Genomic DNA, 56,887 nt, shown 5'->3' on the forward strand with positions numbered 1-56,887 from the left:
TCGGGTGCGGTGGTCGTGGCCGGCGTCAACGAGGAGGTGCCCGGCGGCGAGCGGTTCCGCAACACCCTGGTGGCGCTGCAGCCCGACGGCTCCATCGCGGCGCTGTACCGGAAGCTGCACCTCTACGACGCCTTCGGGGTGACCGAGTCCGACGTCGTGGAGCCCGGGCCGATCGACGAGCCCGAGACGTTCTCGCGGGACGGCGTGGTCTTCGGCCTCCAGACCTGCTACGACCTGCGCTTTCCCGAGGTGACCCGGCGCATCGCCGACGCCGGCGCACAGGTGCTGCTGCTCGCGGCCGAGTGGGTGCCGGGCCCGCAGAAGGAGGACCACTGGGACACGCTCGTGCGGGCCCGGGCGATCGAGAACACGCTCTACGTCGCCGCGGCCGGGCAGAACGCGCCGACCGGCGCGGGCAACAGCATGGTCGTCGACCCCATGGGCGTCCGGATCGTGGCGCTCGGTGAGCAGGCCGGGGTTGCGGTCGCACCTATTTCGACGGACCGCCTGGCACAAGTCCGGACGAAGAACCCGGCCCTGCGGCTGCGCCGGTTCACGGTGACCCCCGCGTAGCACCGGAGAACTGTCCGATATTTCCTTCCCCTGCCCTGGTCATCCCATCACACATTCCGTCACAGTCACAGATGGTTACTGAAGTTCGTCGCTCTGTAACAAAAATCGGCCTGGGCTATTCCCGTTGCAGACCGCTTCTGATTCAATAAGACCCGATCACGGCAAGCCCGCCAGACTGTCCTAAACCACGGGGGGAGCAGGGACGTTGAGCGGTCTGAGCATTATGTGCGATTCAGACATCGAAAATACGGACACAACCGACATTCACCTCTTTGACGCAGGAGCACTCACGGTCTCGCAGCTCATGGGCGAGGCCTGCGCTGTCTGCCACGCCCGTTGGCCGCGGCCCCGGCACCGGATCGGAGTCTCATCCGACGGCGGTGCCGTGTTCGGGTGCCGCGAGTGCGCCGGCTTCGCCGCCGGGTACGACTCCGACGCCTTGGAGCACGCGCTGGTCGCGCACTGACCGCGTCCGCAGCGCCGCAGCGGCCGTAGCAGGGCCGGTCAGGCCCGCGCACAGCCGGTTCGCGCGCGACGCGGCGGTGCGGCCACCGGCGGGAACGAAGGGTCGCCCGCCGCAGGAGAGAAGTGGGGCGCTCCGGGAGACGGGGGAACCGCGCCCGGAGCGCCACCACCCACGCGCTCGCTTCCAGGGGGAGGAGGGGAAGAGCGCGTCTCGGGAAATGGTCCGCGTCGCCGACCGCGGCACCGGGGGTGTGGCGCCGCGGCGGTCCGCACACCACAATACCGACTGTCGCGGGCGCGGAACCCCGTGTAGGCGAATTCCGTTCCGTTGAATCGGCTCGATCCGAGCCGGGCTCATCCGCTGGTCGGGAACCCGAGGTCGACTCCGCCGCTCTCGGCCGAGGACGCCGCTTCCGTACCGGTCGCCGCCCCGGAGGCGGCCCCGCCTCGGCCCGCCGCTCCACTCGCCCCTCCACCGCCGGCCGGCGCCGCCGACCGCCAGCGCGCCGTCACCGCCTTCGTGCGGGTGTAGAAGTGCACCCCTTCGGTGCCGTGCATGTGCGAGTCGCCGAACAGCGAGTCCTTCCACCCGCCGAAGGAGTAGTAGGCCATCGGCACCGGGATCGGCACGTTGATCCCCACCATCCCGACCTCCACCTCGTTCTGGAAGCGGCGCGCGGCCGCGCCGTCGCCCGTGAACACCGCAGTGCCGTTGCCGTAGGGGTTGGCGTTGATCAGCTCCAGGCCGGCGTCCAGGTCGGGCACGCGCAGCATGCTCAGCACCGGACCGAAGATCTCGTCGGTGTAGCAGCTCATCCGCGGGGTCACGTGGTCCAGCAGCGAGGGCCCCAGCCAGAAGCCGTCGCCGCCCCCGCCCAGCACCGGGTGGGTGCGGCCGTCGATCGCCAGGGTCGCACCCTCGCGCACACCCGACTCCAGGTAGCCGGCGACCCGCTCGCGGTGTTCGCGGGTGACCAGCGGCCCCATCTCGCTGCGCTCGTCGTCGCCCGGCCCCACCCGGAGACGCTCGACCCGCCGGCGGATGCGCTCCAGCAGGTCGTCGGCGACGGAGTCGGCGGCGACCACCGCCGAGATCGCCATGCACCGCTCCCCGGCCGAGCCGAAGCCCGCCGAGACGGCCGCGTCGGCCGCCGCGTCCAGGTCGGCGTCGGGCAGCACCAGCATGTGGTTCTTGGCTCCGCCGAGCGCCTGCACACGCTTTCCGTTGGCCGCGGCCGCGGCGTAGATGTAGCGGGCGATCGGGGTGGAGCCGACGAAGCTGACCGCCTTGACGTCGCGGTGCTCCAGCAGTGCGTCCACCGCGACACGGTCGCCGTGCACGACGTTGAACACTCCGTCCGGCAGACCGGCCTCAGCCCACAGCTCGGCCAGGCGCACGGCCGCCGACGGGTCCTTCTCGCTGGGCTTGAGCACGACCGTGTTGCCGCAGGCGATGGCGACGGGGAACATCCACATCGGCACCATCGCCGGGAAGTTGAACGGGGTGACCGCCGCGACGACGCCGAGCGGCTGGGGGATCGAGTAGGCGTCCACCCGGGAGGAGACGTTCTCCGAGAACCCGCCCTTGAGCAGGTGCGGGATGCCGCAGGCGAACTCGGCGACCTCAAGGCCGCGCGCCACCTCGCCGGCGGCGTCGGAGACCACCTTGCCGTGCTCGGCGCTGATGATGCGGGCCAGCTCGTCGGAGTGCCGGTCGACCAGTTCCCGGAAGCGGAAGAGCACCGAGGTGCGCGCGGACAGTGACGCGTCGCGCCAGGCGGGGAACGCATCGCGGGCCGCCGCGACGGCGGCGCCGACCTCGGAGGGGCCCGCCAGATCGACGGTTCCGGCCACGGCGCCGGTGGCGGGGTTGGCGATGTCGGCGCGGCGTTGTTCGGCACTCGCCCCGTCGAAGGGCTTGCCGCCGATCCAGTGGGTGACGTGCTTGCTCATGAGAAGACCTCTGCAGGGTCGTGCGGATGGGGGCGGGGCATGCGGGCTCTGCGGGACACGCGAAGGCGCAAGGGGGGCCTGCGGGCGTGCGGTACCCGCGGGAGCGTCCGGCGGAGCCCGCGGGCGCGCCGACGCTGCGGTCGGCGGCGCCCGCACACGGACGTCCGGCCCGCTTCGGGGCGCCGGCGGGTCGAGGCCGGGATGCGCGGAGGGGTCAGCGCGCCTGGGCGTCGACCTCGGTGACGGCGTCGACGAGGATGTCGCGGGCCTCGCGGACGTCGGCCTCCCCGACGGTCAGCGGCGGTGCCGCGCGCAGCACGTTGCCGCGCAGTCCGCCCTTGCCGATCAGCAGTCCGCGGCGCCGAGCGGCCTCCAGCACCGCCGAAGCGAGCTGGGGCGAGGGCGCGCCGGTGCCGGGGTCGACCATGTCCACCGCGTACATCAGGCCCTTGCCGCGTACCGCGCCCACCGCGGCCAGGCCGGTCAGCGGCCGCAGGCCGTCGAGCACGATCGGGCCCAGGCGGGCGGCGTTGGCCTGCAGGTCGTGGTCGAGGACGTAGTCGAGCGTGGCGTTGGCGGCGGCCATGGCCACCGGGTTGCCACCGAAGGTGGAGACCCCGTTGGCCGTCAGGCCGTCCATCAGGTCGCCGCGCGCCACGACACCTCCGACCGCGAAACCGTTGCCCAGGCCCTTGGCGAACGTGATGGCGTCGGGGGCGACCCCGTGCTCGCTGATCCCCCAGAACCCGGTGCCGGTGCGGCCCCAGCCGGTCTGCACCTCGTCGGAGACGAACAGCACGCCCTCCTCGTCGAGGACCTCCTTGTAGGCGGCGAACAGGCCGGGCGGCGGCATGGTGAACCCGCCGACCCCCTGGACCGGCTCGGCGATCAGGCAGGCGACGTCGCGGGCCGTTGCCGTGGCCAGCACGTCGCGCAGGTCCGCCACGCAGGCGTCGATGTAGCGGTCGTCGGACATGCCGCGGAACGCGGCGGCGTCGCGGTCGGTGCCGTGCAGGTAGTGGACGTTGAGCGGGGACAGCGCGGAGTTCTTCCACCCGCGGTTGCCGGTGACCGCGACGGTGCCGTAGGAGCGGCCGTGGTAGCTGTTGCGCATGGCCAGCACCTGGTCGCTGCCGCGTGCGCAGGTGGCCAGCAGCAGGGCCGTCTCGTTGGCCTCGGTGCCGGAGTTGGTGAAGAAGACCTTGGCGTCGGGGATGCCGGACAGGCGTGCGATCTTCTCGGCGAGCTCGACCTGGCCGCGCAGCAGGTACAGCGTGGAGGTGTGCACCACGCCGGTCGCGATCTGGCGTTCCACCGCCTCGCGGACCTCGGCCACGTCGTAACCGAGCATGTTGGTCAGGATGCCGGCGAAGAAGTCGAGGTAGGTGTTGCCGTCGGCGTCGGTAAGGCGGACCCCCTTGCCTCCGGTGATCTCGACGGGTGCGTCGTAGTAGAGGGCGAGCCACGAGGGCATGACGGCGCGGTGACGAGCGAGAAGTTCCGACATGACCTCAGTCTCACTCCCATCGCGCCCGGCCGCCAGCGGCAGGGTGTCGGTTTCGGTCCCGACTGGTTGACAACGTGTCATCACCGCGGCCGGGCGCGCGGGTCGGCCGAGGCTTTCGCCCCGGGTCGGAGGCGGACGCGGGCCTAGACTGGGTGGGTGCTGCCCACCCTCGCCGACGTGCTCGAACTGCCGGCCGTGCGTCGCGCGCGCCCGCGGGTCGTGGTGGGCGCCGACCGCCTGGACGCGGCCGTGCGCTGGGTGCACATCGCCGAGGTCACGGATCTGGCGCACCTGCTGCGCGGCGGCGAACTGGTGCTGACCACCGGGATCGCGATGCCCGACGACCCCGAGTCGCTGCAGGCCTACATCGACGGCCTCGCCTCCGCCGGAGTAGCGGGCATCGCCGTGGAGCTGGGCCGCAAGTACGACGCGGAGCTGCCCGAGGAGCTGCTGCAGCCGGCCCGCAAGGCGGGTATCCCGGTGGTCGCGCTGGAGCGCGAGGCGCGCTTCGTGGAGATCACCGAGGCGGTGCACATCCGGGTGGTCAACCGGCAGTTGGAGGAGCTCCGCGAGTCCGAGCGGCTGCACGAGGTCTTCACGGAACTGTCCGTCGAGGGCGCCCACCCTTCGCGCGTGCTCCGGGAGATCGCCGAGCTCTCCGGCTGCCCGGTGGTGCTGGAGAACCTCGCCCACCAGGTGCTGGTCTGCGACCTCAACGGCGAGGACCCCGGGCGCCTGCTGGCGTCGTGGGAGACCCGCTCGCGCGGCGTGCGGGTCAGCGGGCGCACCTCGCACGACGCTCCCACCGGGTGGCTGGTGACCATGGTGGGCGCCCGCGGCCAGGACTGGGGGCGGCTGATCCTGATCACCGGCGCCGCACCCGCGGCGCGGCAGACCATGCTGATCGAGCGGGCGGCGACCACGCTCGCCCTCGGCCGCCTGCTGGAGCGCCACCAGGAGAGCCTGGAGCGGCAGACGCACCGCACGATCATCGCCGGGATCATCGACCGCGCCTACTCCGACCCCGAGGAGGCGCTCGTGCGCGCCCGCGCGGTGGGTGTCCCGCTGTCCGGACGCCGGCTGGTGGGGCTGGTGCTGCGGCTGCGCGAGGCGGGCACCGGGCTGGCCGCCCAGGCGCGGCTGTCCGACACCGCCGAAGGGGTGGCGCGCGCCTGCCGTGCGCTGCGGCTGACGGCCCTCGTCGGCTCGATCGACGACCTGCGGGTGGGGGTCCTGCTGGCGGTGCCCGACTCCGGGAAACTGGAGTCGCACCTGCACCGGTTGTCCGAGGCCATCCGCGAGCGGGTGGGGGCGAGCGCGGTGCTCGCGGTGGGCTCCACCGCCCAGGGCGTCCGCGACGTGCGCCGCTCGTTCCTCGAGGCGCGCCAGGTCGGCGACGTGGCGCTGCACCAGGAGGACGGCGACGGCGACGGCGGCCCCGACCGCCCCTTCTACCGCCTGCCCGACCTGCACCTGCGCGGCCTGCTGCACCTGTTCCGCGACGACGAGCGGCTGCAGACCTATGTCGAGCGCGAACTCGGGCCGCTGCTGGACTACGATGCCCGCCACGGCAGCGATCTCACCGAGATGCTGCGCCAGTACCTGGCTTCGGGACGCAACAAGGCGCTGGCCGCCGCCAACGCCCATCTGTCGCGCCCGGCCTTCTACGAACGGCTGCGGCGCATCTCCCACGTGCTGGAGGCCGACCTCGACTCCGTCGAGACCTGCCTCTCCCTCCATGTGGCGCTACTGTCGTTGGATTCGGTACGGGGCAGACTCTCGTCCTAGAGGCGCTGACCGGCATCCCCCTGGAGTATTCTGATTCAGTTGCACTGATCCTCGAATACCACCGATTCACGATCCTAGTGGCGCAAGAACTGTCATTTATGCCAATCGGAGGACCCTGTGACCGACAACGGTGATACTGCGCCGGCCGCCGCTCGCAAGCACCCCCACCTCGATGCGACGGCCAAGCGCATCATCGAGCAGCTGCAGCAGGACGGACGGCGCTCCTACGCCGCGATCGGCAAGGCCGTGGGCCTGTCGGAGGCGGCCGTGCGCCAGCGCGTCCAGCGGCTGCTGGAGGCCGGGGTCGTCCAGGTGGTGGGCGTGACCGATCCGATGATGCTGGGCTTCAGCCGCCAGGCCATGATCGCGGTGCGCTCGAACGGGGACCTCACCGCTGTGGCCGACCAGATCTCCGAGCTGGAAGGCGTCGACTACGTCGTCGTCACCGCCGGGTCCTTCGACATCCTGGTCGAGGTCGTTGCGGCCGACGACGAGCAGCTGCTGGAGCTGCTCAGCGCCATCCGCTCGGTGCCCACCGTCACCGGCACGGAGACGTTCTTGTACCTGCGGCTGCACAAGCAGACCTACGCGTGGGGCACTCGCTGAGCGGAACGCGGCGGCGCGGCGCCGAGCCGTCCGGGCCGCCGCCGAACCCCGGTCGGCGGCCTGCCGCTGGCTAGAGCGCCCACATGGCCAGGCCGGGGGCGTAGACCAGGATCGCGAACCGCGCGGTGCGGGTCACGAAGGTCACCAGGACGAACCACACCAGCGGCATGCGCAGGGTGCCCGCCAGCACCGCGACGACCATGAACGGCGGGATGCTGGCGAAGGAGCTGACGGCCACCAGGCCGACCGTCCACCAGGGGCGCCCCTCGGCCTTGGCCCGCCAGCGCTCCACGCGCGCGGTCCACCGCTGCGGGGTCCGCGCCCGGCGCTTGAGCCACGGCACGTTCAGCGCGCCGCGCCCGATGTAGTAGTAGGCGATCTTGCCGGCGGTCTGGCCGACCCCGGCCGCCACCGCCATGGCCGCCGGCACGCCGCCGCCCAGCGCGCCCACGCCCACGAGGTAGAGCTCGACGTTGATCACCGGGAACAGCGCGGACGCCGCCCCGACCAGGAAGGCCAGCGCGATCTGGGCGGCGGGCTCGGTCACGTCCTCAACTTCCGGTTGTCGGGGGGGGGGCGACAGCGCCGGCGGCTAGTCCTCCGCGGCGGCGAGCTGGCCGCAGGCGCCGTCGATCTCCTGGCCGCGGGTGTCGCGGATGGTGACCGGGACCCCGTGCGCCTCCAGGCGGCGCACGAACTCGCGCTCGTCCTCGGGCCGGGACGCCGTCCACTTCGAGCCCGGAGTCGGGTTCAGCGGGATCAGGTTGACGTGCGCCAGGTGGCCCTTGAGAAGGCGGCCCAGCAGGTCGGCCCGCCAGGCCTGGTCGTTGATGTCGCGGATGAGGGCGTACTCGATCGAGACCCGCCGCCCGGTGGTGCCGGAGTAGCGCCAGGCGGCGTCGAGGACCTCGGCCACCTTCCAGCGGTTGTTCACCGGCACCAGCTCGTCGCGCAGCTCGTCGTCGGGGGCGTGCAGCGAGATGGCCAGCCGGACCTGCAGCTGCTCGGCGATCAGCTTGTCGACCGCCGGCACCAGGCCCACGGTCGAGACGGTCACCCCGCGCTGGGACATGCCCAGCCCGCCCGGCACCGGATCGGTCATCCGGCGCACGGACTCCAGCACCCGCCGGTAGTTGGCCAACGGCTCGCCCATGCCCATGAACACGACGTTGCTGATGCGCCCCGGACCGCCGGCGACCTCGCCGCGCGCGAGGTCGCGCGCGACCGAGACCACCTGGTCGGTGATCTCGCCGGTGGAGAGGTTGCGGGTGAGCCCGTTCTGCCCGGTGGCGCAGAAGGGGCAGTTCATGCCGCAGCCCGCCTGGGAGGAGACGCACAGCGTGATGCGGTCGGCATAGCGCATCAGCACCGACTCGAACAGCACACCGTCGAAGGCGCGCCACAGCGTCTTGCGGGTCATGCCGTTGTCGCAGGTGACATGGCGCACCGGAGTGAGCAGCGGCGGCAGCAGGGCGTCGCCGAGCGTCTCGCGCACCTCCGCAGGGAGATCGGTCATGGCGGAGGTGTCGGACTCCAGCCGGCCGAAGTAGTGCTGCGCGAGCTGCTTGGCGCGGAAGGGCTTCTCGCCGAGTTCGGTCACGGCGTCCCGGCGCTCCTGCGGGCTGAGGTCGGCGAGGTGGCGGGGCGGCGCGGCCCGTCGGGGCGCGGCGAAGGTGAGCTCGGCAGGCATCGGTATCCAAGGCGGATCGGAGTCGGACGGCAACCGCAGACGGGACCGGCGATGCGCGGTACTTTAGGGGCCTATACGGCCATCGGCGACGGAAGCCGTGGTACCGCCGGCGCGGCCCGGTCGGGCACTACGGTTCATGATATGCGGCGCTCACGCCGGCGCCGTCCGGCACCGGCCGGTCCGCTCCCCTCGCGGGCCGCTCGGCCGTGGGACCAGCCGAAGCAGACGAGAGCCGACAAGGAGGGCAGGTGGCCGGAGCGCGCGTCCTCCTCGACCAGTTCAGCCCTTACCGCAGCCGCCGCGTCATCGTCGAGCACGACTCCCGCACCACCTCCGCCTACCTCCTGGACGCCCGGGGCTCCATCCGCGTGCCGGTGTGGCTGGCCAACCACGGGATGGCTCCGGAGACCAGCGATCCCGAGGGCCTCTACCGCGGGCAGGCGCCGCTGATGCCCGCCGCGCAGACCAAGCACCCCCAGGGCCGCGCCCCCTTCGACGAGTCCGCGCTGCGCGCCGTCTGGTTCGAGGAGGGCGACGGTGTGGCCCTGCTCGACGACGACGGCCTTCTGGCGATCATCCCGGGCTGGGCCGAGGCCGACAGCGGCCTGCCCGGCTACGCCCGCGAGGCCATCGGCCGCAGCCCCTACGCCTGGGCGCTGGACCCGGTGGCCGAGCAGCTGTGGCCCCGGGTGGTGCACGCCGAGGCCTACTGGGACTGGCGGGCCGCCCCCAACGCCTGGCGCAGCGTCCAGCGCACGGTCTTCAACCACCTCACCCGCACCGTCGGACCCGCCGGGCACTACTGGGACGTCTCCGACGGCCACGCCCCGCTGATCCGGGTCTCCGAGCGCCCGCCGACCGACGACCGGCCCTACACGGTCCTGAGCACCGTGGGCATGTGCGGGCAGCGCATGCCCACGCTGGACCGCTACATGGCCGACACCTCCGCCTACGCCCGCATCGAGCTGGCGCTGGCCACCACCACACAGGCCCACGTGGCCGCCCGGATCTTCCGCTGGATCGGGGCCTTCCCCTGGCGGGCGGTGACCTGGTTCGGCACCGGGCACAGCGTGAAGTGGCTGGACAACCCGGAGGACACCGCCATGCGCGGCGGCAGCGCGGCTGTTCTGCTGGTGGCCGACCCGGCCCCGCTGAGCGGGCCCTCCGGTCAGCTGCCCCCCGACATCTCCGGGCTCACCTTCCACGGCGACCCGGTCACGTGGCTGTGGATCGTCCCGATCACGCGGCCCGAGCACCTCTTCGCCAAGGAGCACGACTCCGCCACGCTGATCGACAAGCTCGCCGCCGAGGGCCGCAGCTGGATCCTGGGGTGACCGGGGGACCGGGACGGCCCGCTCGGCGACGGCGCGGGGTCAGGCGGTCCAGCGCTGCGCGACGACCTCGTCGATCAGGTCGGAGACCGCGTTGTAGGTGTGCGTCTGGTTGAACTCCGCGGCTCCGGCCCCGAGCGCGAAGGGGGCCACGTCGGCGTCGCTCAGGGCCACTTCGTAGCCGTGCGCGGTGGTGATGCGGTGGAGACGGCCCTCGGGCGTGTCCTCGGTGCTGTGGTAGTCGATGATCTTCAGCCCGGCCAGATCCATCAGGATCCGGCCGAGCGTGTCCCGCGGCGGCCAGGATTCCATGGGCTCTCCTCGCTTCGTCCTGGCACCAGCGTGCCAGGACCGGCGCCGCGGAGTCGGCCACTCGGCGCAATCTCCCCCCGGCTTCCGCCGGACGGCGGCCCGCGGTCGCCGCCCGCCCGGCCGGCCGCCCGGTCAACCGCCAAACAACTCTTTGACGGTTGACCGGGAACCGCCTAGTGTGACCGCCATGTCCCCGCCCTCCGACTCCCCCGACCTCGCCGGCCTGCGGCTGCTCGCGCACCCGCTCCGCCTGCGGCTGCTGTCGCTGCTCACCGCCCAGGCGATGAGCGCGGCCGAGGCCGCCCGCGAACTGGGCGAGTCCCAGGCCAACGTCAGCTACCACCTGCGCCGCCTGCACGGCGGTGGACTGCTGGAGGTCGCCGAGGAGGTACGGGTCTCGGGCGGGCGCGCGCGCCGGTACCGGCACGACCCCGCGAGCGGGCCGTCCGCGCTGGCCGCGGGCCCGGCCGCGACCGGCGTCGACCACCGGGCCGTCGTGGCCGCGCTGGCCGCCGAGCTCCAGCGCCGTGCGGCGCGGCGCCGCGCGGACGACCGCGGCCACATCACCGATGCCGAGGTCTGGGTCGACCCCGGGGAATGGCACCGCATCGTCGAGGCCGTCTCCGGCGCAGCCGACCGCCTGCACGCTGCGGCCCGCCCTCCGCACACCCCCGGCACGGTCCCCACCAGCACCACCCTGGCCATGTTCACCCTCGACGACAGCGGAGCCCGTGACGGCGGCGAGAGCTGTGGCAGCGGCGACGGCGGACACGGCGGCGGAAGCGCCGACGCCGGCGAGCGGCGGGGACGGTGAGCGCGGGCGACCCGCCGGCGCCGCGCACCGAGCGACCGCCCCGATCCGAGCAGGGCGTCCGCGCCCCACTCCGCTACCGGGACTTCCGCGGGCTGGCCGCCGGGCGCGGCCTGATGTACTTCGGCAACGCGCTGGCCACCGTCGCGCTGGCCTTCGCCGTGCTCGACCTCACGGGCTCCCCGGTCGACCTGGGGATCGTGCTGGGCGCCCGGTCGGTGGCGCTGGTCGTCTTCGCGCTGCTCGGCGGTGTCCTGGCCGACCGGCTGCCGCGCTCGGTCGTCCTGCAGGGCGCCTGCGCGCTGGCGGCGGCCTCGCAGGCGGCGATCGCCGCCGCCGTGCTGACCGGCACGGCGTCGGTCTCCCTGCTCGCCGCGCTCAGCCTGGTCAACGGCGGGGTGGCCGCCGTGGGCCTGCCCGCCGCGGTCTCACTGACCCCGCAGACCGTGCCCGCGCACCTGCTGCGCCAGGCCAACGCGGTGGCCCGCATGGGCATCATGCTCGGCATGGCCGTGGGCATGTCGGCCGGCGGCGGCGCGGTGGGACTCGTCGGCCCGGGCTGGACTCTGGCGGCCGACGCCGCGGTATTCGCCGCAGCGGGTGCGGCCTTCGGCTTCGTGCGGGTCGCCCCGCCCAGGGGCGGGGGCGGCAACCCGCTGCGCGAGCTCGCCGAGGGGTGGACCGAGTTCACCGCGCGGCCGTGGGTGTGGATCGTGGTGCTGCAGTTCATGGTGGTCAACGCGGCCTGGTCGGGCGGGGTGAAGGTGCTCGGCCCCGCCGTGGCCGACGCCACGATCGGACGCGGGCTGTGGGGCGTCGTCCTCTCCGCGGAGACCTTCGGCGCCCTGGCCGGCGGTCTGCTGGCGGCGCGCTGGCAGCCCCGCCGGGCGCTGCTGTTGGGGGTGTCACTGGTCGCGCTGGACGCCCTGCCGCTGCTGACGTTGGGCTACGCGCCCACGGTGCCGTTCCTGCTGCCCGCGATGTTCCTCACCGGCGTCGCGCTGGAGCAGTTCGGCGTGGCCTGGGAGGTGTCGCTGCAGCAGAACATCCCGCCGGAGAAGCTGGCGCGGGTCTACTCCTACGACGCGCTGGGATCCTTCGTCGCCCTGCCGCTCGGCGAGACCGCTGCGGGACCGCTCGCGGCGCTGGTGGGGATCCGGCCGACGCTGGGGGGCGGCGCGGCCCTGATCGTGCTCGCCTGCCTCGCCGCGCTCAGCGTGCCGGGAGTACGCAGGCTCACGACCCGGTGAGCCGAGGGCGACCCCGGCCGCGCGGCCCGCATACGCCGGGCCGCCCCGGGCCTCCCCCGCCGCCTACCAGGGCCTGACTGCCGGGTCGCCGTCCTCCTGCGCGGCGCCCCGGCACCACTCCCGCCGCGTTCTCGCCGGTCGGCAGGGCACCCGCCTGGCTCCCTCCTCGGCATCGCGAGAGCGGTACGGTCCCCATCGCAGCCCTCCGCCGGAAAAGACGGCGCTTCGCGCATCGGGCACGGGGCGCACCCGCGTGCGCCGCCGCTACCGGCGGACCGTCGAACACGCCTACGGCACCAGCAGGGTCAGCACGACCCAGGCGACCGGTCCGGCGATCAGCAGCGAGTCGACCCGGTCCAGCAGGCCGCCGTGGCCGGGCATGAACCGGCCCATGTCCTTCAGGCCGAGGTCCCGCTTGAGCAGCGACTCGATCAGGTCGCCCACCGTCGCCGCCAGGACGACGGCCACACCCAGCACGGCGCCGGCCCACACGGGGCCGTCCAGCATCAGCGCGACGGTCAGTCCGCCTGCCAGCATGCAGGCCAGCACCGAGCCGCCGAAGCCCTCCCAGGTCTTGTTCGGGCTGATCACCGGGGCCATCTTGTGCCGGCCCATCAGGATGCCGGCGAAGTACCCGCCGATGTCGCTGCTGATGGTGACGAGGATGAACGCGATCAGCCGCTCCTGGCCGTCGCCCGGCGTGGCGATCAGCAGCTGCCAGGTGCCCAGCAGGAAGGGGACGTAGAGGAGGGTGAGCAGGTTCGCGCCGGCGTCGCGGACGTAGCCCTCGGCTCCGTCGCGCAGCCGCCACGACAGCGCGGCGATGGCCGTCAGCGCCGTGGCGCCCACCAGCCACTCGGCGCCGCCGAAATAGGCGCACACCTGCATGGCGGCGCCGCCGAGCGCCAGCGGCCAGACCGCGAGCCGACCGCCCTTGGCGTCCAGGCCGCGGTTGAGCTCGCGCAGGCAGATGAGTGTGGCCGCGGCGGTGATGGCCACGAACCCGGCCGAGAAGGGGTAGATGGACAGCAGCACGAGCGCACCCAGCGCAACGCCGCTGGCGATGGCCAGCGGCAGGTTGCGGCCGGTGCGCACGGGTTCGCCGTCGGGCTTGTGCAGCACGAAGCGCTGCCGGGCGCCGTCGTCGCCCTCGGCGCCGAGGGCGGCGTCGCCGCCGTCCGGTGCCGACGCCTCGTCCGAGGCGCCCGCGCCGGAGCCCGCCCGCCCCTCAGGGCGCCCCGACCCGTCCTCGGGTTCCTCGGGCACACCGGGGCCGGTGGGCGGCGGATCGTGCCGCGCGCGGTCGTCGTCCTGCTCGGAACCGGGCTCGATGAACGTCACGGACTCTAGACCTCGAGCAGCTCGGTTTCCTTGTGCTTGAGCAGCTCGTCGATCTCCGCGACGTACTTGTGCGTGATCTCCTCCAGCTCCTCCTGCGCGCGGTGGCCCTCGTCCTCGCCGATGTCGCCGGCCTTCACGGCCTTGTCGAACGCGTCCTTGGCGTGGCGCCGGATGTTGCGGATGGAGACGCGGGCGTCCTCGGCCTTGCTGCGCACCACCTTGATGTACTCCTTGCGGCGCTCCTCGGACAGGTCCGGGAACACCACGCGGATGACGTTGCCGTCGTTGGCCGGGTTCACCCCGAGGTCGCTGTCGCGGATCGCCTTCTCGATCTGGCCCATCGAGGTCTTGTCGAACGGGGACACGACCACCATGCGCGGTTCGGGAACCGAGAACGACGCGAGCTGGTTGATCGGGGTCTGGGCGCCGTAGTACTCGGCCGTGATCTTGTTGAAGGTCGCCGGGCCCGGACGGCCCGTGCGGATCGCGGCGAAGTCCTCCTTGGCGACCACGACTGCCTTCTCCATCTTCTCCTCGGCCTCGAGGAGGGTCTCTTCGATCATTGGGGCTCCCGTGTGTCGCTTCAGTCCATCTGTCGGGCTGTCGGAGGTCGGCGCCGCGTCAGCTCTGGTCGGCCGTGCACACGATGGTGCCGATCTTCTCGCCCCGCACCGCCCGGACGATGTTGCCCTCGGCCATCAGGTCGAAGACGACGATGGGCAGGCCGTTGTCCATGCACAGGCTGACCGCGGTGGCGTCCATGACCTTCAGGCCGCGGGTCAGCACCTCGTTGTACTCCAGCCGGTCGAACTTGACCGCGTTGGGGTTGCGCTGCGGGTCGGAGTCGTAGACCCCGTCGACCTGGGTTCCCTTGAGCACCGCCTGCGCCCCGATCTCCAGGGCGCGCTGGGCGGCCGTGGTGTCGGTGGAGAAGAACGGCGCCCCCAGTCCGGCGCCGAAGATGACGACGCGGCCCTTCTCCAGGTGGCGGACCGCACGGCGCGGAATGTAGGCCTCCGCGACCTGGCTCATGTGGATGGCGGTCTGCACGCGGGTCTCGACGCCCTGGCGCTCCAGGAAGTCCTGCAGTGCCAGGCAGTTGATCACCGTGCCCAGCATCCCCATGTAGTCCGCCCGGCCGCGCTCCATCCCCCGTTCCGACATCGCGGCGCCGCGGAACATGTTGCCGCCGCCCACGACCACGGCGACCTCGATCCCTTCGGCCACGGCGGAGGCGATCGCCTCGGCCAGGTACTCGACGACGACAGCTTCGATCCCGAGGTCCTCACCGCCGGCGAACGCCTCGCCGGACAGTTTCAGTACGACGCGGTTCCACCCCGAGTCGTGCATCGCTGGGGCCTCCGCGGCGGTATGGCCTTCGGTCTCCGACACGGCGCTCGGCCTCCTTCTGGTTCCCCCGAGTGGTTATGCGAATGCGGGGTGGCCGGGCGTCCACCGGGCCGACCCCCGCCTGATCCACCGAAGGTGCCGGGGCGCGGCACGCCCCGACACCTCCATCATGTCAAACGGACTAGGACTGGCCGACCTTGAAGCGCACGAAGCGGCGAACGGTGACGCCGGCGGCGTCGACGATCTGCTGGACCGTCTTCTTGTTGTCCTTCACGAACGGCTGCGCGAGCAGCGTGGCGTCCTTGAAGTAGCCGTTCACCCGGCCCTCAATGATCTTGGGCAGCGCCTGCTCGGGCTTGCCCTCCTCGCGGGCGGTCGCCTCGGCGATGCGGCGCTCGTTGGCGACGGTCTCCTCGGGGACGTCGTCCTTGCTGACGTAGGACGGCGCGAGCGCGGCGATCTGCTGGGCAACGTCCTTGCCGACCTCGGCGTCCGCCTTGTCCAGCTCGACCAGCACGCCCATGGTCGGCGGCAGGTCGGGGTCGGACTTGTGCAGGTAGCTGGCGACGAAGGCGCCCTCGAACTTCGCGAAGCGGCGGAGCTCCAGCTTCTCGCCGATGACGGCGCTGCGCTCCTCGACGACGGTCTGCACGGTCTTGCCGTCGGAGAACTCGCTGTTGGCCAGCGCGGCGAGGTCGTCGACGTCGTTGGCGGCGGCGAAGCCGGCGATTTCGGAGGCAAGCTCCTGGAACTGCTCGTTCTTGGCGACGAAGTCGGTCTCGCAGCCCAGCTCGACGAGCACGGCCGAGGCGTCGTCGTCCTGCTTGAGCACGACCAGGCCGTTGTCGGCGGAGCGCTCCGCGCGCTTGCCGACGGCCTTGGCGCCCTTGACGCGCAGGAACTCGACGGCCTTGTCGAAGTCGCCGTCGCTGTCCTCCAGCGCCTTCTTGCAGTCCATCATGCCCGCGCCGGTCTGGTCGCGGAGTTTCTTCACGTCGGCGGCGGTGTAGTTCGCCATGGCGTTTCTCTAATCCCTCGGTGTGGGTCGACGGGTCTCACGGGAGCCGGGCCGCGCGGCCCGGCGTGGCTCCCCGCGCCCGGTGGGGCGGCGGGGAGCCGCAATCGCCTGAAGGGCTCAGGCTTCCTTCGAGCCCTCGGCCTCGGCCTCGGCGGCGGTCGCCTCGGCGACGGGGGCCTCGGCGGGCTGCTCCGGGGCGGCCTCGGCAGCCGGGGTCTCCGCCGCGGGCACCTCGGCGGGCTGCTCCGGAGCGGCCTCGGCGGCCGGGGCCTCAGCGGCCTGCTCCGGGGCGGCCTCGGCAGCCGGGGTCTCGGCGACCGGGGTCTCGGCCGTGGCCTCGCCCTTCTCCAGCAGCTCGCGTTCCCACTCGGCCAGCGGCTCCTCGCCGGACTTCTCGGCACCGGCCGAGGCGGAAGCGCCCGACCGGACGAGCAGGCCGTCGGCGACGGCGTCGGCGACGACGCGGGTGAGCAGGCTGACGCTGCGGATGGCGTCGTCGTTGCCCGGGATCGGGTAGTCGACCTCGTCGGGGTCGCAGTTGGTGTCCAGGATCGCGACGACCGGGATGTTCAGCTTCCGGGCCTCGCTGATCGCGATGTGCTCCTTCTTGGTGTCCACGATCCACACCGCGCTGGGCACGCGGGCCATGTCGCGGATACCGCCGAGGGTGCGCTCCAGCTTCTCCTTCTCACGGCGCAGCCCGAGCAGCTCCTTCTTGGTGAGCCCGGAGGCGGCCACGTCGTCGAAGTCGATCTCCTCCAGCTCCTTCAGGCGCTGGAGCCGCTTGTGGACGGTGGAGAAGTTCGTGAGCATGCCGCCCAGCCAGCGCTGGTTGACGAAAGGCATCCCGACACGGCGGGCCTGCTCGTCGATGGCCTCCTGCGCCTGCTTCTTGGTGCCGACGAAGAGGATGGTGCCGCCGTGGGCCACCGTCTCCTTGACGAACTCGTAGGCGCGGTCGATGTAGGCCAGCGACTTCTGCAGGTCGATGATGTAGATGCCGTTGCGCTCGGTGAAGATGAAGCGCTTCATCTTCGGGTTCCAGCGCCGCGTCTGGTGCCCGAAGTGCACACCGCTTTCCAGCAGCTGCCGGATGGTCACGACTGTGGCCATGACTCGGTCCTCCTCGTACGGCGGGTCTTTCCCGCCCCGGTTGTTCCTGACGCCCCGACCGCTCCGCCGCACCGCCGCTAGGGGTGCGGACCGTGAGAGCGGCCCCTTGCCGGGAAGGCACGGAGGCGTGCGTATTGGTCGGCTCGTATCGAGCCTCATGGAATTCTAGCCGCCCTCGGGGTGCGTCGGGGCCTATCGGCGGCCCTCGCCGGTGTCAAGGACCGCCGAGCGTCCGGATCCCGCCGAGGCGGCGCTTCTTCCACAGGCTCAAGAGCGGCCTGGCGGGGCGGGGGCGGGCGCGCCAGGCTGGGTAGATGCCGTCGTCGCGTCTTTTCCTGGCCCGCCGTCCGGCCCGCGCCCTGGCCGTCGGACTGGCGGCGCTCGTCCTGGTGCCCCTGGGGGCTGCGGCTCCCGCTCAGGCGCTGGAGAGCCCCTGGCAGCGTCCGCTTGGGGGGCCGGTGCGCGTGCTGCGGGACTTCGACCCCCCGGCCCGGCCATGGCTGCCCGGCCACCGGGGCGTCGACCTCGCGGCCGATCCCGGCGCCGAGGTCCGCGCGACCGGCGGCGGCCGCGTCGCGTTCGCGGGCCGCGTGGCGGGCACCGGCGTGGTCAGCGTCGACCACGGCGGTCTGCGCACCACCTACCTGCCGGTGGTGCCGCGGGTCGAGCCGGGCACGCGGGTGGCGGCGGGGCAGGTGGTCGCGTCCGTCGCCGGGGCCGGGCGGCACTGCGGCACACGGCACTGCCTGCACTGGGGGCTGCGCAGCGGCGACGCCTACCTCGACCCCCTCGCGCCGCTGGGAGCCGGGCGGATGCGCCTGCTGCCCGGTCCCGCTCCCCGGCGCAACGGGAGGCCGGGGCGGGGCCGGTGCGGCGTTGGGTCGTGGCGAGAGGGGAGCACGGGGCGGGACCGGCGCCACGCGGAGCCGGAGGGCTGGGGGCGGGGGCGGAGGGGACGCGCGCACCGCGCTCACGCCCTGGGATGCGCCTGGTTATAGGTGTTCATCAGGCGCTCGATCGAGACGTGTGTGTAGATCTGGGTGCTCGACAGCGAGGCATGGCCGAGGATCTCCTGCACGCTGCGCAGGTCGGCTCCGCCGTTGAGCAGGTGGGTGGCGGCGCTGTGGCGCAGCCCGTGCGGGGCGGAGTCGGTGCCGTGTGCCTGCAGGTAGGCGTGCACGTCACGGCGGGCCGACCTGGTGCCCAGCCGCCCGCCGCGCGCCCCGAGGAACAGGGCCGGGCCGCTCGCCGGCACGGTCAGCGGCGGGCGGCCCTCCAGCAGCCAGGCGCCCACCGCCTCCAGAGCGGGCACCCCCACCGGCACCACACGCTCCTTGCCGCCCTTACCCAGCACCCGCAGCGTGTGGCGCTCCCGGTCGACGTCGTCGACGTCGAGAGCGCACAGCTCGGCCACGCGGATGCCCGTGGCGTAGAGGACCTCGACCACCGTGCGGCGCCGCAGCGCGACGGGATCGGAGGCGGAGGCGGGACGGGTGTCGGGGGTGGAGCCGGGGTCAGGGCGGGTGCCGGAGTGGGAGGCCGGGGCGGCTTTCGGGTCGCGCTGGGGGGCGGGCTCCGGAGTCGGGCCGGGGCCGGGGGCGAGAGCGGCGGCGGTCTCGCGCTCGCTGAGGACGTCGGGCAGTGACCGATGCGGTCGCGGCGCGGCAAGCTGCGGGCCGGGGTCGTGGGCGATCCTGCCGCTGCGGTGCAGGAACGCGGTGAACACACGAGCGGCGGCGACCCGCCGCGCCATGGTCGAGCGTTCCGCGCCCCCGTCGCGCATCCGGGCCAGCCAGCCGCGCAGCGCGGCGAGGTCGAGGCCGTCGAGCCCGCGCCCGGTGTCGTCGAGGTAGCCCAGCAGCGCGCGGGCGTCGCCGAGGTAGGCGCGCACGGTGTGCGGCGACCTGTCGACCGCGAGATGGCCGCGCAGGTCCTCGATCAGCTCCCGCCGCTCGGCCGACTCGGCGGCTCCCCTGGACCCGGTGGGCCCGGTGTGCCCGGTGGACTGGCTGGAGCCGGTGGAGCCGGTGGGCCGGGTGGGGCCGGCGGAATCGGCGCTCACCGCGCCTCAGCCCCCCGCCCGCGCGGCAGCACGGCGACGGCGTCGACCTCGATCAGGAACCGGGAGTCCACCAGCCCGCTGACCTCGACGAGGGTGCTCGCGGGGCGGGGCTCGTGGACCAGGTACGTGTCGACCGCCCTCCGCACGTCGTCGAGGTCGGCCATATGGCGCAGGTAGTAGGTGAGCTTGACCAGGTGCCGCATGTCCGCCCCATGCTCGGCCAGAGCGGAGTCGACGTTGCGCAGCGCCTGCCGGGTCTGCGCGAGCGCGTCGCCGACGGCGACCATCCCGTCGGCGTCCATCGGCGCCTGCCCCGCGACGAACACCAGCGGCCCGTCGGCCACAAGGGCGTCGCTGTACCTCTGCGCCATCGTGTTCCCCCTCTCCACCACTGCGGACGCTGTCAGCGCCAACCTGGAACACCCGGCCCCCTCACCGCAACCCTTTTACCCGGGGAGGCCGGATTACCCGAGCACGCCACGTTCCCCGGGGAGGCCGGATTCCCCGGGGGCGCCACGTCCCCCGGGAAGGCCGGATTCCCCGAGGAGGCCGAGAGGCGAGAGTGGTGCCCGGCAAGCCCGCGATCACCGGATCGGACACCCGGGCGTTGCGCACCCGACGGGGCAGCGAGGGCGGTGAACGGCCAAGCCCAGCGCCCACCGGTCCTGGTGCCTTCTGGCTGGGCACCCGACGAGGGCAGCGATGGCAGCACAGGCACCGGCACGCGATCACCGGAAAGCGTGCCTGCCGGTAGCGCACCCGACGAAGCAGCGACGACCGCGGACGGCTGAGCCCAGCGCCCATCGGTCCGGCAGATCATCCGCTGGGCACGCGACGTGAGCGGCGACGGCAGCACGGGCACCGGCATGCGAACACCGGATCGGGCACCCGGGGATGCGCGTCCGACGAAGCAGCGAGGGCGGCGGACGATTGAGCCCGGCGCCCATCGGTCCCGGAGATCATCCGCTAGGCATGCGACGTCGGCAGCGACGACAGCACCGGCACGGCGCGCAATCACCGGAAAGCATGCCCACCGGATGAGCCCCCGACGAGGACGGCGACGGGCGCTCAGCCAGCAGGGCCAGGACCGATCGGCGTTGGGCTCCGCCATCCGCCGCGCTCGCCGCCCCGTTCGTTGCCCAGCCGACGGCCATCAGGACCGATGGGCGCCGGGCTTAACCGACCGCCGTCCTCACCGCCCCGCCGGGCGCGCAACCGACAGGCACCCTTTCCGGCGACCGAATGCCGGACCCCGTGCTGCCATCGCCCCCCACGTCGCACGCCTAACCAAAGATCTCCCGACCGACGACCGCCGGGCTCCGCCATCCACCGCCCTCGCCGCCCCGTCCGTTGCCCAGCCGACGGCCATCAGGACCGGTGACCGTCCAGCCCAACCCCCACCGCCCTCGCCGCCCTTGCTCTGGCCACAACGAACGGACACCCGATCCGCCAACTACCAGCCCCCGACCACCCCAACCGACCGACTGGCAGCCCTCAATCCCAACCCCAGCCTGCAACCCCAACCTTCACCCCCGATCAAGCGCCCCTCTCCCCCGATCCCCGTCCCCACCCCTCCCGGGTCTCGGTTGTCCACAGGTCGGAAATCGGCGTGGATCGGCGGCGGCAGACTGCTCAGGCTGTGAGCATGAGCTCCTTCCGCCGCTCCGTGCGCCCCGCCCCTCGACGCGACCGTGTCCACGCTCCCTCCGCGCCGTCCACCATCCCGGGCGGGTACAGATCCGCGCTCGGCACCCGAGGCGAAGACGTGGCGGCGGCCTACCTGGCACGCGGCGGGCTGCGCATTCTCGCGCGCAACTGGCGCTGCGCCGAGGGCGAGATCGACATCGTGGCCGGCCAGGGCGCCACCATCGTCGTCGCCGAGGTCAAGACCCGCACCGGTCTGCGATTCGGGTCGCCGCTGGAGGCGGTCACCGAACCCAAGAGGCTGCGGCTGCGCAGGCTGGCGCGGCGGTGGGCCGCCGCCCACCGGGCGGCGAGCAGGCCCCTGCGAATCGACGTCGTCTGCGTCCTCGTCCTGCCCGGCGACCGGGTCTACGTCCGCCACCACCAGGGGGTGGCGTGATGGCGCTCGCCCGCACGCGCTCCATGGCCCTGATCGGCGTGGACGGCCACATCATCGAGATCGAGGCCCACCTCGGCGACGGCCCCGCGGGACTCACCCTCGTCGGCCTGCCCGACACCGCACTGCGCGAAGCGCGCGACCGGATCCGGGCGGCCGTGGTCAACTCCGGCGAGCACTGGCCGGAAGGGCACATCACCGTCAGCCTGTCGCCGGCCAGCCTGCCCAAGCGCGGCAGCGGCTTCGACCTCGCGATCGCCGCCGCCGTCCTGGCGGCCGAGGGCGCCGTGCCGCCGATGTCGCTGCGCACCGCCGTCGTGCTGGCCGAGCTCGCGCTCGACGGCCGCACGCGTCCGGTCAGCGGCGTGCTTCCCGCGGTCCTGGCCGGTGTCCGCTGCGGTCACACCACCTTCGTCGTGGCGCGCGGCAACGCCGCTGAGGCCGCGCTGGTGCCCGGCGTGTCGGTGATGGCGGTCGCCTCGCTGGGCGAGCTGCTCGCGCGGCTGCGCGGCGAGCCCGTCGCCGAGGAGCTTCCCGGCGACGACGGCTCCGAGCCGGAGGAGCGGACCGAGGAAACCGACTCCTCCGCAGGCGCTCGCAAGCCCGACCTCTCCGACGTCCTCGGCCAGCCGGTCGCCCGCCGCGCGCTGGAGATCGCCGCGGCCGGCGGCCACCACCTGATGATGGTCGGTCCGCCCGGCACCGGCAAGAGCCTGCTCGCCGAACGCCTGCCCACCGTCCTGCCCCGACTCGCCTCGGAAGAGTCCATCGAGGTCACCGCGGTCCACTCCGTGGCGGGAACCCTGCCGGACCGGTCGCCGCTGATCGTCGATCCGCCGTTCTGCGCACCCCACCACACCGCCACCCGAGCCGCGATCGTCGGCGGAGGCAGCACCCGGTTGCGCCCCGGGTGCGTCTCGCTGGCCCACCGCGGCGCACTGTTCCTCGACGAAGCGCCCGAGTTCGCTCGCGGCGTCCTCGACTCGCTCCGCCAACCGTTGGAGAGCGGCGAGGTCGTCGTCGCGCGCTCGGCCGCCACTGTGCGATTCCCCGCGCGGTTCCTGCTGGTGCTCGCCGCCAACCCGTGCCCCTGCGGCAAGTCCGGAACCGCCTGCACCTGCACGTCCGTCCAGCGCCGCCGCTACCTGGCCCGGCTGTCCGGGCCGCTGCTCGACCGGCTCGACCTCAAGGTCGAGCTCCAACCCGTCGCCCACGCCGAACTGCTCGCCGACCGCGCCTACGCCGAGTCCTCGGCCACCGTCGCGCAACGGGTCGCCCGTGCCCGCGAACGCTCCGCCGCACGCCTGTCGGGCACGCCGTGGAGCACCAACGCGGAGGTTCCGGGCGCCGAACTCCGACGGCACTTCCCCGTCCCTCCCGATGCCCTGCGCATCCTCGCGGCCGCCCTTGAGCGCGGCGAGATCAGCGCCCGCGGGCTCGACCGCGCGCTGCGCGTCGCGTGGACCGTCGCCGACCTCGCCGACCGCCCCGAACCCACGGCGGAGGACACCGCCTACGCCTACGCCCTGTGGACCGGCCGCGTCCAGTGAGTCGATCGGCGCAGCCGGCCTCCCATCACGGCCCATCCGCTTCGCGGCCCATCCGCGCCCGCCTGCGCCCGAACACCGTGCGCCCGCGCATCCATCCGCCCGAAGGGAGGAAGGCGGCGTTCGACCGACCGCGACGGCGCCGCCACGCCCATGACCTGTTCCGATCCCTCGTCCGCACCCGAACCCGGGGAGTACGAACCGCCTTCGGAGTCCGGTCCGCGCCCGGGCCCCGTCGGAGACGACGCCACCGCACGGGCGTGCCTGACCGCCGTGGCCGATCCCGGCGACACCGCCATGGGCGCACTGCTCGACGAACACGGCGCCGCCGCGGTCTGGCAGGCGCTGCGCGATGGAGAGACACCTCAGCCGCCGCCCGGTGCCCGCCCCGACACCGTCGCCCGGCGGGCGGCGCGCTGGCGCGACCGTGCGGCGCGGATCGACCCCGACGCCCTGCTGGCCACCACGGCCGAACTCGGCAGCCGACTGATCGTTCCGGGCGATCCCGGCTGGCCCACCCAGCTCGACCAGCTCGGGCGGCGCCGCCCCTACGCGCTGTGGGTCCGCGGCGCCCACGACCTGCGGCACGCGTGCCTGCGCTCGGTCGCAGTGGTCGGAGCGCGCGCAGCGTCGGCCTACGGCACCCACGTGGCGGGCGAGCTCGCGTGGGGCCTGGGCCAACGCTCGTGGGCGGTCGTGTCCGGGGGCGCCTACGGCATCGACTCCGCGGCCCATCGCGGCACTCTCGCCGCCGCCGCGTCCGCGGTTGCCGTTCTCGCCTGCGGCCTCGACCTCTCCTATCCGCGCGGCAACGAGGCGCTGTTCGCCGACATCGCCGCGCGCGGCGCGCTCGTCAGCGAGCACCCGCCCGGGACCCCGCCCAGCAAGCACGGGTTCCTCGTGCGCAACAGGATCATCGCCGCGCTCACCCCCGGCACGGTGGTCGTCGAGGCGGGCCTGCGCAGCGGCGCTCTCAACACCGCGCGCCACGGGCAGGACCTGCATCGGACCGTCATGGCCGTGCCGGGTCCGGTCACCTCGGCCCTGTCGGCGGGTTGCCACCGGCTGCTCCGCGACGGCGCCGCCGTCTGCGTCACCGGCACCGACGACGTGGTGGAGCAGGTGGGCAGGATCGGCGCCGACCTGCGCTCCGAGGAGGGCGGTACCGCGCTCGACCGCGACTCCCTCGACGCCACCGCCCGCCGGGTCCTCGACGCGGTTCCCGATCGCGCCTGCGCAGGGACGGCCTCCGTCGCCGAGGCGGCGGACCTCGGCCTCGACGCCGCCCTGAGCAGTCTGGGTCTGCTGGCCGCGGCAGGGTTCGTCGAACGCGGCCCGTCAGGCTGGCGCACCACGACCGGACGCGGTCCCGGACGCGGATAGTGGCGCTGCTTCGGGCTTCGGCCACCGGGCTTCGGCCACCGGGCTTCGGCCTCCGCGCTCCGGCTTTGCTTCCGGCCACCGGCCTCGGGGGCCGACCACGGCCGCGCATCGTCCGCGCCGCCGCCCGATGCCTCTCGCGGGAAGGGGCGCCGGGGGCCGGGAGCCGGGAGCCGCGCCGAGGCGACCGCTGCGCACCGGGCGCGGTGCCGGGGCCGGGCCGCCCCGCAGGCCCTCTGCCGGCCTGAGCGCCGCGCCTTCCGGGCATACGAATGCCGCCGGGGGCGCGCTCGGCGCCGCCCGGCGGCGGATGACTGTGGTCCCGACCGGCTAGGGCGGCGGGACGGGGCGCGGTTACTGTGGCTTGCCCGTTGCTGGGACCTCTAGATCGGACTTGGTGATCTCCTCGACGTTGACGTCCTTGAACGTCACCACGCGCACGTTTCGGACGAACCTGGCCGGGCGGTACATATCCCAGACCCAGGCGTCCTCCATTGTGACCTCGAAGTACATCTCGCCGTTCTCAGTGCTGCGCGGCTGCAGGTCCACGTGGTTGGTGAGGTAGAACCGGCGCTCGGTCTCGACCACGTAGCTGAAGAGGCCGACGACGTCGCGGTATTCGCGATAGAGCTGCAGCTCCATCTCGGCCTCGTACTTCTCCAGGTCCTCAGAACTCATTTCGCGCTCGCTTTCGTCGTGCAGTCCCGGTTGAGCGGCCCGGCCCCCTTCGCCTGTGGGGTCTCGCGGGAACCCGTTCCCGCGTTGATCGATCGACTACAAAACCATGATGCGACACGTGTCAACCGTTCGGAAGCGGAACGGGCGACATCCGGCGGCCCCCTGCACGGTGGTGCTGTCCGGTGCTTCGGCCCGGTTCCGGCGGCCGCCCGCGGCGGCGTGCACGCGGTCGGTCATCCCGCGCCGATCCCTTGTCCGGCCCCTTGTTCGGCGCCCTCACCGGCGCCCTGACCCGCGCTCTGATCGGCGCCCTGACCGGCCCCCTCGCCGGACCCGGCGTTCTCGGCGAGGGTCTCGTCCAGCGCCTCGAACGTGTCCGGCCGGGGCAGCGTGGACCAGCGGTCGACGGGCCAGACGATCACCGACGCACGGCCCACCACGTGGTCTGTGGGTACAGCACCGCCGCCGGGCTCGTTCTGGTGCTCGCGCGAGTCGCGGGAGACCCCGCGGTGGTCGCCCATCACCCACACGTGGTCCTCGGGCACCTTCACCGGACCGAACGCCCGGTGCTCGGGGATGCTGCCGGGGAAGAGGTAGGGCTTCTCCTGCAGGGGTTCGCCGTTGACCAGGACGCGGTTCTGCTCGTCGCAGCACTGCACGGTGTCGCCGGGCACCCCGATGACGCGCTTGATGTAGTCGCGGCCGTTGGGTGCGAGCCCGAACTGCTGGCCGACCCAGTTGAACACGCGGGCCACGGGGTTGGCCGACTCGTCGGGCTGGACCATGGACGGCCCCTCGTCCCAGGACCCCTCGCCGTTGAATACGACGACCTCGCCGCGCTTGATCTCGCGTACCTGGTACACCAGCTTGTTCACGATCACCCGGTCGCCGATGAGCAGCGTGTTCTCCATCGACCCCGAGGGGATGTAGAAGGGCTGGGCGATCCAGGTCCGGATGACGAAGGCCAAGACGAGCGCGATGGCGATCAGGATCGGGAGTTCCTTCCAGAAGGACCCCGACTTCTGCGCCTTCTCGTCCGTGCTCTCCCTCTTGGCGTTCATCGAACCCCCGCTCTCGGCCGCGTCGGCCTCACCGGCTGCACCGGCCGTCTCATGGGCACCGCCCCGACACGACTCTGGCTCCCCCGCGCGGGCGCGCGGGGGAGCCAGGGCAGTCGGACCGGGTCCCCCAGGTGGGACCGACAGCGTCGATCACCCCACCGGAGGCCGTGTCTTCTTTGGTCATCGGAACCGAAGCCTATCCGAGCGCGGCGCTGCGTGTCGGTTAAGCCACAGCCGAGATGCGATACGCCGCGTAATCGATCCGCGACCGGCGGCCTAGCGGCGCTCGGGGATGCGGGCGGCCTTGCCGCGCAGGTTGCGCAGGTAGTACAGCTTGGCCCGGCGGACGCGCCCGCGAGAGACGATCTCGAACTTCTCGATCACCGGGCTGTGCACCGGGAAGGTGCGCTCCACGCCCACGCCGTAGCTGATCTTGCGGACAGTGAACGTCTCGCGGTTGGCGGCTCCCTGGCGCCGGATCACGACACCCTTGAAGACCTGGACACGGGAGCGGTTCCCCTCGGTGACGCGCACGTGCACGTTCAGCGTGTCGCCCGGGCGGAAATCGGGAATGTCCGAGCGCAGTTGGGCCTTCTCAATTTCCTGAATAGCGGTGTGCATCTCAGCGTTTCCTCATCGATTGCGCGCCGCGGCGACGGACAGTGCGGTTCGCGCGGGCGGATCTGCTGCTGGGGTCTTACGGTGAGCCTCTGCCGGGTCTGCGCGGGCGCGAGCGGTGAGACGGCGGCATGCGAACAACGCGCGACGGCAGGGGCAACTCCCCCAGTCTGCCACACGTTGAGACCCGGTTTGTAACCGATCCCTAAGGCCGGTGCCCCGGCCCGTCCCCGGTCGGGCCGGGATGGACGGGCCGGGACCGGGCCTGTACCGGCCCTGCGCACGCTTCCGCAGCCCGTGCGGCCCCCGAGGAGCCTCCCCGGCGGACACGGCGGACACGGCGGACACACGGCGAGCGCGCTCAGCGGCCGCGCCCGCCCGGCGCACCCGCTAGGCACACGCAGGCAAGCGGCACCGCCCGCCGGCCGCCCGGCCCCTCGGCCATGCCGCCGGCCCGCCGGCCCATCGCCGGCTACTGCGGAGACAGCCGCTCCAGCAGCTCCAGCAGCAGCTCGCGGTCGCTGCGCTCCAGCTCGTGCAGACGCCGGGCGGCCAGCTCCCGCAGCAGCTCGGGGCGGTTGCGCGCCGTCTTGCGCAGCGCCTCATGGCGCCGCCAGCGGTCCACCGCGCCGTGGTCTCCCGACAGCAGCACCGGCGGCACCTCCTGGTCGCGCCAGTGCGCCGGCTTGGTGTAGACGGGGCCTTCCAGCAGGTGCTCCATGGCTCCGGCGGCGAAGGAGTCCTGCACCGCCGACTCCGCGTTGCCCAGCACGCCGGGCAGCAGCCGCGACACGGTCTCGACGATGACCAGCGTGGCCGACTCGCCGCCGGCCAGCACGTAGTCGCCGATGCTCAGCTCCTCCACCGGCATGCGCCGCTCGGCGTCGGCGACCACCCGGGCGTCGATGCCCTCGTAGCGACCGCAGGCGAACACGAGCCACGGTTCATCCGACAGCCGCTTGGCGCGCTCCTGCGTGAAGGGGGTGCCGCTGGGGGTGGGCAGCACCAGCCTGGGCGGGGCGCCGGCGCCGCCGGCCACCGCGTCCAGGGCCTCGCCCCAGGGCTGGGGCTTCATGACCATGCCCGGGCCGCCGCCGTAGGGGGTGTCGTCGACCGTGTTGTGCCGGTCACGGGTCCAGGACCGCAGGTCGTGCAGTCGGATGTCGAGGATGCCCGCCGCACGCGCCTTGCCGATGAGCGACAGCTCCAGCGGCGCGAAGTAGTCGGGGAAGATCGTGATGATGTCGATGCGCATAGGTGTGCGAGGGCTCCCGGCGGCGGTTCCGGCGAGCGGCCGCCGGCGGTGCGGTAGTGGTCCGGATACGGGCGGGGGGCTGCGGGCTGCCGGACGCGGGGACTGCGGGGCGCACCGGCGCCCTCCCGTGCGCGGCGGTCAGCCGCCCAGTTCCAGTAGGCCGGGCGGCGGGTCGATCACCAGGCGGCCGGAGCCGGTGTCCACCTCGGGCACGAGGTCGCGCACGAAGGGCACCAGCACCTCGGGGCCGTCCGCGCGCGTGATCACCAGCACGTCCTGGGCGTTGTGCAGCACGTCGGCGACGGTGCCCACCTCGGCGCCGTCGGAGGTCTCGGCGCGCAGCCCGATGAGCTCGTGGTCGTTGAACTCGTCGGGGTCCTGCACCGGCGGCACGTCCTCGGACGCCACCAGCAGGGTGGTCCCGCGCAGCCCTTCGGCGGCGGTGCGGTCGCCGATCCCCGTGAAGCGGACCAGCAGCCGACCGGAGTGCCTGCGCGCCGACGCGACGGTGAGCGGACCGGCATCGGCGGGGTCGGTCTGCAGGAGGGACCCGGGCGCGAAGCGCGACTCGGGGTCGTCGGTGCGCACGTCCACGGCCACATCGCCACGGATCCCGTGGGCGCGGCCGATCCGGCCGACTACGAGACGCATCGTCCTCCTGCGTTCATGGGCGGGCGCGCGGGAAGAGGCCGCGCACACGGCGACGCCGCGCCGCTCCGCCGGAGCGGCGCGGAGGCCCCGGCCGCGACCGGGCCGCCCGCGCGTGCGGGCGTGCGGTCGCGGGCCGGGACCGGCGCTCAGCGCACTTCGTTCAGGTCCAGCAGGTCGACGCGGACGTAGCGACCGCCCGCGAGCGAGCCGACGACGGTGCGCAGCGCCTTGGCGGTGCGCCCGTTGCGGCCGATGACCTTCCCGAGGTCGTCGGGATGGACCCGGACTTCGAGCACCTTGCCCTTGCGGAGCCTGCGGGCTCTCACCTGGACATCGTCGGAGTTCACGACGATGCCCCGAACCAGGTGCTCAAGCGCCTCTTCCAGCACGTCAGGCCTCGCCCTCAGGCTCCGTGGTCGTGTTTTCGCCGGTGGCCTCGGTCTTCTCGGCCTTCTCGGACTTCTTCTCCGAGCCGGAGGACTTCTTGGACTTCCCGCCGCCCTTGGTGGACTCGTTGTCCGGAAGCACGAGCTCCTTGAGCACGGCCTGGAAGGCCGCTTCCTCGGCTTCCTTGTCCTTGGGCTCGGCGACCTTGATCGGCGCCGGCTCCGGCAGCCCCTTGAACCGCTGCCAGTCACCCGTCAGCTTCAGGATGGTCATGACCGGGCCGGTGGGCTGCGCCCCCACGGAAAGCCAGTGCTGCGCCCGCTCCGAGTTCACCTCGATGAAGCTCGGCTCCTCCTTCGGGTGGTACTTCCCGATCTCCTCGATGGCTCGGCCATCGCGCTTGGTGCGGGCGTCGGCGACGACGATTCGGTACTGCGGCGCACGGATCTTCCCCATACGCTTGAGTTTGATCTTGACAGCCACGGGTGTGGTATCTCCCAGTTGCGATGCGAGTGCCCGTCATCGCGCCGCGTGGGGATGCGGCGGAGTGTTCAGGCGGGGACGTTAGGTGCCCGGGCTAGTTAGAGGGCCGACCCGCAGCACCGTTAGTCGTTAACCCATTGTGCCAGACCCCGGGGTGCGCGTTGCGCTTCACGGAGGCGTTCGGCGCGTCCGCTCGCATGAGAGGCGTCTCATCGCCCGGCGCAGTCGGCCGCGCCGCCGTCCGCAGCCGCCGCGAATCCGCCCCGCGCCCGGCTCGGCGCAGGTCGCGGGGCGGTTTTGCGCCGCTCCTCGGGCGGCGTGGCCGCTACTTCTTGGGCAGCTTGAAGTTCGAGAGGTCGGGCATGGAACCACCGCCGAGCCCCGGGGGCAGTTGACCGCCGCCACCCAGGCCGGGAGGAAGCTGGGGCGGCGGCTGCTGGTCGCCGCCCTCTTCGCGGCGGCGCTCGCGCTCGGCCTGGCGCTCGGCCTCCTGCTCCTTGGCCTTGAGCGGGTTGCCGCTGCGCTGCTTGCCCTTCTTGGTCTTCTTCGCCTGGGCCTTGGCCTTCTTGCGGTTACCGCCTCCGCCGGGCATACCGGGCATCCCCGGCATACCCCCGCTGTTCTTCATCTGGCGCATCATCTTCTGCGCCTCGAAGAAGCGGGTGACCAGTCCGTTGACGTCGCTGACCTGGGTGCCCGAGCCGTTGGCGATGCGCAGCCGGCGCGAGCCGTTGATCATCTTGGGATTGCCGCGCTCGGCCGGGGTCATCGACCGGATGATCGCGGTGACGCGGTCGAGGTCCTTCTCGTCGACGCCGCTGATCTGGTCGCGCATCTGCGCCATGCCCGGCATCATGCCGAGCAGGTTGCTGATGGGCCCCATCTTGCGCAGCATGCCCATCTGCTGCAGGAAGTCGTCGAGGGTGAAGTCGTCGTCGGAGGCCAGCGTGCTGGCCATCTTGGCGACCTCGTCCTCTTCGAACGTGCGCTGCGCCTGCTCGATCAGGGTGAGCATGTCGCCCATGTCGAGGATGCGCGAGGCCATCCGGTCGGGGTGGAAGAGGTCGAAGTCCTCGAGCTTCTCGCCGGTGGAGGCGAACATGATCGGCCGGCCGGTGATGTGCCGGATCGACAGCGCGGCACCGCCGCGGGCGTCGCCGTCGAGCTTGGTCAGCGCCACCGCGTCGTAGCCGACGCCGTCAAGGAACGCCTGCGCGGTGTTCACCGCGTCCTGGCCGATCATCGCGTCGACGACGAACAGGACCTCGTCGGGGCTGACCGCGTCGCGGATGTCGGCGGCCTGCTGCATCATCTCGCTGTCGATGCCCAGGCGGCCGGCGGTGTCGATGATGACGACGTTGTGGTTGTTGTGCTTGGCCTGCTCGATCGAGGCGCGCGCCACCTCGACGGGGTCGCCCACGCCGTTGCCGGGCTCGGGTGCGAACACCGGAACCCCGGCACGCTCGCCCACCACCTGGAGCTGGGTGACGGCGTTGGGGCGCTGGAGGTCGGCGGCGACCAGCAGCGGGGTGTTGCGCTCCCCCGCCAGCCAGCGCCCGAGCTTGCCCGCCAGCGTGGTCTTGCCCGAGCCCTGCAGACCGGCCAGCATGATGACGGTCGGAGGGTTCTTGGCGAAGCGCACCTCGCGGGTCTCGCCGCCGAGGATCTCGATGAGTTCGTCGTTGACGATCTTGATGACCTGCTGCGCCGGATTCAGCGCCTTGGAGACCTCGGCCCCCTGGGCGCGCTCCTTGATCCGCGCGATGAACGCACGGACCACGGGCAGCGCGACGTCGGCCTCCAGCAGCGCGAGACGGATCTCCCGCGCGGTCGCGTTGATGTCCTCCTCGGACAACCGCCCCTTGCCGCGCAGCGAGGAGAAGACCGAGGTCAGCCGGTCGGAAAGCGTCTCGAACACGAGTGTGGCCAGTCCTTCGTATTGGGAGTGGCTTCCTAGGTTACCTGCCGGGACGCGCCGCGCGCGCCCCGGCGGGGACGCGTTCGCGGCGCCCGGTCGGCGCTCAGTTGCCGCCGGACTCCTCGGCGGCGGGGGACTCCGAGGCGCCGGCCGACGGCGTGGAGCCGTCGGCGGCGGCGTCGCGCTCCTCCTCGATGGCGGAGACCAGTGCACTGCGGGCGTCGCCGCTGAGCGCGCTCGTGGACAGCTGGGCGTCGCCGCTCATCTCGTAGCTCACCGGCGAGGAGCTGGGAGCGAGGTTGAAGTCCACGCCGCAGGAGAGGTCGACGGTGCCGCCCGACTTGAGGGTCCCGGAGTCGTTGCACTTCTTGGAGCCGAGCTCGTCGTTGGACACCTTGGCGTCCATGCGCACGGTGACGCTCAGGTCGCCGCCCCCGCCGTTGTCGGTGGACGAGGAGTCGTCCTTGACCGTGCCGGAGACGGTGCAGGAGCCGCCGGTCTCGCAGTCCAGGCTCAGCTGCTCGTTCCAGTTGACGGGCATGCGCGCGTCGGGCGCGCCCTTCAGCTCGCCGTTGGCCACGGTGAGCACGTCCTCGTAGAGCGTCTGGACGTCGCCGGTCTCGGGGGCGGTGAAGTCCAGCCGGGTGCGGGGTCCGGATTCGGCGCCCTCGGGGGTCAGCTCCTCGACCTCGGCGCGCAGCAGCTCGCCGGACTCCTCGCCGATCCAGACCCGGCTGTTGCCGCTGCCCTGCAGGTCGACCCGGTAGGCGGTGGTGCCGTCGAGGTTCTCCAGCTTGGCCTTGCCCCCGCTGGGGGCCATGCCGCTGAGGATGTCGGCCAGCGCGTCCGGCGCGAGCGTGGCGGCCGGGTCGATGCCGAGCTGGCTGCCGCTGATACGCACCCAGCTGCCGTCGTACTCGTCGGAGTCGGGGTTGGCGATGCTCTTGTCGAGCCAGAACTCGCTGGGCGCGCTGGCGAAGAGCTTGCCGTCGGCCTGCACGACCTCGGCCTCGTTCTCGTTGGTCTGCACCGTGCCGCTGGTGGTGCCCCCACTGGTGGTGGTCAGCGAAACGTCGCTGACCACGCTGTTCTTGGTCTCGGAGACCTGCCCCTGCACCGCCACGGCGGGCTGGTCGCGCAGGGTGTCCAGCGCCGACTCCAGAAGCGGGGCCGCATCGACCGGGGTGGGCGAGGGCGAGGGCTCCTCGCCGCCGCCCGGGCGGAACTCGCTGAGGTCGATGGAGCAACCGGACGCGCCGATCACGACAGCGGCCGCCGCCGCGGCGGACGTCAGGAGTCCGCGCGATCGACGTGTAGTGGGTTGAACCGGCGACATCTTGCCTCCTGCCCCCTGGGGTGGGGTGCACGTGTGTCTGCGGAACTGGCCTGAATGGATGGGACGCGCGGGCCGCCGATTCGGCTCCGGGCACGTACTCGCAGGAGAGCTCGGGACTGCACGGGAGGCGGGCAGGGGCCGCGGCGCATGATCCGGCGCCCTCCTGGTTGCCGCACAAGCGTACCCAACCCGCCGGTGCTGCGAAGCGGCGCCGACCGCCTGCCGATCATAGCGAAGTGGCCGGTCCCGGCCGCGGAGGCCGGTGTGCGCGGGCGAGCGCGCACCGCAGCCGCACCTCCCCGCGCCGGCGCGGGTGAGGCAGCCCACGCCCGGCGCACACCTGGGCCGACGGGGAAGGTTCCCCGCCGGCCCGGCCGTCACCTCACGGCATGTCGTCTGGCTCGGCCGCACCGCCTCGACGTTGAGCCGGAATCAGGACCGCGCCTGCTGTGAGGCCACCTCCTCGCCCGGAGGCGTCGGCGAGGAGGGCTCGGCGCCTTCGAACTCGTCGTCCAGTTCGTCGAAGGCGTAGGCGGTCTCGGCGTGCAGCTCGGCGTCGAGTCCGTTGGTCTCGACGTGCTCCGGGATGCGGAAGCCCATGACCAGGTCGATGATCTTGGCGATGACGTAGGTGACGACGAACGAGTAGACCAGGACGCCCACCACGCCGATCGACTGCACGGCCAGCAGGCCCGCGTTCCCGCCGTAGAGGAGCCCCGCCGAGCCGTTCGCCGAGGAGGCGGCCAGCAGGCCGATCAGCAGCGAGCCGATGATGCCGCCGACCATGTGGATGCCGACCACGTCCAGGGCGTCGTCGTACTTGAACTTGTACTTCCAGCTGATGGCGTAGGCGCAGACGGCACCGGCGATCAGGCCCAAGGCGACCGAGCCCAGCGGCGTGAGGTCGGCCGCGGCCGGGGTGATGGCGACCAGGCCCGCGACGGCGCCGGAGGCGAAGCCCAGCGCTGTGGCCTTGCCGTAGCGGATGCGCTCGACCAGCATCCACGCCCCGGTGGCGGCTGCCGTGGCGACCTGGGTGTTGAGCAGCGCGAGGGCGGCGGTGCCGTCGGCGGCGTAGGCGGAGCCGGCGTTGAAGCCGAACCAGCCGAACCACAGCAGGGCCGCGCCCAGGAGCACGAAGGGCAGGTTGTGCGGGCGCATGGACTCCGAACCGAAGCCCTTGCGGCGGCCCAGCACGAAGGTGAGCGCGAGCGCGGCCGCGCCGGCGTTGATGTGGACCGCGGTACCGCCGGCGAAGTCGACGACGCCGTAGCCGCCGATGTCCAGGCCGCCGATCCAGCCGTCGCCCCACACCCAGTAGGCCACCGGCGAGTACACCAGGACCGACCAGAGCGGCACGAAGAGCAGCCAGGCGCCGAACTTCGCGCGGTCGGCGATGGCTCCGCTGATGAGGGCCACGGTGATGACCGCGAACATCATCTGGAAGGCGACGTCGAGCAGCACCGGGATGCCGCCGTCGACGTCGCTGATGAGCCCGGTCACGCCGAGGAACCCGAGGCCGCCGACGAGCGGGCCGGCCGTGTCGTAGGCCAGCGAGTATCCGACGACCACCCAGACCACGCTGACGACGGCGATGCTCGCGAAGCTCATCAGCATCATGTTCAGCACGCTCTTGGCCCGGGACATGCCTCCGTAGAAGAACGCCAGGCCGGGCGTCATCAGCATCACCAGCGCGGAGGAGATCAGCAGCCACGCCGTGGTGCCGCTGTCGATGCCTTCCATTGTGTCGCCTCCATAGATCGGGCGGGGGATCGCGTTCGTCCGAGGGATGGATCGGCGAGCACGTCATCGGGCTCGGCGAAGATCACCACGACCGCCACCTTCGGATCCGCGTGTTTCCCGGCGCGGCCAGGTGTGTTGCACCGGCGTAAAGAGATGGGCCGAGGTGTTACGGGATGGTGAACCGACAGGTCGTAACGGTCGTGAAGCGCCGTTGCGGTTACGACACGCGCACGCGCGGCGCCGGTCGGCGTGCGGACCGTCGTTAAGAACGCGCTAGGCCCCGGCTGAAGCGGCGTGCTGTGGGGAATGGTGGCAGTGCGCACATCCAGCCGCTCGAACGGACGCGAAGAGCGATGCTCAAGGCCGAAGAGAGTCCGCGGGACCCGCCCGCGGGCACCGCAGAGGGGTACGCGGCGCCGTCCCGGACGGCCGACCGCGTCCCGGCGGCCCATGCGCCGACCCCCGAGCACGCGGGAAGCGCGGCGCGTCCGATCTGACGCGCACGGCGCGGCGCCCCGAAGCGCCGCGTCCTCTCCCGGCCGTGCCGTCGGCGACGGGTCGATCCTTCGGCGCGGCGCCGGTCGGCCCCCGCCCGCCTTCGGTACCGGAGGCGTGCCGACTGCCCGGCCCCGCCCGCCGCGGCCCGCACACGGACCGACCGACCGCACCGGGCGGCCGGCGGTACCGATCGCTGCGGCCCGCACCGGCGTTCCGGCGCGCTAAGCGCACACGGCGCACCTTCGGCGGACCGGCCCGTTCGGCGGCCGCCGCCCGCCCCGCCACCCCTCCGATGCGTGCTGCGCACCGGCGGCAGCGGGGTGCGGTGCTCCCGCGCCGCGGCGCGCCGGCCGCCTGCACCGCCCTCACGGGAACGACCATGCGGTTCCCGGTGTCCGAGCCGGGAACCGGTGGCCAGCGCAGAATCGAGACATGCCATGACCGCTCATCCCCTACCGGTCATCAGCTGCACAGGGCTGACCAAGAGCTACGGGCGCCACCGCGCCCTTTCGGGAGTCGACCTGGCCGTCGCGGAAGGCGACGTCTTCGGCTTCCTCGGTCCCAACGGGGCCGGCAAGACCACCACGATCCGGGTACTGCTGGACCTCATCCGCCGCGACGCGGGCGAGGTCACCCTGCTCGGCGGCGACCCCCGCCGCGAGGGGGTGCGTCTGCGCCGCGACATCGGCTACCTGCCGGGAGAGCTGCCCATGACCAGCAGGCGCCCGGCCCGGGAACTGCTGTCGTTCCTGGGGCACCTGCGCGGCGGCGTCGACCGGCGCGAGATCGACGCGCTGGCAAAGCGCTTCGATCTGGACCTGAACCGGCCGGTACGCGGCCTGTCCAAAGGCAACAAGCAAAAGGTCGGCCTCGTGCAGGCGTTCATGCACCGGCCACGGCTGCTGATCCTCGACGAGCCCACCAGCGGCCTGGATCCGCTGCTGCAGCAGGAGTTCCTGAACCTGGTGCGCGAGGTCCGCGAGGACGGCCGCACGGTGTTCATGTCCTCGCACGTCCTCAGCGAGGTCCAGGACGTCGCCGACCAGGCGGCGATCATCCGCGCCGGGCGGATCGTCGCACTGGAGGACATGGACGACCTGCGGGAGCGGGCGCTGCGCCGGGTCACGCTGACCTTCGCCGCGCCGGTCGACGCCGCGGAGTTCGCCCGGCTCGACCACGTGCGCGACGCGTCCGCGGACGGCACCACCCTGACCTGCACGGTCGAGGGCAGCCCCGACGCGCTGGTCAAGGCGGCGGCGGCGCACACGGTGCTCGGGCTCACCAGTGAGGAGCCGGACCTGGAGGAGCTGTTCTTCACCCACTACAACAACGGCCGCGGCACCGGGCCGCAGGAGGAGGGCTCCGATGCTGCTGCATGACATCTTCGGCAGGTTCCTGATGGACAGCCGGCGCGGGATCGTCGGCTGGATGATCGGCGTCGGCGCGGTGACCGCGCTCTACAGCTCCTTCTGGCCGTCGATGCGCGAGACCGACGAGGCGATGCAGGCCTTCGTCCAGCAGATGCCCCAACTCGCCGAGTCCATGGGCTGGAGCGACCTGTCCACGGCCGAGGGCTACCTGGGCAGCACCGTGTTCGGCCTGCTGACGCCGATCCTGGTCACCATCGCCGCGATCGCCGTCGGCACCCGCGCCGTGGCCGGCGAGGAGGAGGAAGGCGGCCTGGAGCTGGTACTGGCCCACCCGGTCAGCCGCTACCGGGTGATCCTGCAGCGCTTCGCCGCGCTTGCGGTGTTCGTCGCTCTGCTGGGCGCGACCGTCTGGGTGGTGCTGGTGGCGCTGGGCCCCGCACTCGACCTCGGCATCGCGGTGGCGAGGATCGCCGCTGCGGCACTGGCCACGGCGCTGATCGGGTTCAGCTACGGAGCGGCGGCGCTGGCCCTCGGCGCGATCACCGGTCGGCGGGCCTACGCGATGGGTGGTGCCGCCGTGCTGGCGGTGGTGGGCTATCTGGGCAACACCTTCGCGCTGCAGCAGGAGCAGCTGGAGTGGCTGCGGTTCCTCTCGCCCTTCTACTACGCGCTCGACCCCGAGCCGCTGGTCAACGGGGTCGACGCCGGATACACCGCGGTGCTGGCGGCGATCCCGCTGGTGCTGGCGGCGCTGGGCACCGCCGTGTTCGCCCGGCGCGACGTCCTGGTCTAGCGGGGTCGGCCGACCGGGCCCCGGTCGGCCGTGCCGCCGACGACGGCCCCGGTACCGCCGGTCGGGCGGTACCGGGGCCTCACTACTCGGTCCCCGCGCCTTCCGGACCGCCTTCGAGGATCGCGTCGACGAACGCCTCGGGGTCGAAGGGCGCCAGGTCGTCGGGCCCCTCGCCCAGGCCGACGAGCTTGACCGGCACGCCCAGCTCGCGCTGGACCTGGATCACGATGCCGCCCTTGGCGGTGCCGTCGAGCTTGGTGAGCACGATGCCGGAGATGTTGACCACCTCGGCGAAGACCCGCGCCTGGCGCAGGCCGTTCTGCCCGGTGGTGGCGTCCAGCACCAGCAGCACGTCGTCGACCCGGCTCTTCTTCTCGATGACGCGCTTGACCTTGCCGAGCTCGTCCATCAGCCCGGTCTTGGTGTGCAGGCGGCCGGCGGTGTCGACGATGACCGTGTCGGCGCCGTCGTCCACGCCCCGCGCGACCGCCTCGAAGGCCACGCTCGCCGGGTCGGCGCCCTCGTCCCTGCGCACGACGGGCGCGCCGACGCGCGAGCCCCAGGTCTCCAGCTGGTCGGCCGCGGCGGCGCGGAAGGTGTCGGCCGCGCCCAGCACCACACTGCGGCCGTCTCCCACCAGCACCCGGGCGAGCTTGCCGGTCGTGGTGGTCTTGCCGGTGCCGTTGACCCCGACGACCATGACGACCGCGGGCGCTCCGGGGTGCGGTTCGGTGTGCACGACCCGGTCCTGGTCGGTGTCGATCTGGGCGAGCAGCTCCTCGCGCAGCAGGCCCCGCACCTCCTCGGGCGTGCGGCTGCCCAGCACCTTGACCTTGGTACGCAGGCTGTCGACGATCTGCGCCGCCGAGGTCACGCCGACGTCGGCGGTGATCAGCGTGTCCTCGATCTCCTCCCACGCGGACTCGTCGAGCTTGTCCGCCGACAGAAGGCTCAGCAGGCCCTGGCCGAAGGCGTTCTGCGAGCGCGCGAGGCGGGCGCGCAGCCGCACCAGGCGCCCCGCCGACGGCGGCGGGGTCTCGATCTCGGGTACGGCCGGCGCCTCGGCTTCGGCCAGCGCTGCGGTACCGGGGGCGCGCTCCCGCTCCCCGGTCTCCTCGTCGGGCTCCGCCGTCGCCGTGCCCGCGGCGCCGCCCTCGCGCTCCCCGGCCGGGGGCTCCGGCGGGGTCTCCGTGCGCCGCGGCCGGATCAGGAACGCGCCGCCGACCACCAGGAGGGCGACGACGAAGATGATTACGGCGAAGATCGTGTAGTCCATCAGTCTCCTAGCGTGTGTGTGCGCCCTGGAAGCCGATGCCGCGCTCAAGCCTCGGACCGGGGAGGAGCCACAACGGCTTCCAGTCTCCCAGACCACCCCTTGCGATCAGGTCACGCGCCGGTGTCTCAGCCGGCTCTGTTGCGTGTCGTCCGCAGGATGAACACGAAGAACGGGGCGCCCAGGAACGCGGTCACCACGCCCAGCGGAAGCTCGGCGGGCGCGATCAGGGTGCGGGCGGCGATGTCCACCAGGATCAGGAACGCCGCGCCGGTCAGCAGCGACATGGGAAGGATCATCCGGTACCCGGTGCCCACCAGGCGCCGGACGATGTGCGGCACGACGATGCCCACGAAACCGATCAGGCCGCTGACCGAAACCGCCGCCGCGGTGGCCAGCGACGCCGCGGCGATCACCAGGATCCGCGCGCCGGTGGCGTTCAGCCCCAGGCTGAGCGCCTTCTCGTCGCCGAGGGCCAGCAGGTCGAGCAGATATCCGCAGCCCAGCAGCACCAGCACGCTCACCGCGGCATAGGGAGCGATCATCGCCACGTCGTCCCAGCCGCCGCGGCCGAGCCCGCCCATCATCCAGGCGTAGATGAGGCGCAGGTCCTCGACCCGGATCATCTGCACGAGGTTCTGCCCGGCCGAGAGGAAGGACGATACCGCCACTCCGGCCAGCACCAGGGTGGTCGTGCCGCTGCCGCCGGCGATGGTGCCCAGTGCGTAGGCGGCGGCCACCCCCGCCAGTGCGCCGGCGAAGGCCGCCACCGGCACGAGGGCGCGCGGCGAGTCCAGTAGTTGGGGGCCGAAGGCCAGCACGAGGGTCGCGCCCAGGCCGGCGCCTCCGGCCGCGCCCAGCAGGAACGGGTCGGCCAGCGGGTTGCGGAAGACGCCCTGATAGGCGGCGCCGGCGCTGGCCAGCAGCCCGCCCACCAGCGCGCCAACCACGACGCGGGGCAGCCGCAGCTCGACGAGCACCGCCTCCTGGAGCCCGCTCAGCGGCGAGTCGACCGAGGTGAACGGCAGCCGCCCCAGCAGCGCCCCGGCGATGTCGAGAGGGCTGATGGACGCGGCGCCGGCGGCCACGCCCATCAGCGCGCTGACGGCCAGCAGCACCAGCCCCAGCGGCGGCCACAGCCAGGCCGCCCGCTTCCTGCTCACCCGCGCTACCCCTCCTGGGCGGCGGCGGTCAGGGCCTCGGAGACGCTTTCGGCCAGACCGACCACGCGCGGCCCCCAGCGCGACGAGACGTCGGGGTCGAGGCGGACGATGTCGTCGTTGCGTACGGCCGTGATCTCGTCGAAGGCCGGCCGGTTGCTCACGGCCCGTACGGCGCCCTCGCCCCCGTAGGCCAAGAAGATCAGGTCCGGGTTCCGCTCGACGACGTACTCCGAGGACAACTGGGGGTATCCCCCGGCCGTGTCCTCTGCGGAGTCGGCGATGTTCTGCACGCCGAAGCGGTCGTAGAGTTGGCCGATGAACGTGTCGGAGGTGGCCGAGTACATGCCCTCGTCCAGCTCGTGGTAGATGCTCAGGTCGGCGTCGCCGATCTCGTCGGCGGTCTGCTCGGCGATCTCGTCCACCTGCGACTTCACCCGGTCGGCGACCTCGTCGCCCTTCTCCGGGTGGCCGGTGGCCCTGCCGAGCATGCGCATCTGCCCGTAGGCCTCGTCCAGGGTGGTGGCGGCGGGGATCAGCAGCACCGGGACGTCCACCGTGCGCAGCTGCTCCGCGGCTTCCGCGGCGTCGCGGGCGAGCACTACCAGGTCGGGGTTGTACTCGCTGACGGCCTCGACACTGGGGGTGAACCCGGACAGGTCGGTGGTGGGGGCGTTCTCGGGGTGGTTCGAGTACTCGTCGGCCGCGACGACGTCGTCTCCGGCGCCGACGGCGAAGAGCATCTCGGTGGCCGTGGGCGACAGCGAGACGATGCGCTTCGGCGGGGATTCGAGGGTGACCTCGCCGGTGGCGTCCTCGACCGTGACGGGGAAGCCGCCTTGGCCGCCGGAGGCCTGGTCGTCCTGGCCGGAGTTCTGCGGGCCGCCGCAGGCGGAGAGCGTGAGTGCCGCCAGCAGCAGTGCTGCGGGCAGGCGGCGTGCGCTTGGCACGGGGCTCCTTCAGGGGTCTCGGTGGGCGCGGTGGAGAGGCGGAGCCCGCGCGCGGCGCGGTGCGGTCCGCCCTCCCGCGAGGACAGTGGGCCGCGGCACCGCGGAGGCGGCCTGGCTCACCCGCCCGCCGGCGGGTCTCACAGTTGCGGGGCAGCGCCGGGTTCGCGGGCCGGCCGGGCCGGTCCCGCACCGGACTTCGCTCGCACGGTGCCGTTGCCCTGCGGGTTCGCACCGCAGAGCACTTTGTCCAGTTTAGTCGCATTCAACGGCGGCTCTCCGCGCGGGGTGTCGACCCATCGGCGACCTGCACCGACGCGGACCCCGGAGCGGCCGGACCGCCGGAGCGGCGCCGACCCGTCGGCGGCGGTCTCAGGGGCCCGGTACGGCGCGGTCGAGCTTCTGGCTGATGACCTGGGAGATCCCGTCGTTCTGCATGGTCACGCCGTAGAGCGCGTCGGCGGCCTCCATGGTGCGCTTCTGGTGCGTGATGACGATGAGCTGGGACGACTCCCGCAGCTCATCGAAGATCACCAGTAGCCGCTGCAGGTTGGTGTCGTCCAGCGCCGCCTCGACCTCGTCCATGACGTAGAACGGCGACGGCCGGGCCTTGAAGATCGCGGCGAGGAACGCCACGGCCGTCAGGGACCGCTCGCCGCCGGAGAGCAGCGACAGCCGCTTGACCTTCTTTCCGGGCGGGCGGGCCTCGACCTCGATACCGGTGACGAGCATGTCGCCGGGCTCGCTGAGTACCAGGCGGCCCTCGCCGCCGGGGAACAGGCGGCCGAAGATCTGCGCGAACTCCCGCTCGACGTCGGCGAACGCGGCCGAGAACACCTCCTGCACGCGCGCGTCGACCTGTTCGACCACGTCGAGCAGGTCCCGCTTGGTCTTCTTCAGATCCTCCAGCTGGGCGCTGAGGAAGGCGTGGCGCTCCTCCAGCGCCGCGTACTCCTCCAGCGCCAGCGGGTTGATCTTGCCGAGCTGGTTGAGCTTGCGCTCGGCCGCGCGGGCGCGCTTCTCCTGGACCTCGCGCACATAGGGCACGGCGACCGCCTCGTCCTCCTGGGCGTCGGAGGGCGGCGGCACCGGCACCCGGGGACCGTACTCGGCGACGAGCACGGAGACCTCGACGCCCATCTCGTCGACGGCCTTGGTCTCCAGCTGCTCCAGGCGCATCTTGCGCTCGGCGCGCGCGACCTCGCTGCCGTGGACCACGTTGACCAGCTTCTCCAGCTCCACCGACAGCTCGCGCACCCGGGCGCGCACCGTCTTGAGCTCGGCGTCGCGGGCCGCGCGCTCCTCCTCGGCCCGGTTGCGCCGGGCGTCGGCGTCGGCCAGCGAGTGCTCGATGCGCTCCAGCGCCCGCGCCGCCGACTCGGCCACCGCCTCGGCGACGCGCGACTGGCTGCGCCGCCGGGCGCGCCGCTCGGCGGGCCGGCGGCGGGCCTCCCGCTCGGCCGCGGCCGACCGCACCAGCGCGTCGGCGCGCCCGGCGATCGAGCGCACCCGCTCCTCGGACGTGCGCACGGCCAGGCGGGACTCGGTCTCGGCCGCGCGCGCGGCGCGGGCCGCCTCGGACAGCTCGTCGCGGTGGCCGGTGTCGGGTTCGCCGTCGTCGACCGGCTCGGCTTCGGCCTCGCCCAGCCGGGCCTCCAGGGCCGCGAGGTCGTCGAGGTCGCTCTGCCGGCCGGCGGCGGCCTTGGCGGCGGCGGAGGTGTGCCGTTCGACCTCGGCGGCGGCCGCGCGGGCCTGTCCGCCGAGCCTGCCCAGTTGCTGGGCGACGTCGTTGCGCTGCTTGTCCGCGGCGCGGCGGCGCGCGGTGGCCTCCTCCAGGGCGGCGGCGAGCTCGGTGCGCTCGTCCTTGGCGGCGTCGAGGCGCTCGGCGGCCTCCTCGGCCGCGGCGGACGCGGCGTCGAGCCGCTCCGCGGCCTCGTCCACGGCCGCCTGCACTTCCAGCAGGCTGGGAGCGCTGGCCGAGCCGCCCTGCACCAGGCCGGCGCTGTAGAGGTCGCCTTCGGCGGTGACGGCGCGCAGCTCCGGCCGGGCGGACAGCAGCTCGCGCGCCTGGTCGGCGCCGGCGACCAGCACGACGCGGTCGAGCAGCGCGGTGACGGCGGGGCGCAGTGCCGCCGGCGGCGCCACCGCGTCGGCGGCGTAGCGCAGTCCGCCGGACAGCTCGGGCCAGTCCGCCCGCGGCGTGCCGCCGGGGCCGGCGGCCGCCACGACGACGCTCGCGCGTCCGGCGTCCTGCTCCTTCAGCAGCTCCACGGCCGCGCGGGCCGCGTCGGCGTCCTCGGCGGCGACGGCCTCCGACGCGGCGCCGAAGGCGGCCGCGACGGCGGTCTCGTGCCCCGCCTCGACCTCGACCAGCGCCGCCAGCGAGCCCATAAGGCCCGGCAGGCGCTCACGGGCCTCCAGCAGAGCGGCGGCACCGTCCTTGCGGCTCAGCCCTGTCTCCAAGGCCTCCTTGCGCGCGGCCAGGGCTGCGCGCTCGCGCTCGGCGGTGCGCTCGGCCTCGCGCAGCTCGTTGAGCCGGTCGTCCATCGCATCCAGGCGGCTCTTGGCCTCCTCCTGGGCGGTGTCGAGCTCGGCGTCGCCCTCGGCGAGACCGGCGGACTCCGCCTCGGCCGCCTCGTACTCCTCCTTGGCGGCCTCGGCGCGCTCACGGGCCTCGACGGCCGCGGCGTCAAGGCGCTCGACCTCGGCTTCGCTGGCAGCGAGCCTGCTGCGCAGCGCGTCGACGCGCCCGCGGAGCTTGGCCAGGCCCTCGCGGCGGTCGGCGGCGGCCCGGGCGGCGGCCGCGACGCGCTCCTCCTCGGCCTTGAGCGCCTCCTCCGCGGCGGTGCGCTCGGCGACGGCGCCCTCCAGGTTCTCCCGGGCGTCGTCGAGCCGGTACTGCAGCTCCTCCTCCTGGGCGCGGGCCTCCTCGGCCTCGCGCTCCAGTTCGGCGGGGTCGCGCCCGGAGCCCGCCTCCTCGGGCTCGGCGGCGAGGTTGCGGTGGCGCTCGGCCGCCAGCGAGGCGACGGCGTTGAGGCGCTCCTTGAGCCGGGACAACCCGTGGTAGGTGTCCTGGTGGCGGGCCAGCACCGGCGCGGCCTCGCCGGCCGCGGCGTCCAGCGTGGTCTCGCGCGCCTGGGCGTCGGCCAGCGCCTTCTCGGCGGCCTCGCGCCGGCTCCGCACGGCGGCCTCGTCGGCCTCCTCCTTCTCCAGGGCCTCGCGCAGGGTGACGATGTCGTCGGCGAGCAGCCGCAGCCGGGCGTCGCGCAGGTCGGCCTGGATGACGGCGGCCTTGCGCGCCAGCTCGGCCTGGCGGCCCAGGGGCTTGAGCTGGCGGCGCAGCTCGGAGGTGAGGTCGGTGACGCGGTCGAGGTTGCCCTGCATCGCGTCGAGCTTGCGCAGCGCCTTCTCCTTGCGCTTGCGGTGCTTGAGGATGCCCGCGGCCTCCTCGATGAGGGCGCGGCGCTCCTCGGGGCCGGCGTGCAGGACGGTGTCGAGCTGGCCCTGGCCGACGATGACGTGCATCTCGCGGCCGATGCCGGAGTCGCTGAGCAGATCCTGGATGTCGAGCAGGCGGCAGGTGTCGCCGTTGATGGCGTACTCCGAGCCGCCGTTGCGGAACATGGTCCGCTTGATGGTGACCTCGGAGTAGTCGATGGGCAGTGCGCCGTCGCTGTTGTCGATGGTGAGGCTGACCTCGGCGCGGCCCAGTGCGGCCCGGGAGGAGGTCCCGGCGAAGATGACGTCCTCCATCTTGCCGCCGCGCAGCGACTTGGCGCCCTGCTCGCCCATGACCCAGGCCAGCGCGTCGACCACGTTGGACTTGCCGGAGCCGTTGGGGCCCACGACGGTGGTGATACCGGGCTCGAAGCGCAGGGTGGTCGCCGAGGCGAAGGACTTGAAACCGCGCAGCGTGAGGCTCTTCAGGTACACGCCACCGGCCCCCTTACCTGTACGTTCGCCCGCCGCGCTCGCGCGACTCAGTGACCAAGGGTGCCATGAACCGGTGCGCCGCGTCCGCGCAACCGCCCCATGTCGGAGCGGGGCCGCACAGACGCGGAGGGGGATCCGGTGCGGGGTGGGCGTCGCCGCCCCCCAAAGGCGCGCCCCGTGCCGCCTGGGGCGGCTGGGACGCGCGGGTGGGATCGGCGGGGGCTCCGCTACACACGGTGCGGAGCGGCCGAGCGGCGTTGCCGCCGGGGGTTGCGCGATCAGGTTCCCGGGTAGACCGGGTCCAGGATCGCCGTCTGTCACTAGTTCGGGCCGGGGACGCTCGCCGCCCCTATGACACGCTAAGGGACGCCGGTCGAAGGGCGTCCCTGTTGTCGCGTCGCGTGTTCTCGCGGGGCTTCAGGCGAGCGCGGGCTCGCGATCGGTCGCCGGCACAGCGACATCGGTCACAGCCGCGGAGAGCTGGTCGTTTCGCGCCTGAAGCCGACTGATCTCGTCTTCGAGGTCACGTACTCGTTTCTGCAGCCGCCGCATCTCCTGAACCATCTGAGGGTCAGGACCTCCGACGTGGCCAAACAGAGCCTTCGCCATGATGTGGGTCCTCCACACTGAGTGACCAGATTCGATTCACGCCCATATGAGCTTCGGGAGCGCCAGAACTGCTCGGCTGCCCCCGGTTAAGGAAAGGCGCGCGGTCTGCTTTCCAGAGTCTCACCATGGGCGTTGCTGGTCAAGGTTGAACGAAACAGTTGGTTACGCACCGTAATCGGGCATATCACACCGCACGATCCGGCCAGGAACACCCCCGTGCGCGCATCCGATCGCCGATAACGGCGCCGGGACGGGTGCCCGCGAATCGCGTCGCGCCTCCAAGGATACTCATCGCTCGATGAATCCGGAGAAGGCGCCCCGTGGATTCTCCCATCTATCGACAACCCCCGCCACCTCTCCCGGCGTGTCGCCGCCGCGCAGCAGGGTGAGAAGCTCCTCACAGTGCTTGCGGGGCCCCTCGGCCACCACCTCGACCCTGCCGTCGTCCAGGTTGGTCGCCGCGCCGGTCAGCCCCAGCTCCAGGGCGCGCGCACGCACCCACCAGCGGAATCCGACGCCCTGCACACGGCCGCGCACCCATGCCGTCAGACGTGCCGCGGAGTCCTGTTCGGCGTCCACGCAACCTCCCTCGTCTTCCTCGCCGGACACCCGCCGCCCGCGGCCCGGACGCGGCGCCGGGGCCGCGTCCGCCGTACCGCGCTTCAGCCCCGCGGAGCGCGCTGGCACCCCGGGCAGCTGTAGGACGAGCGGTTCATGAACGCCTCGCGCCGGATCGCGGCGCCGCAGCGCCCGCACGGCTGACCAGCACGGCCGTAGGCCTTGAGTCCGCGCTCGAAGTACCCGCTCTCGCCGTTGACGTTCACGTACAGGCTGTCGCACGAGGTGCCGCCCGCGGCGAGCGCCTCGCGCAACACGTCGCGCAGGTGCTCCAGCAGGCCGCTCACCTGCGGGCGGCGCAGGTGTGCCGTGGGGCGTGCCCAGTGCAGCCGCGCGCGCCACAGCGCCTCGTCCGCGTAGATGTTGCCTACCCCGCTGATGAGGGACTGATCCAGCAGCGCGCGCTTGATCTCGGTGCGCTTTCGCCGCAGCGTGGCGGAGAACACGTCGTCGTCGAACGCCGGGTCCAAGGGGTCCAGCGCGATGTGGCCGATCACCGCGGGCACCCCGGCCGAGCCTCCGCGCGTGTCGTCGACCAGGGGGTCGATCATCAGGTGGCCGAACGTCCGCTGGTCGACGAAGCGCAGCTCGCGCTCGGCCGGCCCCAGCCCGATGCGCACCCGCTGGTGGCGCTCGGCGGCGTGTTCGCGCGGCTGGACCAGCAGCTGGCCGCTCATGCCCAGGTGGGCCAGCATCGCATCGCCGGAGTCGAGCTCCAGCCACAGGTACTTGCCGCGGCGCCGGACGGCGGTGAAGGAGCGCTCCTTGAGCCTCAGGGAGAAGTCCTCGGCGCCCGCTGAGTGACGGCGGACCGAGCGGGGATGCAGGACGGCGACGTCGTCGACGGTGCGGCCGGCCACCCAATGCTCGACCCCGGCGCGGACGACCTCGACCTCGGGAAGCTCGGGCACGGCGGTCTCAGCTCTCGTCGGCCGTGTCGGCGGCTTCGGCGTCGAGCGCCTCGGCCTTCTCGGCGCGCGCAGCGGAGGCGGCGCGGATGGCCTTCCAGGCCGACTCCGCCGCCTGCTGCTCGGCCTCCTTCTTGCTGCGCCCCTCGCCCATGCCGTAGTCGTCTCCGGCGACCCGCACGGTGGCACGGAAGGTCTTCTGGTGGTCGGGGCCGCTCTCGTCGACGTGGTACTCGGGCACTCCGAGCAGCTCGGCGGCGGTGAGCTCCTGCAGGGAGGTCTTCCAGTCGAGCCCGGCGCCCAGCCCGGAGGCGGTGGCGATGAGCGGGTCGAACAGCCGGTGCACGAAGTCGGAGGCGACGTCCAGGCCGCGGTCCAGGTAGACCGCGCCGATGATGGCCTCCAGGGTGTCGGCGAGGATGGAGGACTTGTCGCGGCCCCCGGTGCCCTCCTCGCCGCGGCCCAGCCGGATGTACTCGCCGATGCCCAGCCCGCGGGCGACGTCGGCCAGCGCGCGCATGTTCACCACGGCCGCACGCAGCTTGGCCAGCTGGCCCTCGGGCAGGTCGGGGTGCTCGCGGAAGAGGGTGTCGGTCACGATCAGGCCGAGCACGGAGTCGCCGAGGAACTCCAGGCGCTCGTTCGTGGGCAGACCGCCCTTCTCGTAGGCGTAGGAGCGGTGCGTCAGCGCCCGCGCCAGCACCTTGGCGTCGATCTCGACGCCGATCGCCTGGTAGAACTCGCGGGCCTCGGCCGCGTTGAGTTGTGTGGCCACTCGACGTTCACACTCCTGATCGGGGCTCCCGGTGGCGCGGATCGCGGCCTGGGCCGTGAGTTCAGCCACTCTGATCGAACGTGTGCGCTGGGTTCAAGATGTCGCGGCGGCCGAGCGGGGCACGGCAGGGACCGCCGTGCCGGCCGGAGGAGACTCGGGACCTCCCGGTCCGCGGGGCGGGAACCGGTGGAACCCGCGCGGCGGCGATCCGGCCGACGCGCGGCGCCGGTCCGGATATCCCAGCCGCCTGGGCTGCGGGAGGAGGCCAACTTCAGCTCCGCTAGCTCTGCGCTCGACTGAGCCGATCAGGGACGCTCGAGGGCGAGGTGAGCGTCGAGGAGGGGCGCTGCCCCTGCCCGGCGGCCACCACGGCCTCGGGATATGCCCGAACCGGCGCTTTCGGCTCCGATTTTCGCAGACCGGCGAGCCGAGACGACCGGACGGGGGTAGGGCGGCGCCGCTCCCCCGTCCGGTCGTCATCGCCCGGAGTCCTCAGACGTCGAGGACCTGGCGGTTGTTGTAGGTGCCGCACGTCGGGCAGGCCGTGTGCGGGAGCTTGGGGTCGCGGCAGCGCGGGCAGGTGACCAGCGTCGGGCGCGAGGCCTTCCACTGGGAACGGCGCTTGCGGGTGTTGCTCCGCGACATCTTCCGCTTCGGGACAGCCACGTCAATCCTCCTGGGTCATCCCGCGCGGTCGCGGGAGCGTTACTGGCAGGGCGCCCCCGCTTGCCCGGGGAGCGCCACGGTGCTCCGGCGGCCCTCCTCCGCCCGGAGGCGAAGTGGTGGGGCTACCGCGGAGCGGGGCTCGTCATCGGTCGCCGAACTCCTCGCCGATGTCGCGCAGCGCCTCCCAGCGGGGGTCGATGCGCTCGCCGTGGCCGTGCTCGGGCCCGGCCTCGGCGAGTTTCACCCCGCACTCGGCGCACAGCCCGGGACAGTCCTCCCGGCACAGCGGCGACAGCGGCAGCGAGAGCACGACGGCGTCGCGCACCACTTGGTCGAGGTCGAGGAGTTCGCCCTCTAGATAGTAATCCTCTTCCTCGTCCTCGGTGTCCGAGTCCTGCGGTCCGAGGCCGTCCTCGCCGGGATAGCGGAACAGCTCCTGGAACGGGGCCTCGACGGTGTCGCCCACCGGGTCCAGGCACCGGGCGCACTCGGCCTCGTAGGCGACGCGGGCCTTCCCGGTGACGAGGACCCCCTCCATCACGGCCTCCAGCCGCAACTGGAGCTCGATCGGCGCCCCCTCGGGCACGCGCGCCATCCCCGTAGCGAGGTGCGCGGGTGCGGGCGCGGAGCGCTCGACGGTCCGCATGGAGCCGGGTTGGCGCCCCAGCGGCCGGGTGTCGACCACCAGAGGGGCCCGGGCGTCTAGACGTGACAGAGTGATCGCGCTTTCGGCAGTGCCGCCCCCGCGCGGCGGGTGCGGCGGTCGGTGGTCGTCGGGACGACCTCTCGGACAGAACGGACCACCTCGGTAGAGGCGGAGCGGCCGCGCCCGAGATGAGGGCGCAGCCGATCAGCAAGTATAGCTACGGCCGCAGACCCGGCCCAAATCCGGCGGAAGGCCCGCCGCGCGGCCGCTGCCGCGCCGGTGGGCAGACCGGGAGGCGGCCGCCGGTGCGGCCGATCCCGTGGGCCCGGCGATCCCGGGGCCCGCCCCGCCCGCTGACCGGCCGGCGGCGGGTGGGGCCTCAGGAGGACTCGCGGTCCTTGTACTTGTCGCGCAGCCGCTGATCGACGTTGGGCGTGACCAGGCTGCTGACGTCGCCGCCGTACTGCGCGATCTCGCGCACGAGGCTGGAGCTGAGGAACGAGTACTGCGGGTTGGCCGTCATGAACAGCGTCTCCACCCCGGCCAGGCGGTAGTTCATCTGGGCGATCTGCAGCTCGTAGTCGAAGTCGCTGACCGAGCGCAGGCTGCGGATGATCGCGCCGATCCCGTTGTCGCGGCAGAAATCCACCAGCAGCCCGTTGAACTGCGAGATCCGCACGTTTTCCAGGTCCGCGGTGCACTCGCGGAGCATGGCGACCTTCTCCTCGACGCTGAACAGGCCGCGCTTGTTGACGTTCGTCAGCACGGCCGCCACCACCTCGTCGTACTGCCGCGCGGCGCGCCCGATGATGTCGATGTGTCCGTTGGTTACCGGGTCGAAGGACCCGGGGCAGACGACGCGACGCACTGGCTCGTTCCTCTCGACGGACGATCCCTGTGGGCCCGCGGGCCCTACCGGGGCGAGCGGTCTTCGCGGGGCGCGGGCCGCGGCGCTCAGCGCGGACCGGAATGGCTCGCTGCGCGACCGTACCAAAGCGCCGCCTCGCCGTACCGGCGGACCCGGTCCGGGGTGTACCCCTCGGGCCAGGCCAGGTCGCCGCTCCGGCTGGCGCGCTCGACCACCACCAGCGCGCCGGGGTGCAGCCAGGCGTGGTCGCGCAGCCCTTCCAGCACGGCCGCGACCTCGGCGTCGCCGGAAGCGTAGGGCGGATCGGCCACGGCGAGGTCGTAGGCGCCGTCGCGCGGCCCCTCCTCCAGCACCCGGCGCACGCGACCGGCGGCCACGCGGGCGCCCTCCAGCCCCAGTGACGCGATGTTGGCGCGCAGCGTGGACACCGCCCTGCGGTCGGACTCCACCAGCAGGGCGTGCTCGGCGCCGCGGGAGAGCGCCTCCAGGCCGATCGCGCCCGAGCCCGCGTAGAGGTCGAGCACCCTCAGCCCGTCGAAACCACCCAAATCCGACAGCGCCGAGGCGAACAGCGCCTCGCGCGCCCGGTCGCTGGTGGGCCGGGTGCCGTGTCCGCCGGGGACGGCGATCCGCCGCCCGCGGGCGGCGCCGGCGATGATGCGGGTCATGGGGGTCACGGTAGCGCGCGGAGTGCGGGCGCCACACGCGGCCGGGGCCGGCGGGGGCTCAGGTCTTCTCCAGGTACTCCGCGCGCTCCTCGGTGAGCAGCGCGTCGAGGGCCTCGGCCAGCGGCCGGTGCCCTTCGAGCTTGGGGTCCTCGTCGACGTAGCGGGCGGCCTCCTCGCGGGCCCGGCCGATCAGCTCCTCGTCACGCAGCAGGGTGAGCATGCGCAGCGACGAGCGCCGCCCGGACTGGGCGCCGCCGAGCACGTCGCCCTCGCGGCGCTGCTCCAGGTCGGCCCGGGAGAGCGCGAAGCCGTCGGTGGTGGCGGCGACGGCGTCCAGCCGCTCGCGTGCGGGCGAGCCCTCCTCGGCCTCGGTGACCAGCAGGCACAGGCCGGGCAGCCCGCCGCGGCCCACGCGGCCGCGCAGCTGGTGCAGCTGCGAGACGCCGAAGCGGTCGGCGTCGGTGATCACCATGACCGTGGCGTTGGGGACGTCCACGCCGACCTCGATCACCGTGGTGGCCACGAGCACGTCGGTGCGCCCCTCGGCGAAGCGGCGCATGGCGGCGTCCTTGTCCTCGGGCGAGAGGCGGCCGTGCAGCGGTTCGACGCGCAGCCCGGCGAGCGGGCCGGCGGCGAGCTCGCTCGCGACCTCGGTCACGGCCAGCGGCGGGCGGCGCGCCTCGCCGTCGCCCGGCGCCTCGGCGCCGTCGGCCGGGGACGGGTCCTCGGCCCCGGCCTGGTCGCCGTCGCCGATGCGCGGGCAGACGACGTAGGTCTGGCGCTGCTCGGCGGCCTCCTCGCGGACGCGCCGCCAGGCCCGCTCCAGGAAGTGGGGCTTCTCCAGCGCCGGCACGACGTGGGTGGACACCGGCGCGCGACCGGCGGGCACCTGATTCAGCGCCACCGTGTCGAGGTCGCCGTAGACGGTCATGGCCACGGTGCGGGGAATGGGTGTGGCGGTCATCACGAGCACGTGCGGACGCCCCTCGGCGGACTTCTCACGCAGGGCGTCGCGCTGCTCGACGCCGAAGCGGTGCTGCTCGTCGACGACGATGAACCCGAGGTCGGCGAAGGAGACGTGCTCCTGCAGCAGCGCGTGGGTGCCCACGACGATCCCCGCCGCTCCCGACGCCGCGTCGAGCAGGCTCTCGCGGCGGGCTGCGGCGCCCTGGGAGCCGGTGAGCAGGGCGACCCGGGTGGCGTTCTCGGCGCCGTCGAGCATGCCGGCCTGGGCGAGCGGGCCGAGCATCGCGGTGATGGAGCGGTGGTGCTGCTGGGCCAGGACCTCGGTGGGAGCGAGCAGGGCGGCCTGGCCGCCGGAGTCGACGACCTGGAGCATGGCCCGCAGTGCGACGAGCGTCTTGCCCGCGCCGACGTCGCCCTGCAGCAGCCGGTGCATGGGATGGGTGGACGACAGCCCTTCGGCGACGGCGGCGCCGACCTCGCGCTGCCCCTCGGTGAGGTCGAACGGCAGCGCGGCGTCGAACGCGTCGAGCAGGCCGCCGGAGCGGCCCGGCCGGGGCCGGGCGGCGACCTCGGCCGCCTCGCGGCGGCGCCGGGCCAGGGCGACCTGGAGCACGAAGGCCTCGTCCCACTTCAGGCGGATGCGGGCACGGGGGATGTCGTCGGAGTCGGCGGGGCGGTGGATGCGCTCCAGCGCCTCGCGCAGGTCGAGCAGGCGGTGCCGGGAACGCAGGTCCGACGGCAGCGGGTCGGCGGGGCCGGAGTCGCCGATCTGGTCGAGCACCAGGCTTACGCACCGGGCGATGGTCATCGACGGCAGGTCCTTGGTCGCCGGGTAGACGGGGATGGGGCGTTCGGCGAACTCGCGGGCGCGCCCGTCGTCGGCGGAGTCCTCGGGCAGCATCTCGTAGACGGGGTGGGCGAGCTGCTTCTTGCCGCGGTAGGTCGAGACGCGGCCGGCGAACATGCCCCGCCGCCCGGTGACGAGCTCGCGCTGGTGGTAGCCGACCTTGGCGAAGAAGGCCAGGGTGAGCCGCCCGGTGCCGTCGGTGATGACCGCCTCCAGCAGGCTGCGGGGCTTGCCCCCGGGACCGCGGCGCAGGTCGCGCTTGTGCACGGAGTGGACCTCGGCGACGACCGTGACCTGCTCCCCCTCGGCCAGCGAGGAGAGGTCGGTCAGCTCGCCGCGCGTGGCGTAGCGGCGGGGGTAGTAGCGCAGCAGGTCGCCCACGGTGTGCAGGCCGAGCTCGCCGGCGAGCTTCTTCGCGGCGGTGGCGCCCAAGGGTGTGCGCAGCGGTTCGTCCCAGCTGGTCACTCCGGTCTCCCCCTCTCGCCGGCGGCGGACGGTTCGCAGACCGCCTCACGGTGCACGCTAGTGCGTTTCTACACCCCGGTGCCGACGTCCGCGGGCGTCCGCGCGCGAGGGTGCGGTCCCCGGGGCCGGGGCGAGCCGGTATAGTGGTGGGCGGACGTGCGGCGTCCGCGCCGGATCCTCGGCCGTGCCGCCCGCATCCGGGTCCGGGGCACGCTCTCCGGCGACCCCGCTCCCGCGTGCGCGGTAAGCGTTCTGCGTTCCTTCCCGATTGGAAGTCGGCGCAGGTCGTCGTGTACGCTCCGACGGTTGGCGCGCCGCGCCAACCTGCTCATCAGACCTCTCTCGGGTTGTCCGCACCGTATCGGCGCGCGTGCGGATCCGAGCGCTTGAATGGAGTTACCGTGGCTTCCGTCTGCGACGTCTGCGGCAAGGGACCAGGGTTCGGTAACAGTGTTTCCCACTCGCACCGCCGCACCCGCCGCCGCTGGAACCCCAACATCCAGACCGTGCGCACGCGCGTGGGCGGTACGCCCAAGCGCATGCAGGTGTGCACCTCCTGCATCAAGGCCGGCAAGGTCGATCGCTGACCGCGGACCCGCTCCGCGCTCCACGGCGTCCATGAGCGCCACGGCATCGCGCCGTGGCGCTTTTCGGCGTGCGCTGCGGCGGTCGGACGGCCCGATCCGCCGCGAGCGCGGACCCGCCGCGTAGACGCGCGGCCGTTCGGCCTCCGCTCAGTTCTGCGCCGAGTCGGCGCCGGCCCAGTCGCAGGGGCTGGCGTTGATCGAGCAGGAGACCGGGTTCTGCGCCCGCCCCTCGGCGGTGAAGCTGACGGTCACCGACTCCCCCGGCCGCAGCCCGGCGGCGTCCGCGGGCTCGCTTGCGACGATGCCGTTCTCGGTGGACCGCCACTCCGCGTCCGATACCGAGGTGACCTCGGCGTCGGCGAACTCCAGGGCGAGCTCCCAGTCGTCGAGGACGGCGGAGCCGGTGTTGGTGACAGTGACCTCGCCGGTGAACCCGGTGGCCGAGGACTCGACGGCCTCGTAGGAGACGACGCTGACCATCTCCGCTCGGGAGCCGGTACCGGCGGTGGCCTCGGGGCCGGGGGCGGCGGTGGCGCCGCCGGGGGCCAGCGGCTCGCTCGTCCCGGGGGCCGAAGGGTTGCTCTCCTGCGCCGTGGGGGGTTCGCTGAAGCGCAGGTAGATCTGGGTCGTGCTGTAGCCGAAGAGGGTGAGCGCGAGCGTGACGCCGGAGATCAGCAGCACGTTGAGCAGGCGCGGCGGCTGCACCCGCCGGGGCACGGTGCTGCCGAGGAAGTAGCCGACGGCGGCCACCCTGCCCTTCTCCGCGGGCTCGGAGCGGTGGGCGCCTCTCTGGGGCCGTTCGGCGAGCGGATCGCGGCGGTCGGCTCGCATGCGCTCGGAAATGTCCGGCCGCGGCTTCGGCGAATCCGCCCGGGACCGGTCGTCCCTTCCACGTGGCCGCACGGTGACCCCGTTCCGGTGCAGACTGAAGAAACAGGCAGAGCTTAGCGTGAGTTGGCCTTCAAAACCGACATCTTAACCCGGCGTCCGCGCCGGATGACATAACGTTCGCCGGATCTGCCCCATTCGTTATCTCAAGAGATGCATGTCGGCGAATGGCCGATTCGAGCCCCGCTGAACGACGGTCCGGGCGCGTGTCAGCGGAAATGCTCCCAGCCCTGCGGCTCGGCGGCGGCGCCGTCGACGGTGACACCCGGCCCGCCGGCACCGGGCGCGGTCACGGCCGCGACGGGGCGCCACTGCGGCGGCAGATCGGTCTCGGGCGGGAACGCGGCGGCCAGGGCGTGGTCCTCGCCGCCGAAGAGCATGCGCTGCAGCGCCGTGCGCCCGGGGCGGCCCAGCTCCTCCAGCAGGGCAACGGCCTCGCACAGCGCGGGCTCGGGCACGAGCGCGGCGGAGTCGACGTCCACGCCCACACCGCTGGCACGCGCGATGTGTCCGAGGTCCTGCACCAGCCCGTCGCTGACGTCGAGCATCGCCCGCGCGCCCAGGTGCGCGGCCTCGGGGCCGCGCGCGTAGGGCGGGCGCGGCCTGCGGTGCTCGCGCAGGCAGGCGAGCCATCCGGGACCGCCCGCAGGCGCCCGCAGGCCCAGCACCCGCGCCGCGTCCTCGGCTCCGCCGATCCCGCCCTCCAGGAGCGAGAAGCCGGCGGAGGACAACCCGAGGCACCCGGTGACGGCGACGACGTCGCCCGGCAGCGCGCCGTCGCGGCGCACCGCCGGCAGACCCTGCAGGTCGCCCAGCGCGGTGACGGCGACGGTGATCTCGCCCGCGGAGACGGTGTCGCCGCCGACCACGGCGGCCCCCGCGAAGGCGCATTCGGCGCGCAGGCCTTCAGCGAGGCCGTCGGCCCAGTCGACGGGCAGATCGGGCGGTGCGGCGAGGCCGACCAGCAGCGCCGTCGGGCGGGCGCCCATCGCGGCGATGTCGGCGAGGTTCTGCGCGGCGGCCTTGCGCCCCACATCCTCGGCCGACGACCACTCGCGGCGGAAGTGCCTGGTCTCGACCAGCAGGTCGGTCGTGGCCACAACGCGCCGATCCGGGGCGGTCACGATTGCGGCGTCATCGCCGGGACCGAGGATTACGTCGCCTGTTCGCGGGAATCTGGCCGTCACGCGCTCGATCAGGCCGAATTCGCCCAGTTCCCCAATGGTGCTCCACACAGCTATCAGGGTACGGTGACGCCTCGGCACCAGTGGTCTAGACCCTGCTGGGCAGGCAAGCGCGGCCGCCGGTCGGCGCGTTCCCGGCGGGGCGCGGCCGGCGGTCCGGCGCACGAGCGGGACAGGACGGCGGACCGGGACGGACCGGCGGGATTGGCACGGCCGGGCGAGGACGAGCAATGGAGGGTTCCATGGTGCAGGCGTACGTGTTGGTCCAGACCGAGGCGGGCCGGGCGGCCGATGTCGCGCGCGACATCGCCGCCATCGACGGGGTCACCCAGGCCGAGGACGTGACCGGCCCCTACGATGTGATCGTGCGGGCCGAGGCCGGCGACATCGACGCGCTCGGCCGCCTCGTCGTCGCGCGGATCCAGCGCCTCGACGGCATCGCCCGCACCCTGACCTGCCCGATCGTCAACATCTGACGCGGCGGCCGGGCACGGGTCGGCAGGCAGGGATCGTCCAGCACACGACGGGGACCGGTGGCGAGGACATGCGACGTGCCGCGACGGGGATCGCCGCGCTCTGCGCAGCGGGCGTGCTCGCGAGCTGCTCGGCCGGCGCGGTGGAGATGCCCGCGCCCACTCCCGAGCCGGCCGCGGCGGAGATGTGCCGCGCGCTCGTGAACCGCCTGCCCCAGACCCTCTTCGACCAGGAGCGGGTCGAGGTCCGGCCCGAGACCCCCTACTCGGCGGCGTGGGGCGACCCGCCGATCGCGCTGCGCTGCGGTGTGGGGAGCCCGGCCAACCTGCGGCGCGACTCCCGGCTCACGGTGGTCAACGAGATCGCCTGGCTGCCCGGCTCGCAGGACCGCCCCGAGCTGTTCACCGCGGTGGGGCGCGAGGCCTACGTCGAGATGACGGTTCCGGCCTCCTACGGCGCGCCCGCCGAGGGCCTGGTGGAGGTGAGCAACCTGATCAAGCAGGAGATACCGGCGCTTCCTCCCGGCGAGCTCTGAGGCCGAGGCGGAGCGACGGCGGCGGCGCCCCCGAACCGTCGTCCGCGAGCGCCGCCGGTCGGAGGGCGTCCCCTCAGCGCTGCATCCCCCCGGTCAGCGCGTCGAGGCCGCCGGCCTCCTCCAGCTCCTGCGCAGTGAGGTCGAGCCCGCCGGTGCAGGCCGCGCCCGGCTCGGGCACGTTCGGACTGCGCTCGAAGGCCCGCAGGAACTGGGTGATCCGCTCGTCGTCGGGCGACGTGGCCTCGATCCGGTTGCCCCAGGCGGTGGCCACGATCGGGGCCGGCATCTCCTTCTCGTCGTAGGGGCTGACGAGGACGTAGCTGCCCTGGCTGTAGAGGGACTCCAGCTTCTCGACCTTCTTCCCGGCCAAGTCGGGGGAGTAGGTGATCCAGACCGCCCCGTGCTCCAGGGAGTGCACCGCGTTCATGGAGGACAGGGGCGCGTCGTAGACCCCGCAGTTCTGCCAGACGGCGTGGTGGTCGCCGCCGGCGGGCGGGGTCTGCTTGTAGTCGACGGGTTCGGTGACGTGCTGGTTGGTCAGCCCCTCGAAGGTCTGCAGTTTCGCGATGTCGGACGCCTGGGCGGCGCCGCCTCCGCCCGCTCCGCGGTCGTAGGCGACCCAGATCCCGAAACCGACGAGTCCGGCGAAGAGCACTCCGGCCCCCGTGAAGGCGGTGACGCGCACGATGCGCGACCGCCTCTCCGCGCGCTCGCGCTGTCGGCGCCGCTCCTCGGCCTTCCGGCGGCGTTCGGCTGCGTTCTTGGCCACTGTGCTTCTCCCGGGTGGGTGGTCACGCGTTATACACCGTTACGCTCAATGCACGGTGCGCCATTTGCGAACGCGCGTATCGCCGGAAAGGTTCCCATAGGTGGCGAAGAGCATATGACAGAGACCGTGGACG

53 protein-coding genes and 1 pseudogene (2 of these 54 only partly in view) are annotated in these 56,887 nt (G+C 73.0%); 16 read left to right on the top strand and 38 right to left on the bottom strand.

The features are described from left to right. On the top strand, window positions 1-573 hold the 3' portion of the coding sequence (locus ABEA15_RS11290) for a carbon-nitrogen hydrolase family protein (RefSeq protein ID WP_345556604.1). 225 nt of this gene lie to the left of the window's left edge; only the last 573 of its 798 coding nucleotides appear in the window; its start codon lies off the left edge, out of view; it ends in the stop codon at window positions 571-573. A 959-nt stretch (window positions 574-1,532) separates the two neighbouring features. On the opposite strand, the pseudogene ABEA15_RS11295 reads toward ABEA15_RS11290, so the two are convergent. Together ABEA15_RS11295 and ABEA15_RS11300 are read right to left on the bottom strand one after the other, a co-directional pair. Beyond that, window positions 1,533-2,991, bottom strand: a pseudogene (locus ABEA15_RS11295) (CoA-acylating methylmalonate-semialdehyde dehydrogenase); the annotation flags it as partial. Between the two features lie 214 nt (window positions 2,992-3,205). Continuing rightward, window positions 3,206-4,498, bottom strand: coding sequence for an aspartate aminotransferase family protein (locus ABEA15_RS11300; protein WP_345556605.1), 1,293 nt, complete (start codon window positions 4,496-4,498; stop codon window positions 3,206-3,208). Between the two features lie 156 nt (window positions 4,499-4,654). Here ABEA15_RS11300 and ABEA15_RS11305 point away from each other — a divergent pair, with 156 nt between their 5' ends. After that, on the top strand, window positions 4,655-6,286 hold the full coding sequence (locus ABEA15_RS11305; protein WP_345556606.1) for a PucR family transcriptional regulator: 1,632 nt from the start codon (window positions 4,655-4,657) through the stop codon (window positions 6,284-6,286). Between the two features lie 117 nt (window positions 6,287-6,403). Beyond that, complete coding sequence (locus ABEA15_RS11310) at window positions 6,404-6,892, top strand: Lrp/AsnC family transcriptional regulator (protein ID WP_311547148.1); 489 nt, start codon at window positions 6,404-6,406, stop codon at window positions 6,890-6,892. Window positions 6,893-6,962: 70 nt separating this feature from the next. On the opposite strand, the gene ABEA15_RS11315 is transcribed toward ABEA15_RS11310, so the two are convergent. Then, complete coding sequence (locus ABEA15_RS11315) at window positions 6,963-7,439, bottom strand: VTT domain-containing protein (protein WP_345556607.1); 477 nt, start codon at window positions 7,437-7,439, stop codon at window positions 6,963-6,965. 45 nt (window positions 7,440-7,484) lie between these two features. Then, entirely contained in the window at window positions 7,485-8,582 is a 1,098-nt protein-coding gene (gene rlmN, locus ABEA15_RS11320; RefSeq protein ID WP_344142221.1) for a dual-specificity RNA methyltransferase RlmN, read from the bottom strand. A gap of 248 nt (window positions 8,583-8,830) precedes the next feature. Between rlmN and ABEA15_RS11325 the strand changes: the two genes are divergently transcribed. After that, window positions 8,831-9,916 (top strand): suppressor of fused domain protein, encoded by a 1,086-nt coding sequence (locus tag ABEA15_RS11325; protein ID WP_344142222.1) that lies wholly within the window; start codon window positions 8,831-8,833, stop codon window positions 9,914-9,916. Between the two features lie 39 nt (window positions 9,917-9,955). Here ABEA15_RS11325 and ABEA15_RS11330 read toward each other — a convergent pair whose 3' ends face one another. Beyond that, window positions 9,956-10,225, bottom strand: coding sequence for a hypothetical protein (locus ABEA15_RS11330; protein ID WP_344142223.1), 270 nt, complete (start codon window positions 10,223-10,225; stop codon window positions 9,956-9,958). 187 nt (window positions 10,226-10,412) lie between these two features. Here ABEA15_RS11330 and ABEA15_RS11335 point away from each other — a divergent pair, with 187 nt between their 5' ends. Both ABEA15_RS11335 and ABEA15_RS11340 read left to right on the top strand, forming a co-directional pair. After that, on the top strand, window positions 10,413-11,039 hold the full coding sequence (locus ABEA15_RS11335) for a helix-turn-helix domain-containing protein (protein WP_345556608.1): 627 nt from the start codon (window positions 10,413-10,415) through the stop codon (window positions 11,037-11,039). After that, window positions 11,036-12,286 carry an MFS transporter gene (locus tag ABEA15_RS11340; RefSeq protein ID WP_345556609.1) on the top strand — a complete coding sequence of 417 codons (1,251 nt, stop codon included), beginning with the start codon at window positions 11,036-11,038 and terminating at the stop codon, window positions 12,284-12,286. Before ABEA15_RS11335 ends, ABEA15_RS11340 begins: the two co-directional genes overlap by 4 nt. Before the next feature lie 288 nt (window positions 12,287-12,574). Here ABEA15_RS11340 and ABEA15_RS11345 read toward each other — a convergent pair whose 3' ends face one another. The 5 genes from ABEA15_RS11345 to rpsB all read right to left on the bottom strand — a co-directional run bounded on the left by ABEA15_RS11345 (window position 12,575) and on the right by rpsB (window position 17,108). Further along, window positions 12,575-13,408 (bottom strand): phosphatidate cytidylyltransferase, encoded by an 834-nt coding sequence (locus ABEA15_RS11345; RefSeq protein WP_344142442.1) that lies wholly within the window; start codon window positions 13,406-13,408, stop codon window positions 12,575-12,577. Window positions 13,409-13,632: 224 nt separating this feature from the next. Then, a complete protein-coding gene (gene frr / locus ABEA15_RS11350) occupies window positions 13,633-14,190 on the bottom strand; it encodes a ribosome recycling factor (RefSeq protein ID WP_344142229.1) in 558 nt (185 codons plus the stop codon). Window positions 14,191-14,248: 58 nt separating this feature from the next. After that, complete coding sequence (pyrH, locus tag ABEA15_RS11355; protein WP_344142443.1) at window positions 14,249-14,977, bottom strand: UMP kinase; 729 nt, start codon at window positions 14,975-14,977, stop codon at window positions 14,249-14,251. Between the two features lie 181 nt (window positions 14,978-15,158). Beyond that, complete coding sequence (gene tsf / locus ABEA15_RS11360) at window positions 15,159-15,995, bottom strand: translation elongation factor Ts (protein WP_344142231.1); 837 nt, start codon at window positions 15,993-15,995, stop codon at window positions 15,159-15,161. Between the two features lie 117 nt (window positions 15,996-16,112). Beyond that, window positions 16,113-17,108: a 30S ribosomal protein S2 gene (gene rpsB, locus ABEA15_RS11365; RefSeq protein ID WP_345556610.1), complete on the bottom strand. Its 996-nt coding sequence runs from the start codon at window positions 17,106-17,108 to the stop codon at window positions 16,113-16,115. 314 nt (window positions 17,109-17,422) lie between these two features. On the opposite strand from rpsB, the gene ABEA15_RS11370 reads away from it, so the two are divergent. Continuing rightward, window positions 17,423-18,106 (top strand): murein hydrolase activator EnvC family protein, encoded by a 684-nt coding sequence (locus ABEA15_RS11370; protein WP_345556611.1) that lies wholly within the window; start codon window positions 17,423-17,425, stop codon window positions 18,104-18,106. Here the strand turns inward: ABEA15_RS11370 and ABEA15_RS11375 are convergent. Both ABEA15_RS11375 and ABEA15_RS11380 read right to left on the bottom strand, forming a co-directional pair. Then, window positions 18,079-19,050 (bottom strand): tyrosine recombinase XerC, encoded by a 972-nt coding sequence (locus ABEA15_RS11375; protein ID WP_345556657.1) that lies wholly within the window; start codon window positions 19,048-19,050, stop codon window positions 18,079-18,081. The two genes, ABEA15_RS11370 and ABEA15_RS11375, sit on opposite strands and share 28 nt — an antisense overlap. A 116-nt stretch (window positions 19,051-19,166) precedes the next feature. Further along, window positions 19,167-19,541, bottom strand: a complete 375-nt coding sequence (locus tag ABEA15_RS11380; protein WP_345556612.1) for a RidA family protein — start codon at window positions 19,539-19,541, stop codon at window positions 19,167-19,169. Window positions 19,542-20,890: 1,349 nt separating this feature from the next. On the opposite strand from ABEA15_RS11380, the gene ABEA15_RS11385 reads away from it, so the two are divergent. The 3 genes from ABEA15_RS11385 (at window position 20,891) to dprA (ending at window position 24,180) form a co-directional block, all read left to right on the top strand. Next, window positions 20,891-21,253, top strand: a complete 363-nt coding sequence (locus ABEA15_RS11385) for a YraN family protein (protein ID WP_344142445.1) — start codon at window positions 20,891-20,893, stop codon at window positions 21,251-21,253. After that, window positions 21,253-22,800, top strand: a complete 1,548-nt coding sequence (locus tag ABEA15_RS11390) for a YifB family Mg chelatase-like AAA ATPase (protein ID WP_345556613.1) — start codon at window positions 21,253-21,255, stop codon at window positions 22,798-22,800. Before ABEA15_RS11385 ends, ABEA15_RS11390 begins: the two co-directional genes overlap by 1 nt. A 150-nt stretch (window positions 22,801-22,950) precedes the next feature. After that, complete coding sequence (gene dprA / locus ABEA15_RS11395) at window positions 22,951-24,180, top strand: DNA-processing protein DprA (RefSeq protein WP_425579382.1); 1,230 nt, start codon at window positions 22,951-22,953, stop codon at window positions 24,178-24,180. Window positions 24,181-24,531: 351 nt separating this feature from the next. Here dprA and ABEA15_RS11400 read toward each other — a convergent pair whose 3' ends face one another. The 10 genes from ABEA15_RS11400 to ABEA15_RS11445 form a co-directional block, all read right to left on the bottom strand. After that, entirely contained in the window at window positions 24,532-24,855 is a 324-nt protein-coding gene (locus ABEA15_RS11400) for a DUF2469 domain-containing protein (RefSeq protein ID WP_131099733.1), read from the bottom strand. Window positions 24,856-25,088: 233 nt separating this feature from the next. After that, window positions 25,089-25,916, bottom strand: coding sequence for a signal peptidase I (gene lepB / locus ABEA15_RS11405; protein WP_345556614.1), 828 nt, complete (start codon window positions 25,914-25,916; stop codon window positions 25,089-25,091). Window positions 25,917-26,192: 276 nt separating this feature from the next. Next, entirely contained in the window at window positions 26,193-26,537 is a 345-nt protein-coding gene (gene rplS, locus ABEA15_RS11410) for a 50S ribosomal protein L19 (RefSeq protein ID WP_344142238.1), read from the bottom strand. A 469-nt stretch (window positions 26,538-27,006) separates the two neighbouring features. Further along, window positions 27,007-27,789, bottom strand: a complete 783-nt coding sequence (trmD, locus tag ABEA15_RS11415) for a tRNA (guanosine(37)-N1)-methyltransferase TrmD (protein WP_345556615.1) — start codon at window positions 27,787-27,789, stop codon at window positions 27,007-27,009. Window positions 27,790-27,927: 138 nt separating this feature from the next. Beyond that, a complete protein-coding gene (rimM, locus tag ABEA15_RS11420) occupies window positions 27,928-28,440 on the bottom strand; it encodes a ribosome maturation factor RimM (RefSeq protein WP_344142241.1) in 513 nt (170 codons plus the stop codon). Between the two features lie 146 nt (window positions 28,441-28,586). After that, window positions 28,587-28,829, bottom strand: a complete 243-nt coding sequence (locus ABEA15_RS11425) for an RNA-binding protein (protein ID WP_179769298.1) — start codon at window positions 28,827-28,829, stop codon at window positions 28,587-28,589. A gap of 1 nt (window position 28,830) precedes the next feature. Then, window positions 28,831-29,310, bottom strand: coding sequence for a 30S ribosomal protein S16 (gene rpsP / locus ABEA15_RS11430; protein ID WP_345556616.1), 480 nt, complete (start codon window positions 29,308-29,310; stop codon window positions 28,831-28,833). Window positions 29,311-29,635: 325 nt separating this feature from the next. Then, entirely contained in the window at window positions 29,636-31,228 is a 1,593-nt protein-coding gene (gene ffh / locus ABEA15_RS11435; RefSeq protein WP_344142244.1) for a signal recognition particle protein, read from the bottom strand. A 103-nt stretch (window positions 31,229-31,331) separates the two neighbouring features. Beyond that, a complete protein-coding gene (locus tag ABEA15_RS11440; protein WP_345556617.1) occupies window positions 31,332-32,564 on the bottom strand; it encodes a LolA-like protein in 1,233 nt (410 codons plus the stop codon). Window positions 32,565-32,996: 432 nt separating this feature from the next. Further along, complete coding sequence (locus tag ABEA15_RS11445) at window positions 32,997-34,307, bottom strand: ammonium transporter (RefSeq protein WP_344142246.1); 1,311 nt, start codon at window positions 34,305-34,307, stop codon at window positions 32,997-32,999. A gap of 935 nt (window positions 34,308-35,242) precedes the next feature. Between ABEA15_RS11445 and ABEA15_RS11450 the strand changes: the two genes are divergently transcribed. Together ABEA15_RS11450 and ABEA15_RS11455 are read left to right on the top strand one after the other, a co-directional pair. Next, a complete protein-coding gene (locus tag ABEA15_RS11450) occupies window positions 35,243-36,184 on the top strand; it encodes an ABC transporter ATP-binding protein (RefSeq protein ID WP_344142247.1) in 942 nt (313 codons plus the stop codon). Next, complete coding sequence (locus tag ABEA15_RS11455) at window positions 36,171-36,968, top strand: ABC transporter permease subunit (RefSeq protein ID WP_345556618.1); 798 nt, start codon at window positions 36,171-36,173, stop codon at window positions 36,966-36,968. The genes ABEA15_RS11450 and ABEA15_RS11455 overlap by 14 nt, the downstream gene beginning before the upstream one ends. Window positions 36,969-37,050: 82 nt before the next feature. Here the strand turns inward: ABEA15_RS11455 and ftsY are convergent, their stop codons facing one another. The 13 genes from ftsY to recG form a co-directional block, all read right to left on the bottom strand. Then, window positions 37,051-38,244 carry a signal recognition particle-docking protein FtsY gene (gene ftsY, locus ABEA15_RS11460; RefSeq protein ID WP_345556619.1) on the bottom strand — a complete coding sequence of 398 codons (1,194 nt, stop codon included), beginning with the start codon at window positions 38,242-38,244 and terminating at the stop codon, window positions 37,051-37,053. Window positions 38,245-38,369: 125 nt separating this feature from the next. Then, complete coding sequence (locus ABEA15_RS11465; RefSeq protein ID WP_344142252.1) at window positions 38,370-39,404, bottom strand: FecCD family ABC transporter permease; 1,035 nt, start codon at window positions 39,402-39,404, stop codon at window positions 38,370-38,372. A 5-nt stretch (window positions 39,405-39,409) separates the two neighbouring features. Next, window positions 39,410-40,351, bottom strand: a complete 942-nt coding sequence (locus ABEA15_RS11470) for an ABC transporter substrate-binding protein (RefSeq protein WP_345556620.1) — start codon at window positions 40,349-40,351, stop codon at window positions 39,410-39,412. Window positions 40,352-40,720: 369 nt separating this feature from the next. Continuing rightward, window positions 40,721-44,281: a chromosome segregation protein SMC gene (gene smc, locus ABEA15_RS11475; protein ID WP_345556621.1), complete on the bottom strand. Its 3,561-nt coding sequence runs from the start codon at window positions 44,279-44,281 to the stop codon at window positions 40,721-40,723. Window positions 44,282-44,698: 417 nt separating this feature from the next. Continuing rightward, window positions 44,699-44,890: a hypothetical protein gene (locus ABEA15_RS11480; RefSeq protein WP_344142256.1), complete on the bottom strand. Its 192-nt coding sequence runs from the start codon at window positions 44,888-44,890 to the stop codon at window positions 44,699-44,701. Window positions 44,891-45,178: 288 nt separating this feature from the next. After that, window positions 45,179-45,469, bottom strand: coding sequence for an acylphosphatase (locus tag ABEA15_RS11485; RefSeq protein ID WP_344142257.1), 291 nt, complete (start codon window positions 45,467-45,469; stop codon window positions 45,179-45,181). Between the two features lie 83 nt (window positions 45,470-45,552). After that, complete coding sequence (gene mutM, locus ABEA15_RS11490; protein WP_345556622.1) at window positions 45,553-46,419, bottom strand: bifunctional DNA-formamidopyrimidine glycosylase/DNA-(apurinic or apyrimidinic site) lyase; 867 nt, start codon at window positions 46,417-46,419, stop codon at window positions 45,553-45,555. Between the two features lie 7 nt (window positions 46,420-46,426). Beyond that, window positions 46,427-47,191, bottom strand: a complete 765-nt coding sequence (rnc, locus tag ABEA15_RS11495) for a ribonuclease III (protein ID WP_344142259.1) — start codon at window positions 47,189-47,191, stop codon at window positions 46,427-46,429. Window positions 47,192-47,683: 492 nt separating this feature from the next. Then, entirely contained in the window at window positions 47,684-47,857 is a 174-nt protein-coding gene (gene rpmF, locus ABEA15_RS11500; protein WP_344142261.1) for a 50S ribosomal protein L32, read from the bottom strand. A gap of 142 nt (window positions 47,858-47,999) precedes the next feature. Further along, window positions 48,000-48,542 (bottom strand): YceD family protein, encoded by a 543-nt coding sequence (locus ABEA15_RS11505; RefSeq protein WP_344142262.1) that lies wholly within the window; start codon window positions 48,540-48,542, stop codon window positions 48,000-48,002. A 340-nt stretch (window positions 48,543-48,882) separates the two neighbouring features. Continuing rightward, window positions 48,883-49,371, bottom strand: coding sequence for a pantetheine-phosphate adenylyltransferase (coaD, locus tag ABEA15_RS11510; protein WP_344142263.1), 489 nt, complete (start codon window positions 49,369-49,371; stop codon window positions 48,883-48,885). 86 nt (window positions 49,372-49,457) lie between these two features. Then, the gene (gene rsmD / locus ABEA15_RS11515) at window positions 49,458-50,039 is read right to left on the bottom strand and encodes a 16S rRNA (guanine(966)-N(2))-methyltransferase RsmD (RefSeq protein ID WP_345556623.1); all 582 of its coding nucleotides are present in this window, start codon (window positions 50,037-50,039) and stop codon (window positions 49,458-49,460) included. 58 nt (window positions 50,040-50,097) lie between these two features. Further along, on the bottom strand, window positions 50,098-52,317 hold the full coding sequence (gene recG, locus ABEA15_RS11520; protein WP_345556624.1) for an ATP-dependent DNA helicase RecG: 2,220 nt from the start codon (window positions 52,315-52,317) through the stop codon (window positions 50,098-50,100). A gap of 401 nt (window positions 52,318-52,718) precedes the next feature. On the opposite strand from recG, the gene rpmB reads away from it, so the two are divergent. Next, the gene (rpmB, locus tag ABEA15_RS11525; protein WP_184636557.1) at window positions 52,719-52,904 is read left to right on the top strand and encodes a 50S ribosomal protein L28; all 186 of its coding nucleotides are present in this window, start codon (window positions 52,719-52,721) and stop codon (window positions 52,902-52,904) included. A 147-nt stretch (window positions 52,905-53,051) separates the two neighbouring features. Here the strand turns inward: rpmB and ABEA15_RS11530 are convergent, their stop codons facing one another. After that, the gene (locus ABEA15_RS11530; protein ID WP_344142268.1) at window positions 53,052-53,735 is read right to left on the bottom strand and encodes a cellulose binding domain-containing protein; all 684 of its coding nucleotides are present in this window, start codon (window positions 53,733-53,735) and stop codon (window positions 53,052-53,054) included. A 266-nt stretch (window positions 53,736-54,001) separates the two neighbouring features. After that, window positions 54,002-55,027 carry a thiamine-phosphate kinase gene (locus tag ABEA15_RS11535; protein ID WP_345556625.1) on the bottom strand — a complete coding sequence of 342 codons (1,026 nt, stop codon included), beginning with the start codon at window positions 55,025-55,027 and terminating at the stop codon, window positions 54,002-54,004. 191 nt (window positions 55,028-55,218) lie between these two features. Here ABEA15_RS11535 and ABEA15_RS11540 point away from each other — a divergent pair, with 191 nt between their 5' ends. After that, window positions 55,219-55,452, top strand: a complete 234-nt coding sequence (locus tag ABEA15_RS11540) for an Lrp/AsnC family transcriptional regulator (protein WP_344142270.1) — start codon at window positions 55,219-55,221, stop codon at window positions 55,450-55,452. Between the two features lie 68 nt (window positions 55,453-55,520). Next, window positions 55,521-55,985 carry a DUF3515 domain-containing protein gene (locus ABEA15_RS11545; protein WP_345556626.1) on the top strand — a complete coding sequence of 155 codons (465 nt, stop codon included), beginning with the start codon at window positions 55,521-55,523 and terminating at the stop codon, window positions 55,983-55,985. 73 nt (window positions 55,986-56,058) lie between these two features. Here ABEA15_RS11545 and ABEA15_RS11550 read toward each other — a convergent pair whose 3' ends face one another. Next, the gene (locus ABEA15_RS11550) at window positions 56,059-56,754 is read right to left on the bottom strand and encodes a thioredoxin-like domain-containing protein (RefSeq protein WP_345556627.1); all 696 of its coding nucleotides are present in this window, start codon (window positions 56,752-56,754) and stop codon (window positions 56,059-56,061) included. Window positions 56,755-56,868: 114 nt separating this feature from the next. Between ABEA15_RS11550 and ABEA15_RS11555 the strand changes: the two genes are divergently transcribed. Beyond that, window positions 56,869-56,887, top strand: the 5' portion of a protein-coding gene (locus ABEA15_RS11555; RefSeq protein ID WP_345556628.1) for a DUF305 domain-containing protein. The gene runs 674 nt beyond the window's last position; 19 of the gene's 693 nt are visible here — the first part of the coding sequence; it begins with the start codon at window positions 56,869-56,871; its stop codon lies off the right edge, out of view.

Source organism: Streptomonospora halophila, from assembly GCF_039542725.1.
Classification (GTDB): domain Bacteria; phylum Actinomycetota; class Actinomycetes; order Streptosporangiales; family Streptosporangiaceae; genus Streptomonospora; species Streptomonospora halophila.

Excerpts from the sequence above, each read along its gene's own strand:
- ABEA15_RS11300 (WP_345556605.1), bottom strand. The coding sequence starts at position 4,498 with ATGTCGGAACTTCTCGCTCGTCACCGCGCCGTCATGCCCTCGTGGCTC.
- rlmN (WP_344142221.1), bottom strand. The coding sequence starts at position 8,582 with ATGCCTGCCGAGCTCACCTTCGCCGCGCCCCGACGGGCCGCGCCGCCC.
- ABEA15_RS11330 (WP_344142223.1), bottom strand. The coding sequence starts at position 10,225 with ATGGAATCCTGGCCGCCGCGGGACACGCTCGGCCGGATCCTGATGGAT.
- ABEA15_RS11335 (WP_345556608.1), top strand. The coding sequence starts at position 10,413 with ATGTCCCCGCCCTCCGACTCCCCCGACCTCGCCGGCCTGCGGCTGCTC.
- frr (WP_344142229.1), bottom strand. The coding sequence starts at position 14,190 with ATGATCGAAGAGACCCTCCTCGAGGCCGAGGAGAAGATGGAGAAGGCA.
- pyrH (WP_344142443.1), bottom strand. The coding sequence starts at position 14,977 with ATGCACGACTCGGGGTGGAACCGCGTCGTACTGAAACTGTCCGGCGAG.
- tsf (WP_344142231.1), bottom strand. The coding sequence starts at position 15,995 with ATGGCGAACTACACCGCCGCCGACGTGAAGAAACTCCGCGACCAGACC.
- rpsB (WP_345556610.1), bottom strand. The coding sequence starts at position 17,108 with ATGGCCACAGTCGTGACCATCCGGCAGCTGCTGGAAAGCGGTGTGCAC.
- ABEA15_RS11370 (WP_345556611.1), top strand. The coding sequence starts at position 17,423 with ATGCCGTCGTCGCGTCTTTTCCTGGCCCGCCGTCCGGCCCGCGCCCTG.
- ABEA15_RS11380 (WP_345556612.1), bottom strand. The coding sequence starts at position 19,541 with ATGGCGCAGAGGTACAGCGACGCCCTTGTGGCCGACGGGCCGCTGGTG.
- ABEA15_RS11390 (WP_345556613.1), top strand. The coding sequence starts at position 21,253 with ATGGCGCTCGCCCGCACGCGCTCCATGGCCCTGATCGGCGTGGACGGC.
- dprA (WP_425579382.1), top strand. The coding sequence starts at position 22,951 with ATGACCTGTTCCGATCCCTCGTCCGCACCCGAACCCGGGGAGTACGAA.
- ABEA15_RS11400 (WP_131099733.1), bottom strand. The coding sequence starts at position 24,855 with ATGAGTTCTGAGGACCTGGAGAAGTACGAGGCCGAGATGGAGCTGCAG.
- lepB (WP_345556614.1), bottom strand. The coding sequence starts at position 25,916 with ATGAACGCCAAGAGGGAGAGCACGGACGAGAAGGCGCAGAAGTCGGGG.
- rplS (WP_344142238.1), bottom strand. The coding sequence starts at position 26,537 with ATGCACACCGCTATTCAGGAAATTGAGAAGGCCCAACTGCGCTCGGAC.
- trmD (WP_345556615.1), bottom strand. The coding sequence starts at position 27,789 with ATGCGCATCGACATCATCACGATCTTCCCCGACTACTTCGCGCCGCTG.
- rimM (WP_344142241.1), bottom strand. The coding sequence starts at position 28,440 with ATGCGTCTCGTAGTCGGCCGGATCGGCCGCGCCCACGGGATCCGTGGC.
- ABEA15_RS11440 (WP_345556617.1), bottom strand. The coding sequence starts at position 32,564 with ATGTCGCCGGTTCAACCCACTACACGTCGATCGCGCGGACTCCTGACG.
- ABEA15_RS11445 (WP_344142246.1), bottom strand. The coding sequence starts at position 34,307 with ATGGAAGGCATCGACAGCGGCACCACGGCGTGGCTGCTGATCTCCTCC.
- ABEA15_RS11450 (WP_344142247.1), top strand. The coding sequence starts at position 35,243 with ATGACCGCTCATCCCCTACCGGTCATCAGCTGCACAGGGCTGACCAAG.
- ABEA15_RS11455 (WP_345556618.1), top strand. The coding sequence starts at position 36,171 with ATGCTGCTGCATGACATCTTCGGCAGGTTCCTGATGGACAGCCGGCGC.
- ftsY (WP_345556619.1), bottom strand. The coding sequence starts at position 38,244 with ATGGACTACACGATCTTCGCCGTAATCATCTTCGTCGTCGCCCTCCTG.
- ABEA15_RS11480 (WP_344142256.1), bottom strand. The coding sequence starts at position 44,890 with ATGGCGAAGGCTCTGTTTGGCCACGTCGGAGGTCCTGACCCTCAGATG.
- rsmD (WP_345556623.1), bottom strand. The coding sequence starts at position 50,039 with ATGACCCGCATCATCGCCGGCGCCGCCCGCGGGCGGCGGATCGCCGTC.
- ABEA15_RS11530 (WP_344142268.1), bottom strand. The coding sequence starts at position 53,735 with ATGCGAGCCGACCGCCGCGATCCGCTCGCCGAACGGCCCCAGAGAGGC.
- ABEA15_RS11540 (WP_344142270.1), top strand. The coding sequence starts at position 55,219 with ATGGTGCAGGCGTACGTGTTGGTCCAGACCGAGGCGGGCCGGGCGGCC.
- ABEA15_RS11545 (WP_345556626.1), top strand. The coding sequence starts at position 55,521 with ATGCGACGTGCCGCGACGGGGATCGCCGCGCTCTGCGCAGCGGGCGTG.